The sequence below is a fragment of the Parasutterella excrementihominis YIT 11859 genome (genome assembly GCF_000205025.1).
Classification (GTDB): domain Bacteria; phylum Pseudomonadota; class Gammaproteobacteria; order Burkholderiales; family Burkholderiaceae_F; genus Parasutterella; species Parasutterella excrementihominis.
In genome coordinates this window covers 1-57,671 of record NZ_GL883745.1, presented here as the reverse complement: position 1 = coordinate 57,671, position 57,671 = coordinate 1, and the positions used below count along the sequence as shown (strand labels likewise).

The window sequence follows — 57,671 nt, the reverse complement described above, 5'->3', positions numbered from 1 at the left end:
CGAACAAACCGTAGAGTTACGAATTACCTTGGAGATCGCGCAGATGGATTCAAAGTCTCCGGGCGAGGCAGCAGCAAAACCTGCCTCAATCACATCAACACCCAGGAATTCAAGCTGCTTGGCGATACGGAGTTTGTCCTGCGGGCTCATGCTTGCGCCCGGGCTTTGTTCTCCGTCACGAAGGGTTGTATCGAAAATAAAAAGCTTGTCTCTTGCAGTTGTCATTGTTCTATCTGGTCACAAAAATTGTTGAGATCTGAGCCTCACCCAAAAGCGGCGTAAAGCTCGCTGCCTTACCTATAGACAGCGATACTTTCGCATAAACGCATTTTCCATGCCGGAACCTCCGGCTGAATCCCCGAAAGCATCTGACGAGTTACGCTTTTTTTCGAGTGATATCTGCTCCCAATTTTAGTTTGCTTGGGGTCTGAAAGCTCACACTGTGGAAAATAAATTATGGTCAAAATTTTTAACGAAATCCGAGGAATTCCACGGATTTCGTTAAAAAAACCCGAGTCGAGCTCGGGTTTATAGGTACGCTAATTAGATTACTTAACCTGATCTGCAGGCTCGTCCAATTCAACTTCTGTGCGATGAGGAATCACCGGGTTCGGCTGACCTGTGTACCAGAGATAAAACTGGTAAGCAAAACCGGACAGTGCATACAAGCAGAAAAGGATGAAGACCATGAGCGCCGGATCAGTTGAGAGAACAAACAGAAGGATCACCGCTGCAATCAAGACCCAGAAAGGTACGCTCTTACTGTAGTGAAAGCTCTTGCCGGAGTAGAAAGGTGCGTTGCAAACCATGGTTAGACCGGCATACACCGTAATGACCATGGCCAGCCAAGGCAGCCAGTCGCTGTTAACCGGCATTCTCTGATCCACGGCAAGCCAGACAAAACCTGCCACAAGCGCAGCAGCCGCAGGGGAAGGAAGACCCTGGAAGAAGCCTTTGTCAACCACGTCCACGTTCGCGTTAAAGCGAGCCAAACGAAGTGCCGCTCCGGCGCAGTAAACAAACGCAGCCGCCCAGCCTAAGCGGCCAAGGTCATGAAGCGCCCATTGATAAACCACCATAGCCGGCGCCATACCGAAGGCACACATATCCGCCAAGGAGTCAAACTGAACGCCGAAGGAACTCTGGGTGTGAGTCAAACGAGCGACTCGACCGTCGCATCCGTCCAGAATCATGGATACGAAGATGGCGATGGCGGCTTTTTCAAAGTCACCGGCCATCGCGATGATGACGGCATAGAAGCCGGAGAACAAACTCGAAAGCGTAAACAAGTTCGGAAGAAGATAAATCCCCTTCTTACGAACGGTATCGATGCGTTCGCGAACAATTGCCTTCGGCGTCACACGCGGATGGGGACGGAAATTCCGACGGGTATGGAACTGTTTAGCTTTGTCTCGCTGTAAGGGCATTTAAGCGTTCTCCTTCTTATTAAGCCTGCTGCTGAGTCTTTTCTTCTGTCGGTTTCTGTTCTAGGGCAGGAGCAGCGTCAGCGGGAGCAGCATCAGTCACTTCGACGGCTTCAACGGCAGGAACTTCAGTCCGGACTTCAGGTTCTTCTTCCTGAGGATTCAAAAGCGCAAGCACGGTATCGGCTGCACGAACTTTCTGACCGACAAAAACCAGAACTTCGGAGTTCAAGGGAACGTAAATATCAACTCGGGAACCGAAACGGATGAAGCCGAAGCGTTCACCGCGGGTAACTTCCTGGCCGATATGGAGATGACAGATGATTCGGCGTGCGATTAATCCGGCGATCTGGACACAAGTGATCACGGGGCCTTCGTCGGACTTAATAATGACGGCATTGCGTTCGTTTTCAGAACTGGCCTTATCCAAGTCGGCGTTTAAGAACCTGCCGGGCTTGTAATAAATCGCTTCCACCGTACCGTCGATCGGACTGCGGTTGGAGTGGATGTTGAAGACATTCATGAAGGTCGAAATAAGAATTTCTTCCTTGCCGGTGTAAGGGTTCTCGACTTTTTGAACTTTGCAGATTCTGCCGTCTGCGCCGGAGAGAACGCTGTGCGGCGTCTGGCTGATCGCTCGGGGAGGATCACGGAAGAACTGGATCACAAAGACCAAAAGAACAAAGAAAATGAAGGAAATGAACCCTCCGATCAGCCACCAGACCAAGAGCGTAATAAAAATCGCGGCGCCGATGATTCCCCAACCTTCTTTAGCCAGGATGGGATATGAAGAATTTGATTTCAAACCTTTTCTCCTTAATAGGTTTATTTTTCGGAAAGGAGAAGGCGGACAGCCCTCCCCTTTTAACGGCCTATTTTAGACAAATTTCTATGGATTAATACGTTTCGAGCCGTGAATACTGAAGAGCTATTCGGCGGCCTCAGTCTTTAAAACGGCGGTCACGGACATCGACATATTAGATGTGCCGGCTTCAAAAACCGGGGTCTCGACACTCTTAAAAGCAGTATTTACGCCCATTGAACGTGCTGCAAAGACGGCTCCGTCGGGAGCATCAAAGGAGTTGAAATTGAGTTTTTCAATGCGTAAGGCGTCCGGCGCGACCTTCATGGCCACGGCAATAGATTCGGCTTTCTTATTTAGGGCTTCAATGACATCCTTTGAGAGCTGATCCTGAGCAGCCGCTTTAGCTTCATCGCTCAGTGAGTAAGAAACATTTTCCAGGGCAAGCTTGGCCTGCTGACCGACCTGGACTAAAGAGGCAACGCCGTTGACATCTTCCGTCTCGACAATGATGTTCTGACGAGCACGCCATCCGGAGATGACCGGGGCCTCTCCTTTTTTCGGATTCGTATAGATGGGCTGGGTGTAGTAACCGCCGTTGCGGATCTGAGCAAGAGAAGAAAAATCTTTAACTGCCTTCTGGGCATCGGCCATCGTCTTATTGACTTCACTTTGTGCCGTCGCTAAGTCCTTAGCCTCGAACATCGCAGAAAAAACGATGCGGGCCTTGTCATTAGGAAAACTCTTTTGAACAGTCACCGGCAGATTCATTTCCATGCCTTTAGGCGCGGGTTTGAGATAAAAGTCCTCAGCATTGGCGCCCATGGCGGCAGCGGCTAAAACAGTAGCAACCATAATCTTTCTAAACATTGTTGATTTCCGAAAGAAACAATTAAGATCCCGTCACACTATCACAGCCGGGATTCTCATTGTGACGGCCATGCTCATTAGCGGAAACCGTCTCCTTTACCGAATGCGGGTTTTAGCAAGCAAAAATAGTGTAACCTTGGGTGTTTTTCTTCGACCTTCTTGTCTGAGATTGAGATTTTTTAGATTCGCCTCTCAGAAAGCAGAGGGGTTTCTGAACAATGTTTTTTTGATTTGTATGGTTTAAGGGAAATCCCGAAATGTTCAATAAAACGAACAAATACCGTTTAATTTCCCTTCAGTTAGGGTCAAGCCTAACTGACAAATACCAATTGCGAATGTGGGGAGCCCACTTAAAATTACAAATAAGGAGAAAAAAGTGAGCAATCGTTCAGCAGTTTTTGGTGGTGCCGGCTTTATTGGGACCAACCTCGTTTATCAGCTCATTGAAGACGGACAGCAAGTCTTCAATTTTGACAATCTTTCCGGTCTCGGAAATTTGCTCAATGTTGCCGAGCTTATGCAGCAAAGCCGTCACAGCTTTGCCCGCTGCGATATTTCCAATCCCGAGGAAATACGCCAGGCTCTGCTCATGGCTGCTGCCGACACGATTTATTTCTGCATTACACCAAAAAATCCCCAAGTAGACTCGAGCCTGGACAACTTCCGTACATTCTTTGATACCGTCGTTGATTGGAGCAAAGGCATGTCTGATGCCAAGCTTCACAAGATTGTCGTTGTTGTCTCCGAGCATTACAAACTTCTAGGCTCCTACGCCAAGATGTACTCAGGCCTGCTTAAATTATTAGATGACTATGCTTCGGAAGGACTTCCGATCAGCAGCCTGTTGGTTCCCCCGGCATTCGGACCGTTCCAGCAGCCTGACAGCCCGATCTCGATGATTATCTATCGTGCGATTGAGGGCGAAACGATTCCGGTGGTCAACTCGGAAGAAAAAGTCTCTGACCTTGTTTACGTCAAGGATGTCGTTGACGCAATCGTCCTGGTTGAAAAGAGCGGAAAAATCAGCGGCCACTACCATTTAGGAGCTGCCACGCCTTCTATGTCTAATTTAGAAGCAGCCGATGTGATCTGCGAGAGCCTGAATGAAGCGCTTCCTCCGCCCGTCGGCCGTTATCAGGCTCTAATCGAAGAGGTGGAGACAGCTCCGATTACATCGGATATTTCCAAAGACGAGTCAACGCTTGCCCCTCTCGGTCTGCCAAGCAAAACCTCCCTTAAGGAGGGACTCAAGAAGACAGTAAGCTGGTACCTCAATAATCCTCGCTGGTACAACCAGTCCAGGACCCGTTTCTTCTACTTGTGGCAGAATCCGGAAACCGTTCTCAAAATTGCATAGCTGAAAAACAGACATAACAACCTTCCTGAAAAGTCTTATGCGGTGCTAAGACTTTTCAAGAATGCCCTAGGTGTTTGATTTTTCAAAAGTCTGGCTGCTATGAGATATTTCTTTCTATTTATCTTCAGCTAAGTATTCTGCAAGTTCCAGCAGCTTTTCATCAGCGCCAAAGCGCGTTCCCGCCATGACGGGCATAACAGCTTGCTTACAGGATTTATCCACCAAAGGAACAACAATGCTTGGGCCTCCGCTTATTGACCACCAGTCCTCGAAATCCGATGAAAGAAGAAAACCGCAGTCAAATTCTCGGCAAAGACTTTCTATTTGGTCTTCAGCTCTTCTTATGCTGCTAGCTGCAAAATCTTCCAGTTCCTTGTCGTTGAGTTCTTTGAACTTAAGAGCGTCCTCCAATCGATCCATACCAAAAGGACTTGCTTCTCTGTCTTGCCGATAGTTTTGAATCAATTCATAAACATCTTCGACTTGAAGCTGAGAGCGGTTTGTCTTAATAAAAGCATTCATGCTTTTCAAAAAATCCAAAGACGAAATCTTTTTATAACAAAAGTCCGTCTCTGTCACCGGAATTATGACTGTCTGCAGACCTCTTTTTTCCAACAGGTTTTGTACTTTCAAAATATCACTACTGAGGGTTTTATGAGTGACGATTATTCCGATTCGGCAGGAATTTACCTCCTCGGTCTGCCTGTATTTCTGCTTTGTCGAATGGAACTTCACCGAAAGTTTATCTTCGGGATCAGGGGAAGAAACAAACGAATAAATTTTTCTTAACACCTGCATATTGCGTGCGAATATGCCGGGGCTGTCTAATAGACTTGAAAGCGGAATAATTCCTTGCCGCGAAATGGATCCCCGAGACGGTTTAAAGGCCAGGACCTCACAGGCTAAGCCCGGCTTCATGACGCTTCCTCGAGTCTCCGTCCCGAGAGCGGCATCGCAAAAGCCTGCCTTTACGGCGATAGCGGATCCTGTACTGGAACCGCCGGGAGGTGTGTCCGATATAGGATTTTTCGGGAAACCGCCGAGGAATGAATAACCTCTGTTGGGATTGGTTGTGGTGACAAAACCAGCCAATTCCGTCATATGAGTCGTTCCGAAGACGTCAACTTGGTGCTTTTTCAATAAGCGGACGCAGAAGGCGTCGTCGAGTTTCAGGTTTTCAAAAAACTTCGAGCCTGCCGAAGTGTAGAAACCTTCCAATCCAATGTTATTTTTAACGAGGACATGCAGCTCTCTTTCCTTGTTCGGCGCCCTCCAGTCCCTGACGGCTTTTAATACCGGATTAAATTCTTGGATCCTCTCTGCCATTTCCTGCGCCGTAAAAGAACGCTCAAAGAAAAAGGAGTCTTTTAATGCCATGGTCAATACTCTTGAAATACTCTTTCAATCTGCTTTTGATTACTGCCAACCGATGCCAGGACTACCGCGAGCAGCAGCCTTGCTTTTATACAATTAAGCGTTCCGGCAGGAATAAATCCGGCTTTTGCCCACCGCTCTTTACTGGGTAAAACAGGGCCGTTGGTTCTGCTGGCTCTGACGACAACAACACCCTGCTCAGCTGCTTCATTAAGTGCGTTTTCAGCCTCAAGAGAGATTGAACCATGCCCTGTACCGGCGTAGACAATGCCTTTGGCGCCATAGCAGACGGAAGCTTTGATCAACTCGGCGCCTTCGTCTGCGCAGGCAAAGATAATCGGCACAAAGGGAAGAGATTCTATCTGGGAAAGATCGGAAATATTAAATTCAGTTTGTTTTGTATGGGGCTTTTCGCATCTGGAAATAAATTCAACGATCCCATTAACAACAAAACCGCAGTATCCGTATTCAGGAACCTTAAATGCCCCGGGCTCGAGCGTATGTGCTTTTGTCGTCAGTCTGGCTTCACTGATTTTGCCGTTAAGACAAATAAGAACGCCTCGTGCTGCAGAAGACGGATTCAGAACAACCTGTACGGAATTGAACAAGTTGAGTGCACCGTCCGAACCCAGCGCCGTATTAGGCCGCATGGCACCTGTAAAAACGACCGGCTTATCGGTTTTCAAAAAGAGATTCGCAAAAAATGCGCTCTCTTCCAGCGTATCCGTCCCGTGAGCAATGACGGCGCCCATCAAGTCTTCGTCGGAAAGCTCACGGTTTAAGAATTCGACAAGCTTTTTCCAGTGCTTGAAAGTGATGCGGCTGCTCGGGATTGTAAAAATCTCTCGACAATCTAAATCTACATCTTCTGTTAATTCCGCATTACCTAAAACATCCTTAATCGTGACTCCCTGACAGGTATAGTTCGTGAGTTGAAAAGGAGAATCGCCGGAACTTAATATGGTGCCCCCGGTAGACACAATCAAAACTCGTTTGCTCATTTTTTGCTCATTAATTAAGGCGTCCCGGAAACGAGACGCCTAATCTTTTTTGGTTAACCTAGAAGAATGAGGGAGCTCAAAATAGCTGTGAGCATACCGATGATCATCACAGGAATCGTTCTGCGAACAACCTCGAACGGAGAGAGCCCTGCGATACTGGACACCGCAATCGTAACGCCTGCAATCGGAGACATAGATCGGGCGATGCCGCTGACTAACTGCACCGGACAAGCCATAATAATCAGATCCCAATTAACTGCCTTAGCTGCGTGCGGCAGTAAAGAATTAAAGGCAAAGAAGGCTGCGTTGGCCGAACCCGTGAGGATTGAGGCAATCGCCAATAAAGCGCACATCACAACCAGCATGACAACTCCTCCTGTGTTCTGCATGGAAGCCGCCCAGCTGATAATCGAAGCAATCCCGCCGGAAAGCTTTAAGCCTTCAGCAAACACCATGGCGCAGATGATGAGGGATACTGTAGAAGTTAAAACACGCCCCATCCCTTGGAAGAACGCTTTGGTGTTTGCAATGCATTCCTTCAGTTTTCTTCTCGTCAGTAAATCAACAAGGAAGCTGAGAATCATGCAAAGGAACATGGCGGTGGCAAGCTGCAGTTTTACGCCTGTGTAGCAGAATTTCGAGAAAATAAAGAGGAAAACAATCGGAAGAACCGGGAGTATTGCGTAGAAACGAGGTGCATCCGGTTGTTTGTCTTTAGCTGAAGCCGCAATCAGCTCACTTTTGAGCTTAAAGTCGTCTGCAGTTAGTCTGCCGGAAGCTAAATCTTTCTTATCAAAGTATTTTTGAATTAAGCCATGGGAGACTGCTATTGCGAGGGCTGAGATAGAGCCGATCAGAAGCTGACCTTCCAAGAAATATTCCATCGCACTTGTCCCCAGCAGTTTAGCGGTGACAATGGAGTTGGCAGAAGCCGGACCAAGATCCAGGCAGCTGGCCGTCACAATCACGGCACAGGCAGAAACACTTGAAACCCCTACAGCCATTAAAAGAGGATAAACGGTGAGCATTAACAATACACCGAGCCCGACGGCGGAAGGAATAAAAATATTGATGAACTGACCCACTAAATAGGAAATCGCAAGAAGCGTATAGGGGCTGTGGATATATTCAAGCGGTTTTGCGCAAATCTTAACGAAGGATTTCGTGGCGCCGATCCTATCCAAGTAATCTGCAAATCCGGAGATCACCATAATTTGAAGACCTAGACCGGCTAATGTAGATGAGGAAATATTGGTAACAACTTGGACAATATCCAGAAGCCAGCTGTTCGTCGCTTTTTTACCTGTCACAATTGCGGTGTCGGTAAAAAGCCCTACGATCAAAAGCAGAATGAGACCAACAAGTAAAAGTGACCAGGGCGCGTAATATTTCTTCACGATTAAGTACCCGACAAGAACGATGCCGAGTAAGACAACAATCAGTCCAAACATATTTTTCTCCGAATTTATGGGATGAAGCGGTTTTCGATTGTTTTAAGACAAACCGGGGCTTTTACAACGTGTTTAATTCCCCGTTTAGATAAAGTGCGGGAGCCTCTTTCGTCACAAATAATGGTTGTGCCGGACCCTAAAAGAAGGCCGTTGAGCATAATGACATTTCCCTCTACGATCGTCGCATATGCTCTTTCGTTTTGCAGATCCAGGATCGTAATGTCCGCGTCTGCGCCTACCGACAGATGACCTTTATTTTTAAGGCCTAGTGCCCGTGCTCCGTTTAGACTTGCCTTTACAGCGTATTCAGAAAGCGTTAGCGCTCCGAATTTAACCAGAAGCATCCCGTTTTCGACTATGACATTTCTCGGGTAGCAGCCCCCGTCTGTTGAGAAGGAGTCAACGACGAAGGAGCCGTCATCGCGTTTTGCCGTTGCAAGAAGGAAACGGCTCACTGCAGGATTCACTGCAAAACTGCCGGTGCACTTGGTTTCATGAGCTTCCCAATAGTCAACGCCTTCCTGACCCTTTAAAAGCTCGCCGACCGTACCGTTATCGACTAAAACTCCTGCCGCTCCCTCAAAGATTGCCTTTTTCATTCCGGCGTAATCGTCAGAGTAGCCAAGTTTCTTTAGGCAAGTAGATGTCACTTTGCTGAGAGGAACATTATCCTTTACGATGATTCGAGTGCCGTTCAGAGGAGACAGATAGGACTCGGAAAAAAGGTTGGGATTATTTTTGAGAAGCTGTATCGCTTCAACAGCCTCTGCTGTCTCATTTGAAATCTGACCACGGCAATAGCTATTTACGTGTGCAATGTGCAGAAACTTCCCTGCCGCCGAAGAGACCGCTTCTCTAAGACCTTCGATGTTCGAGCCGTGGGCGGTGCTCCCCACATGCCAGGCAACCCAAGCCTTTTTATCATTGGCGAGATCTATAAAACTCTTGCTGATATCCAAGTCCATTGGGAAATGACCGCCCAAGAGTTTGATTCCAATCCCGCCTTGCTCCAATGTTCTGTCAATGAAGTCGGATTGTTCCTGAACAGAAGGACGAGAGGATGAAATCGTCATCCCTTCTCTTGCAGCCTCTAAGATAGCAATATTGACACCGGCTCCGCTTTCCGGAATCGATGTGAGGATATCCTCAAGGGGACCGGCCATGTCGAGCGTCGTGCAGACGCCTGCCAATGCAATCATTCTTTGGGCATGTTTATGGCCGAGAACCGTACGCATATGCGTGTGCATATCGATAATTCCGGGAATGACCACTTTGCCGTCAGCTTCTATAACTTTTCTGGCAGGAAGCGTGATCTCTTCTCTTATATCCGATATTTTGCCATCGATAACGGCGATATCTTTTTTTGAATGAATGTGGTTGAGGGGGTCGACGACAACCGCCCCGCGTATGAGTAAGTCAAGCACTTTTTTTCCTTGGGATGTTGAAGTTGATTTTTGAGAATAATTTTAGGGTTCCAAGGAAATAAACCGTAACAGGAGAATTCTAAAATTAAAATATAGATTTCTAATTTAGAAATATATATGAACGACGATATTCTTAGCTGGGAAATTTTTGTCCTTGTTTATTCAAACGGCTCCATTGCAGAGACAGCTGAAAAGTTAAACCTTGATGCTCCAACCGTTTCCAAGAAACTAAAGGGTTTAGAAAAAAGACTGGGCGTCACGCTCTTTGACCGAAATCAAAGACCGTTTTCACCTATGCCCGTCGCATCAGAACTCATTCATTATGCGAAGGAATTAGTCAGCACAAAAGAAAGAATCGCTTCCGTTCTTGCCAACCGTGTTTATGATGAAGGTCAAATCATCAGACTGATGGTTGGAAACTCGCAAGGAAGATACTTGCCAAACATTCTCAAAAAATTCAGAGAGATACACCCGCAAACAAGATTTAATGTAATCGCTCCCGTTGACTTAAATGAATTCAAGCAGAGACAAGCAGATGTGAGCATCATTTCCGGCCTGGCATCTTTGCCCGATTACATATTCCGATCAAGAGGAAGAATGGTTTTCATTCCTGCCGCCTCAAAAGAATATATTGAAAAGCACGGCTGCATTAACTCTCCCCAAGATCTTCAGAATCACATTACATTTGGGAACCTTTATCCGAAGCGATACTCATTTACCGTGAACTTTGTTCTAAAGAAAAAAGGAGTGGTACTAAACGTTCCGCACGATTCCTTCATTCGATGGTCAAGTGTTGAAATGGCTAAAGAAGCTGTTCTGCAAGGAATGGGCATCGCACTTTCCTTACCTTTATTTTGCTGTATCGATGAACTTGAAGCCGGTCGCTTAGTTCCGATCCTCAATGGTTGGCACAGACCAAGCCAGCAGAATTATGTTGCTGTTCATAAAGACGATTGGAAAAAACCTCTGGTGAGAAGTTTTGTCGAGTTTTTCGCCTTAGAGTTAGGTGCAGTAGAAAAAAGCTGTGAGTTAAGACTGCAAAAGGTTATCCCAAAACCGTACTTTGAAGAACTGCTTAGCTGACTTTCTTGACACAAAACCAAGATATTCTTGAGAGTTCCATATGAATTGACTCAACGGAAAATTAAGAGTTTCAAAAAACGAGGACCCACCAGATGCAGGTCCCAGTCGTTTTTAAAAATCTCAATTGTTATGGCTTCTTCGGTGCTTTATCGACCCATCGATCGTCCTCATCTTCTCCCAGAAACAAGGACTGGAAGCTTTGAGCCTTCATCGAAGGTGTGAAATCAAGTCCCGGCTCAACTAAGGCCTCAAATCTCGGGTCGCTAATTGCCTTAAGAACAGACCACTTCACCGCCTTATTTAAGGTCTCGGCAACCCGGCGGCAACCGTCCTGCATGTTCTTCAGTCCGTCGGTGGGCGCGTTGTAAACCACATCCAGTTTCATTGAGTGCCCGTTAGAGGAGAACAATTCCATGTTGATGCGCCAAGCTAAAAATGTCGGTTCTGCCTGAATCTTGACACTGTCAATTAAGTTGTAGATTTTGACCTTAGGATTTTTTTGATTCAGGATTCCGGCCTGATTCAAGTCAGACATCAAAGCATTGCGCCAATAATTAGAAAATGCTCCGGTGATTGTTTTAAATCCTTCTTGGCCGGGGATAGGAATAATGTTTCCGGCACATTCAAGATCCATCGCCTTAACCACGCGTACCTGATCGACTGCAACATCTTTAACATCCAGCCGCTTCAAAATACGAGCATTCTGAGCTGTGACTTCATAAGGATAAGAAACGTAAGGCTCTGCAGTTTGGCATCCTGCCATGACGAGTGCGGAACCTGCTACGGCAGCGGAAAAGAAAAGCTTTGGGATAGTTCTCATAAATCGGCCCTTAATGTTTTCTGAAATTCTATTGGTTTCCGAGATTTTCGTCAGGAAACGCGGGAGGATTTTCATTGCACGTTTTGGAGACTCGACAAACAAAAACTCCCGAACACCAATACAATGAATCAAGAACAAAGGAGTAAAAAATGTATTTTCAGTGGTATCGCTACTGCTTTAGTAAATACTTTACGTTTCAGGGGCGTGCTTCCCGTACTGAGTATTGGTCTTTCACCATCATCAACCTTTTGATTTTATGGGTATTTTGGTTCATATCCAAGCTTGTTGACATCCCGGAAGAAGCAATGTCCGAGGGTATACCAGTTTTTCCAAAAGATCCTGTTCTCGCTTTAATTTTCGGAAGCCTTTATTTGATTTTCTGCATAGCGATTTTCTTCCCGTCCCTCGCGGTTACGGTACGACGTCTGCATGACAGGAACCACAGCGGGTTTTGGGTCATTGCTCAGTTAATTCCGCTTCTTAATCTTGTAGTTTTGCTGATGCTGCTCTTGCCATCTTCTCCGTACCCGAATTATTATGGGCTTCGCGCGCCGAGATTCCCGGGAGAAAAGGTCCCCGAGGCCGGAGCAGATATTTACGGTCCGTACGGAACTGTCGCCTACAGACCACAATCCAATGGAGATGAAACAGTGACACAGCAAAATCAGAATACGCCGGCAAAAGGTTCCGTCATGGACGAAATCATGCACGAAAATCTTGCTAACGCCGACGCTCAGGCCGGCCTCGAAGACAGACCGGCCGCGGCCTCACCGTCCAAGAGCGAAACTCATCGTCCGATGAGAGGGGAAGAATCTTCCTTAGTCGCTCGTTTAAATAAGCTCTCAGGCAAATAATCGAGTTCTATGTACTTTTGGACCGTCCTCCGTCAGGGCGGCCTTTTTTCTTGCATGTCCACAAGGCGGCAGAAACTGCAAGTCTTCAAGATAATTAGTTTGCGTCCCGGCAAGGATTCCGGTAAATTACCAGGCTAAAAATAACCCCTTCCATGTAGTTATCAGAACCTTACTCAGCGTTAAAAATCGGTAAACGAATTCTGCAAACTAAACCGCCGTTCTTCCCTCTTTCCAGCACCAAGCTGCCATTGTGATTTTGAACGATTGAGCGGACTATTGATAAGCCGATACCAAGGCCGGAAGCTTTTCCGGACTTAAAAACCGAACCCATGCGTTCAAAATCGGAATCGGAAATGACAGCTCCATTGTCTGAGATATCGACAAAGCAATGAGTTTCACCACTCGAAATCTTTACGAACACTTTTGGTTCATCGGCTTTCTGAGCCTTTAAAGCTTCTTTGGCGTTTTTAAGAAGATTAAAAACTGCAAGCTCAAACTCTAACGGTGCCAAGCTGCAAATCGGAGAACGAGGATCCTCTTCAAATTCAATTTGGAGAGGATAGTCCTGCAGAGTTGAGGTGAAATCTTTAACTGCTTCAGTCACAACCTCATTGACACTCAGAGGCGATTTTTTTAGTTTTTGCTCTTTGGCATAAGAACGAACAGAGGTCACTATTTCTTCGGCCTTGCGCGTTTGAAAAACGATCTTTATAAGCATCTCTGTAAGAAGCTCATCATCAACAGGGCCCGTTTTCTGAAGACGAAGCAGTCCTTCCGAATACGCCAAAATTGCTCCCAGCGGCTGCGGCAATTCATGGGCTATCATCGAACTCATATGATCGATCGTTGTAATTTTTTGAAGAGAGAGAAGCCGAGCCTCAGTTTCTCTCATCGCTCGGTCGGCATGAAATTTTTCTTTTAGGGTCTTGATGAGCTGTGCCGACCGTATTCTCAACTGAAAGTATAAAAAACCTATGAATGTAAGCAGTCCTAACAAAAAGATAGTAAATACGAATACGGAAAAAGAATATTTCTGAAGAAAATCTCGGATCGTCCAGGGCTTGGCGCCTGAAAACTGAGCGATATTAAGCTGCTTAAAAACAGCATCTACCCTTGAAAGATCAGTTTGAACCGACCACGAGGCGCCGTCGGGAAGATGCGGCATAGCTAAGAGCGCGGCTACAAGGCGCTTAGTGAATGCAGGATCTGCCCCTCTTGTAGAGGAAAGCACCCAGTTGGGATAGGTACGAGTTGAACGATAACAGGGCTGTTCACTTACGATCGCTGCCGGTTTAACAGCGTTTGCGAGCTCAGGGTTGTCCATTAGCCGACTCTCCCAAAAGCAGCTAGGCAATGCCGCAACATCGGCACTTCCGTCCTTCAACGCCTTAAACAAATCGAGCGGCCGTTTGTATTGAAAATGAATGGAACTAAAAAATGCTGAGGGATCATAACCTGCGTAAGAAATTTCTCCGAGGGGAGCTACGTAACTATAAAAAGCATTCGGATCATTTGCGATAAACCTTTTGCCTTTCATCCCTGCGAGGGTATTGATTTTTGAGTCTTTAGCGACAAAAAATGTCGATCCGAGTTCATTACGATCCTGCTCGTTTGGTCCCGGTCGATAGATGACCAATTCTCTCACGCCTTCTTCGCCTAATAATCTGGCAAATCCGGCAGAAGAAATAAAGTAATCAATCTGTTTGGTACGGATTAATTCCTTTAATTCTCCCAAAGCAATGGGACCTTTGAGTTCTATCGTCCTTGCGCCAAACTCTTTTTCCAAGTATTTAGCGGTCTCCTCAAAAAACAACTTCTGACTTGCCGCCATAGCTCCTGTTCCTATCCCGATAACGTATTCAGCAGAGGCCGTACACCCCGAGAGATAAAGCAACAGGAACATCGAAATAATCAATCGTTTCATAAACAGCCGTCCATGTTTTTTCGTGCTCATCATCTCACGGACAAACCGTTTTAGTCCTCAGGATTTTCACGGTTTTCACTACTTAAGTACCGGGCACTTAAGTGAGCTGTTCATTAATCTTTTCTGCAGATGGTTTTTTGCATTTTCTCACCTAGTTGATTTTCAAGGAGAAATTCAGCATGAATATCAAAATAATCAAAAGTGCCGCTGCAATCACTTGTTTAACGGCAATGTCGGCAGCCGCAGCTAGTTCAGTTTCCGTTTATGGCGTCATTGATACCGGATTCGGCGTCTCTAAAGGCAAAGGACAAGCTGCCAAAGTGCAGGCTATTTCCGGAGGCAACGCCGCCAGCCGGTGGGGTTTAAAAGGACAAGAGGACCTCGGGGGAGGCAGCTACGTTAAATTCGTCCTGGAACAAGGTCTCAAGATTAACAACGGCGAGGGACAAACTTCCGGAGTTCTTTTCGACAGAGACTCTCTTCTCATTATCGGAGGGCGTTGGGGCGAACTTGGATTCGGGCGATCCGGATCACTAATGGGAACGACCGGGTATTTTGGACAATTCCCGAAGATGAGTGCGAACCCGATGGCCTGCAACTATCTTGACGCAGCATTAATCGGTTCGTTAGTTAACTCTGGAATGCTCAACAATTCAGTCACATACCAAGTTAAGCCGACAAACACCCTTACGCTCACGGCACAGTATTCAAACGGCATTTCAACGGACGAAGCCAAGTGGGCCAAAAACAACCATTACTATGGCTTATCCGCTCAATATAAAAATCAGGGATTTAATTTAGGGACCATTTTTACGGTCATTGATTATCGCCAAAGCGGAGCCAATAACGGAGCTGACTCTGATCCGACCTACAACCTCTTCTTCGCCGTAAATCAAACCTTTGATCAAACCCGTGTCCATTTTGATTATCAGCACGTTTGGAATTCCAGAAGTCTCGGAGGAGGCCCAAATGCGTTCTATGCAAAAGATTTAGGTTTCGGTTCGACCGCAGTGGTCAAAGGCAGCAAAAAAGGCTTTCGCTCAGACACATTTGTCATCGGTGCGAGCACACCTCTGGCCGGCGGCAGAATTTTTGGTGCCTTCAAATGGAATGTGGGAAAATGGCAGGGAACCAGTGCGAAGAAAGATGCTGACCGTGACGGCAACCGCTGGGTTGCTTCTCTGAAGTATCAATATCCGCTTTCAAAGCGAACATTGGTTTATGCATTAGGCACTTATGCTCGGGGAACGGGAATGTTCAACAAAGCAGAAGCCAAAGCAACTCGTCTTCTGACGGCTTTTGGAGTCCAGCATAATTTCTGACACTGCAGGAACGTGAGACCGGGGAAATGAAATGAACAGTCAGTACAAGGAAAAAGCAGTAATTCGAATCGTAGACGATGACGAGGGCTTCGGCGATGCGATTCGATTTATGCTCAAAACCGACGGATGGCTGGTTTCTTATTACTCCGAAACCGGGACTTTCCTTAAAAAGGATGATCCCGACGTTCCCGGGTGCATTATCCTGGATTATCAGATGCCGCTCGTCAATGGCTTGGAATTTCAAGACATTCTGGCCCATAAAGGTTATAGACAGCCAATCATTTTTTTAACAGCTCATGCTGACGTAGATATGGCTATCTCGGCTTTCCGCAGCGGAGCCGCAGATATCTTGAAGAAGCCTGTTTCATCAGAAATTTTATTAGAAGCCGTTGAGCGAGCAGTCGAAAGCGATTTTGCATTCCGTCAGAAAGATTTCCGCATTGTGCGTTATCAGGAGTTTTACGATGCTCTCCCACAGAGAAAAAAGCAAATCCTCAACAGCGTCAATGCCGGGTTGATGAACTACCAAATTGCACAGAGGCTTGGTTTAAGCGAACGAACGGTAGAGACTCATCGGGCCAACGCCTATAAAAAAGTAGGTGTCAAGGACCTTCAGCAACTCAAAGAGTTTCTCTCACACGTCGATATTTAACCGGAGCGGTTGGCCGAATCGGCTGACCTACCTCCTCATTCCTTGATTTAACCGCCCGTGACCTTGTCACTGGTTAGGAGAGATTTTGCCCTTTACAAGGCTACCTCTCATTTTTTCAAAGCAATAGTTTTCGAATTCAGTCTTTCAATTATCAAATTTCACTTAAAAGAGGCAACACTATGACACTTAGCAGAAGAAGTCTTTTTAAATATGTCGGCGCCGGTACAGCTGCCCTCACCTCTGTTCCTGTTCTTGCTCAGGAAAAGTCTCCGAAGAATCCATACCTTCCCGAAGTTTGGGATGAAAATTATGACGTCGTAGTCGTAGGCGGAGGCGGAGCCGGGATGGCTGCAGCTCTTCTCGCTTCTCAAAACGGAGCCAAGCCCGTCATTATCGAAAGATTGCCTTTTGCCGGCGGTAATACCATGGCCGCTCAAGGTCAGATTAATGCTGCGGACCCTGTTCGGCAGCCGAAACAAAATATTGAAGATTCTCCGGCTAAGCACGCCGCCCAAACATTGGCCGCAGGAGATTTCAGAGGTGATCCCGCACGCGTTAAGGTGCTCTGTGACAACGCCTATAGCGTAATCACTTGGCTGGAGGGCCTCGGAATGGAGTTTAAGCCGACTGTCCACCAAATGTTCGGAGGACTTTATCCTCGCGCTCACTCTCCCGCTGTACCGAAAGGTATCGGCTATACAGGCGTATTAAGCAAAGCTCTCAAGGAAAGAAACGTTCCGTTTAAATTGGGATACTCCGTCGTTGAGATCTACCGTGAACAGCCTTGGTCCGGCGATGTGATCGGGGTCAAACTGCAAAACAGCAAGGGCCACACCCTTAACATCAAAGCGAATAAAGCCGTGGTCTTAGCCGCCGGCGGTTTCTCGGGCAATCAATACCTCAGAGAGCTGCATGATCCGAGAACCGCGGGTCTCGGTACGGATAACCTTCCCGGCCACACCGGGGACGTAATGCTGGCGGCCAACCGCATTGGGGGCTACTTGGTCGGGATGGATTTCATCCAATCTACTCCGGGCGCCCCCGCAGGCAAAAAACTAAAAATCATTTTGAACTCCAACGTTGACGGTTCCATCTATGTAGACAAACGAGGAAATCGTATTGTCGATGAAGGCGCACGCCGTGACGTGATTCGCGATGCGGTTCTCGGCACACCTGAACGGTATGCCTATACAGTTGTGGACAACAACCAATACAACTCTTATAACAGCGCAGTTCATGATGCCGTGGAACGCGGAATTGCGATTGACGAAGCTTGGACCGCACCGACAATTAAAGAACTAGCCAAGAAAATGGGGGTTGACCCAGAAGGTCTTCAAAAAACTATTGATCGCTATAACAACGTCCTTATTAAGAATAAAGAAGACCCGGACTTCCATAAGGCTCCTCGGAATCTGACCCGAAAAATTGCTCAGGGTCCCTTCTGGGCTTGTTATACCGGAATGACAGTCCACCACACGATGGGCGGCCTCAATACCAACACCAAAGCGCAGGTTCTGGATGCAACAGGAACTCCGATTCCGCGTCTGTATGCTGCCGGTGAAATCACAGGAGGTATTCACGGTACCAACCGCGTGGGCGGTAATGCGCTTCTGGACGTATTCGTTTTCGGAAGAATTGCCGGAGAGAACGCAGCTAAAGAAAGCTCGCGCTAGCCGATCGGTTATATCCGATAACAACGAAATAACTTGAACTTTAATTAGGATCCGGCCTCTTTTTCCAGAGGCCGGCCTCCGGAAGATTCTTGAGAATTTAAGAAAGAGTTGTTTTGTTGAAAACCACTGTCCCAAATAACCGCTCGAAGGCAAAGCCATCATGACCCCTCAAACCATTAAGAGAAGATCAGTCTTAAAAGGAATCCTAGGTACCCTCTCCCTTCCTTCAACAGCCTTTGTTAAGTCAGCTGCAGCCGAGAAAACTTCATTAGACGAGTGGATCGGTTATTCAATATGCGATAACTGCAATCAGGTTCCGTCCTGTGGAATAAAATTTAAAGCTTGCGGAAACATCATTCAGTCCATCGGCAATTGGAGTGAAAATCCTCGGCATGTTCTCTGCTCCAAAGGCCTTTCCACACTACAGAGGCTCTACAACCCGAACCGTCTGCTCTACCCGATGAAACGGACCAATCCTAAAGGCAGCGACGATCCGGGATTTGTGCGCTGCAGCTGGGATGAAGCTTATCGTATTATTGTCGAAAATCTCACCAGAATTAAAGCTAAAGACGGAGCTGATTCTGTGATGTTTTATATCGGCGATCCTAAGGAGCCGCGTCCGCCGATTATGCGTCTTGCTCGCTACTTTGGCTCAGTTCACCTCGGTACTGAGTCCTCGGTCGCTTGTCGGGCGGCTTGTATGCAGGCTGAAATCCTCACGTGGGGACGTCCGTCTCAGGGATCCATGCCGAATGTAAAAACTAAATCTTTTATGGTCCTTGCCTCCAACGTCTGGTCGCGCCCGCTTGGATGGTGGCAATCTCTGACCGCAGCCAAAAAACGCGGCTGCAAGATTATCGTGATTGATACCCGAAACACGAAAACCGCGCAGTTTGCCGATATCCATCTAGCACCAAAAGTGGGAACAGATGCTGCACTCGCTATGGGCATCATCCGTGTTCTTGTCAAAGAAAATCTTTATGACAAAGCCTTTGTCGATAAATGGTGCCACGGCTTTGAAGAACTTAAAAACTATTGTGAGTCTTTTACCCCAGAGCGTACGGAGGAAATTACCGGAGTACCGGCTCAAAAGATCATTGATGCAGCCCGCATGTACGCCGACGGTCCCGGCTCATTTTCTCTGACATCTCAGAGCCTGACCCATAATACCAACGGCGTCAACAATGCTCGAGCCTTACTTCTCATTCCGTGTATTCTCGGTTATATCGATGTTCCCGGCGGTGTTAGTTTTCCGCTTTCACCGAAAGGGCTTCAGGCCTGCGGGATGGGGCTGCAGCCTAAATTCTATGAGGCCAAGTGGTGGAACGCCAAAGCTCAGAAGGACAGACGTCTTGACAAAGACTTTGTTCCGCTTTGGCATGACATGATGATCATGTACAACCCGAATCGTCTCCCGGAATACATTGATGCAGGCAAAATCAAAGCCTTCTGCGGCTGGGGATTCAATTCATTCATTTGGCCGCAGCCTCAGCAGTATCAAGAAGCTTTAAAGAAACTCGATTTCGCTTTCTGCGCCGACTACTTCTATCGAAAAGAAAGCCACAGAGATATGGATCTCATCCTTCCGGCGGCGATGAATTTTGAACGCTTTGCTCCCTTCGGAGTCTACGGATCAAAATTTGCTCCGCGAACTCCGGTTAAGCCGCTGGGTGAGGCCAAAGAAGACTGGAGAATTGCACTGGAACTCGGATGTATCCTGGACGATCCGAAGCACTTTTTCAACGGAGACCCAGTTAAAGCGTGCAACGCCATTCTCAAAGAGTGGGGTGCAGAGTACGAAGCCGCAGTGGCTGCTTTGCCTCAGGTTTCCTCGCTGGAATGCAGAAAGAACGAACCGAAAAAATATGAAAAAGGGCTGCTTAGACCAGATGGACAAGCCGGCTTTAATACTCCTACGGGCAAGATCGAGCTCTTCTCAACACGATGTGCAAAATTTGGTTTCGACGGTCTGCCTGTCTATAAACCGATGATGGAGCCAGACGGCCGTTTCAATCTAAGAATGATCAACGGAGCACGCAAGCCATACATCACGCACTCTAAAACCCGTTCGGATGCTCCTTATTTATTAGAACTCGAAGCGTGCAGCACGATTACTATGCATCCGAAGGATGCTTCTGCGAGGGGTTTGGCAGACGGAGATCGTGTCGAAATTTTCAGTCCCTTCGGAGGGCCGGTGAAGGCAAATTTAGAAGTATCCATTTTGGTTCCCCCTGGAACAATAGACGCTCAGTACGGTTGGAAAGGTGAAGAAGACACGCAAAGACTCGTTCCGAGACAATGGGATCCCCTCTCCGGATATGCGCCGTATTTTGAAGTCAATGTAGAAGTTAGAAAAGTCGGGAGCCAAAAATGAGTCGAATGGGAATTATTGTCAATGTCGATGAATGCATCGGCTGCCACGCCTGTTTCATTGCCTGTAAGCAGGAGAACCAAGTCTCCCCGAATATTCAATGGAATCGGATCCGTAAGGTTGAAAATAGAGAAAAAAACATCATTAATTATTTTCGTGCCTCGTGCCAGCACTGCGAGGATCCGGCCTGTCTAAAAGTTTGTCCGATGAAGGCGGTTTACAAAGGACCTCACGGAGAGATTCTGATTGATCAGGATAAATGCATTGCCTGCAAGGCATGCTTAGCCGCTTGCCCCTATGGAATGCCGATGTTCAATGATCAGAAACTGACAAGTTATTTCGGTGAAAAACAGCCTTTATTCTCACCGTCTAATCCTCCGACCAAAAACGCCCAACCTGGAAAAGCAGAACACTGTACGCTATGTTCTCATCGTCTGGCTAAAGGCAAAGAACCGGCTTGTGTGGAAATCTGTCCGGCAAAAGCGCTGACTTTAGTCGATTTTGACGCGCCTACTGAAAAACAGAAGGCGCTGCTGGCTAAAGCAGTTTCATTAAAGGCCGGAGTAAACACTAAGCCTAAAGTTCGCTACATCTGCAGCAATATGGATTTCAGAGAAGTTGCCCTGAAGTAGCTTTCAAATACTGGGAAATTATTGAGACTTTAATTTGGGCTGCTGCAAAACCGGGGGCCAGGCTTTGCATCAGCCCATTATTTACTCGTCAGGATATACCTGATCGTCGTGGTTAACACGATTCGATCCGAATACCACCTTCACCGCATCTCTAAGATTATCCACTCCGATAATTTCAACGCCGGGAATATCTGCCGCTTTGTTCTTAAGCGGAACAATGATTCTTGTGAAGCCAAGCTTGGAAGCTTCTTTGATACGTTCCTGTCCTCTGGAGACCGGCCTAATCTCACCGCCCAAGCCTACTTCTCCGAAAATCGCGGTCTTACTGCTCACCGCCTGATTCGTCATCGAAGAAACAATTGCGATAAGCACAGCTAAGTCGCTGGCCGTTTCACTGATTTTGATACCGCCGACTGCGTTTAGAAAAACATCTTGGTCATAGGTAGAAAGGGTCACATGACGATGCAAAATTGCAAGAAGCATCGTGAGACGCTGGGCATCGGTACCGACAGTAAGGCGTTTGGGATTCGGGAGCATGGATTTGTCAACCAAAGCTTGAATCTCGATAAGGATCGGACGCGTACCCTCTAAATTAATAAAGGTCACGCTCCCGGCCACACCTTCTCGTCTTTCTGCCAGAAAAAGAGCCGAAGGATTTCTGACACCGCGCAACCCCTTGTCTGTCATCCCGAAAACACCGATTTCGTTGACAGAACCGAAACGATTTTTACACGCGCGAAGAATACGGTAATTCGACTCCGGATCCCCTTCAAAATAAAGAACAGTGTCAACCATGTGTTCCAAGACGCGAGGGCCGGCCATAGCGCCCTCTTTTGTGACGTGTCCGACGAAGATAACGCCGATGCCCTTTCGTTTGGCAATTCTCGTCAGCCGCGCTGCACATTCTTTAACCTGAGAAACAGACCCCGGCGCCGCACTTAAATCTTCGGAGAAAAGTGTTTGAATCGAGTCAATCACAACCCACTGGGGGCTAGTTTCTTCAATGATCGCTTCAATTTTTTCAAGCTGAATTTCGCTGATAAATTTGAGACCTTTAGTATTAACGCCGAGACGCTGAGCGCGAAGCGCAACCTGAGTCGGACTTTCTTCGCCGCTCGCATAAAGGCAAACCTGACCCAAAGCAACCATTTTGCACATTGCTTGGAGCAGCAAGGTCGATTTTCCGATCCCGGGGTCACCGCCGATTAGCACGACGGAGCCTGGAACAAAGCCTCCACCCAGCGCCCTTTCGAGTTCGCTGAAGCCGATTAAGATTCTCGGGCTTTCCTTTGCTTCAATTTCTGATAAGTCGAGAATATCGCTGGTCCCGGCGAGGGCTGTCCTGCCTCTTGCCGAGGAAGCTGCAGTGGCCTGTTCTGCCCGCGCATAACGATTAGAAGACTCCGCTTCGATTCGGAATTCTTTCATCGTGTTGTAGGCTTTACAGGAAGGACACTGTCCGAACCATTTCGGAGCATCGTATCCGCACTCTGAACACACCCATGCGGTTTTCGTTTTGGATTTACTTGCCATATCTATTCTCGAACAATTCGGCTCTATTCTAAAGACTCTAATCTAACCAACAGTGCGACGGTTTACGCCGCAACATCAATTCTTGTCGGTGAAATAATCGCTCAATCAAAAATACATCGTGAAAAAATGATCCTTTACGGTCACGCCTAGGTGAGGACCAGATCTTTCATTCGTCAAAAATAAGGTTCGGAGTAAAATTCAGGTTCAAGATATTTCGAGTAAGCAATAAATGGCAAACCCCTCTATCTCTTTTACCGACAGGTACAGTTCGACGCTCCAGCCGCTGCTCCTGTTGGCTACGGACTACTTGGCTATTATTATTGCCGAGTGGTGTGCCGTCGGAGGCAGGGACATTGTTTTAGAGTTACTCGGAAGAAAGAACGATTGGTTCGAGCTGAACAATTTTTATTTCTACTTGTTTGTACCTCTCATTTTCATGGTTTTCCTCCATTGGGGCAGAACCTATATTCGTTTGCTTTCTATCGGAGAGATGATTCGGAGAACCTTCTACTCGGTAATCTATGCCATTGTCGTCTCTATTGTCGTTTTATTTATCGCGGGGAAAGCTCCTGTCGTTTCGCGCCTTTTTATTGCATTCTTAGGCTGTTTTGTTTTCGTTTTTGTTTGCGGCTCTCGCCTTCTTGTTCGTTACCTCTGTAACCGTGCCAATATCCTTTTAGAACCGACGATCATCATCGGATCCGACGACACTGCAAAACGCGTCTTGAACTATTCCGCGACAAATTCCTTTTTTGGAATCAAAGTCGTAGGAATTATCGATGATAAAATTTCTGGGACCGCCCTCGAAGGAAAATACCCCCGGCTCGGCTCTACGGACAAGGCCGCAAGAATTATCCTTCGGACAGGAGTACAAAACATCCTGATCCTGGCCCCGAGAATGGACAAACGGCGGCTTTACACGCTTATTGATGAAATTTTTCCTCTGGTTAAGAATATTTCCTTCGTACCGGAAACGGAGGAGCTGCCCGTATCCAATATGGAAATGCACAGACTGTATTCTGAAAATCTTGTCGTCATTTCCGTTAAAAATAATCTCTCACGGTGGTACAACCAATTCCTTAAGAGAGCATTCGATCTATCGGTCGCAACCGTCGGGACGATTGCGATTTCACCGATTCTTTTAGGGATCGCCATTGCCATCAAAGCCTCAAGTCCGGGACCGGCCTTTTACGCTCATCGGCGTATCGGTAAAGACGGTATTCATTTCAACTGTTATAAATTCCGCTCAATGGTGGTCGACTCCGACAGGCGCTTACAAGAATATTTGCGGGCTAACCCTGAAGCGGCAAAAGAGTGGGAAGAGACTCATAAACTCAAGCATGATCCTAGAGTGACTAAGATCGGAGCATTCCTTCGTAAAACTTCGCTTGATGAATTGCCTCAGCTTTTTAATGTCATTCGCGGTCAAATGAGTCTTGTCGGCCCAAGGCCTATCGTGGATGAGGAAGTCATTAAATATGACGTCTTCTTTTCCGATTACACAATGGTTAGACCCGGGATGACAGGCTTATGGCAGACAAGCGGTCGAAGCGATACTTCTTACTCTCGACGAGTTCGTTTGGATGCTTGGTACGTCAGAAACTGGAACATCTGGCTTGATATCAGTTTACTGGTCAAAACAGTAAGAGTAGTCCTGTCTTCTCGATCCGGCGCTTACTAACTAATTGAACCCTTTTACTCCGCGATAAACAACGATGAAAATTTGGATTACAGGAGCTTCAGGCATGCTTGGCACTGAACTCGCGTCGAAACTGTCTTCTCATGATCTGCTTCTGACCGGCCGAAGTGATCTCGACATCTCTAACGAAAACGCAGTCCTAAATTTTTGCAAACAAAATAAGCCGGATACCGTAATAAACAGCGCGGCTTTTACAAACGTGGATGCCTGCGAAACAGAAAAAGATCTCGCCTGGATGGTCAACGCATGGGGATGTAGAAATTTAGCACTCGCTTGCAGCACGGTCGGATCTCGTTTAATAAGTATCTCGACAGATTATGTTTTTGAAGGTGACTCTTCTCGACCCTATCATGAATTTGACGTCGCAAATGGAGGTAAAACTGTTTACGGACAGACTAAATTTGCCGGAGAACAATTCATTAGGCAGCTTTGCCCTAATCATTTGATCGTCAGAATCGCATGGCTTTACGGCAACAATGGTAAAAATTTCGTAGATACAATGCTTTCTCTTGCCGAGAAAAATTTAAGCGAGATAAAAGTTGTCAACGATCAAATAGGCAATCCGACAAGCACGTCTGCAGTGACATACCTCATAAAAGACTTATTACGAACTGATTACAAAGGTGTTGTTCACGGTACCTGTGAAGGCTCCGCGACATGGTATGACTTTGCAAAAACCATTTTTGAATTGTCTGGATTACACCAGAAAGTGGTTCCGTGTACATCGAAAGAATTTGTGCGCCCTGCTCCCCGGCCGAGCAATTCTCGGCTGGAGAAAAGGGTCATTCAAATGTTGGGGCTAGCGCCCATGCCTGAATGGAAAGAAGAACTGGCCAAGTACCTCAAAACATCTATTTGAGATATCTGGAATTCTCCTTCAAAACCTCTGGAATGTATGCAGGGATAGTTTTATCCTTTGACGGACGATAAGTTTTGTCCAAAAACTCCAATGCACCTGCGGCGTTGATTAGAACAATCCTATTGGGCTCAACAAAAGCGTCTCTGCTCCATCCTTTGGAGTACACCCAATTCCGGCGCCCCGCTTCCTTCCAGATAGACATTCCGACTGAATAATCTTCCGTGGGGTTTTCACATCCCAGAACCTCAGGCAGCAAGGTCGGTACAAGATCGAGATGTGAAGTCATGTATTCAATGTTGGCAGGTTTCTTACCGGGCCAATGAATCACCAGAGGGACCTTAATTTGAGCATCCGTAAAGTTTCCTCCGTGGCCCCAAAAATTCAGCTTATTGTCATTAAATTCATCACCGTGGTCAGAACTGATAACCACTATCGTTTCATCAAGAAGATGCTTTTCCTCTAAATAATCCAAAACTTTTTGGATGAGGTTGTCGGCGTAACGGACGGAATTTTTGTATCTTGCCAGGTAAGGAGCGGGATCAAAGGAATTATTCAGTTCCATGTGATTAATCGATCCCCAATATGGCTTAAATACCTCGTACTTCGATTCCTTTGGAAAACTATATGCATGCACAGAGTCGAAGAAAATGAAACTAAAGAAGCGGGAGCCGGGTTTGAGAGAAGACTGCCACTTTTCAAAATCTTCTACGGCAAATGCATCGGAATCGACAGCGCCTTTTCCTCTTGGATAGATTGGAAGATTAGAAATCCCTGCAAATATGGACTTATGAAACTCTGGCATATTCAACGGTGCGCCGGCAAAAATCCCTATTTCATAGCCTCTCTTCTGGAGCGCTATTAGCAAAATCCCGGGAGTTCCGCTTGACAGGGAGCCTGTCCAATAATTTCCGGGGAGCCCTGTAAACAATGAAAAAATACCGTGCCTTGTATTATTCCCGTTCGAATAGTGGTTATTAAACCTTGAATTTTTTAAGGCAAATTTCCAGGTATTAGGCATAACTTCTTCTGTCAGCATGTCGTACCGAAGAGTGTCTACAAACAGAAAAAGAATGTTGTAATCTTTTGAGGGCTTACACACCAAAGGATTGAGCGGATAGTTTAATTTTCCGTGTTCGTCTAAAGAGACCTTTCTTGCGTCGATGGCTTTTTTGTCGATTAATCCGAGCTTTTGAAGCTGCGTGTTCATCCTAAGAGGGCGAGCGAGCGGAATCTTGTCAAAAACGGAAACAAGTCGAGTGTTGAAATTAGCAAATCCCCAGGAGTAACAGAGGTTGGAACAACAAAAGCCGGCTAAAACTAGAACCAAAGCCGTGAGCGATAGCTTTTTGAAGGTCGCCAACTTGAAAGATATAAAGGTAAATATCCAAGACAGCAATCCTAAACCTAATATCCAAGCTGCTATTTCAAATATCATCGGAAGAGAAAACGAAATGATTCTTCCGCCTCCGAGGAATGTCATTTGAATCATTGCAAAATTCAAATGTGTGCGGTACAAAGGATAAATAAAAGCGTCGGCAGCCAGGTAGATCAGAAATATCCAATCTAGAAAAATCGTAATTCCAAAGAGAAGTTTTTTATTCTTTCTGAGCAAAGGATAAGCAAGGAATATTGAACCTAAAACTAGCGCAATAAGGGTAAATAAACCGAAGGTATAGCTAGAAAAAATAAGGAGTTGGCCTTTGTCCCAACCAGCAAGAACGCCGGCAGAAAAAATGCTGCGAAGGCCCAAGCAAAGCGATCCTAGGCCTAACAAAAGAGCGTTAATAGTAACAAAAGCGAAATTGAACAAATTACTATCCTTCTTCATAAAACATGTTCGGTAAGAATTATCCTTCAGCACTTTACTTTTGAAATGCTGCCTTTGTCCCTATAACTCTTTATAACCAACAAAGCGTACATATTTTATTTCCAAAACCAGTCTTCAGCTGAAAGTAGACCTCAGTGGACCAAACAGGTAACAAACCTGCCCAACGATGATTGATAGACAAACTCTTGAGCCTCAGACTGAACGATAAAGTTTGGTCTCAAGCTCTAATTTAGGTGAAGAAGTCAAATTTGGTCACAGAGCCTGCCCGGAGAAAACTATCAAATAACTAGAACTTGCCTTGTTGAAGAATCTTGCTTACTACAAGATCGCTTCCTTTATTTGTTAAGTGATTGTCATCATGGTAATAAATCGAATTTACCCCATCTCCCACAGAACAAATTCCCTGATCGCATATTGCCTTTGACGCATCAACAACCGTGACAGACGAAAAGTTCTTTGCAACTTTTCCGATCATTTCGTTGATTTTGGCATCATTATTTCTTCTCTGATCTTCTTGGAAGGTGCAATTTCCTGCAGTCGTTTGCAATGGGCGACTTTTTATACAGTTCTTCGGATTTAATGGAATCTGGGGAACATCTAATACCACGATTACTTTTTTCTTATGCATGATGAGTTCACTAATGGTTTGGGATAGAAGTTTTCCCAAAGTGATTAGATTACTGTCATTTTTGTAATCTAATAACTGGAAGTCTCCTTTTTTGGAATTAACAAAATAATGCCATCGGGCACTCAACACCACCGTCTTTATATCGGGATCGTTAATTACAGTATCCAAAGCCTTACTCATTAAGGGCTGCTTACTGCTTTTTTCGTGTTTTAACGATATTATTCCCTTCACAGGAGGAGTACCTGGATGGCCTATTAGAAGAAACTGCTTGCCCCAATTTTTCTGTAATCCAAAAGCTAGATGGTGTGCGTGAGAATCTCCAATTAAAGCTAGAGAAGGCTGAGAATTTTCAGGGGCCCAACAAAACTCCAAATCTGCAGGACAACCATATTTGACCTTTGCATATTTATTCTGTTTAGGAAAAGTGTTCTTACTAGAAAGAGCCGCGGCAGCGGAGTCTCCTAATCTGCCTGGAAATCCGTCCAGACTTTGGACCAGCAAACCAAGTAAGGTGCAACAGAAAACACAAATTGAGAGAGAAATTGTTAACTTTTTTGTAATTGCTTTCTTTCGGATAGGGGTTTCAATAATGAAATAACTAAAGAGAGAAAGAGCTAAGCCGATTAACAAAAGAAAAAAACAAGTTGGGTAATTAGGGAGATTTCCTCCATTAAGGTTCCTAGCTATTGACAAGAGAGGCCAATGCCAAAGATACCAGGTATAACTGATGAGGCCAACAAAGACAAAGGGACTCGAGCTCAAAACATTTTTATTTATCCAAGAATCACGAAAAATGATAAGTAATAATGTGCCGAAGACTGGAAGTAATATCAAAAGCGGTCTATAAGTCGCATCTCCTGTTGCAAACAGAATACCCGCAGAAATAAATACAAGGCCGGCGACGCTACCGATGGAGTTGCGCTTCTCACGAAGATTAGTCAATAACTTAATTTTACCCCCCCCCTCCCAGTTCCCGTGCTCTTTCTTCTCTTAATTTTGAGGCTATGGGCTGGACCAATCCTTTTGAAGAAATGCTAGGGTTTACTAAAGCAGCAAGAATACATCCTGTACAAAGTTCCCAGAAACGAGTATGGAGAGAAAAGAAAGCAACAATAGATGAAGTTTGACTCTGATAAAGATCGAAACCAAAAGAAACCAGCCATAAGACACAAAGGAGCGGTAAGACTCTTTTCTTTACCTTCCAGAGGATCCAGCAAAGTAAGGGATAGAAAATGTAATATTGTTCCTCAACAGCCAAAGTCCACAAATGCATCAAAGGTTTCATTTCGGTAGCTGTATCCCAATAACCACCGGAATGACGGATAAGGAAAATGTTCTCTCCAAATGCAGATCCATAAATAGTCTGCTTTCCGAGATTTTTGAATTCCTCTGGTGTTAAAAAGAGAGAGCCAAGTAATATGACACCAAGCAAAAGAAAGGCAAGCGCTGGAAATATTCGACGAATCCTTCTCGCGTAGAAATCTAAAAAACTAAATGACTCCTTTTCGAGAGACCTAAAGATAATCGTCGAAATGAGATAGCCAGAAATGACAAAAAAAACATCTACACCAACAAATCCTCCAGGGAGTTGAGTCGGAAAAGTATGAAAAATAACAACCGAAACAATTGCTATCGCCCTCAGACCATCAATATCTGGCCGATAATGAGATGGCTTGATGGGTGGAAGAATCAAGGAAGACATTGGAGTAAGCGATTCAAGACTAAAAAATCACTCTAAGAAAGAGCTGACACGCGCAGAAAACTATCACATAATATTTTCTAAGGCAACTTAACAAGTTACTAGAATCTCCCCTTACAGGCTGCCTATAAACTTTAGCCTAATAATAGTTTTACCGATCACTAATCCAGTTATTTAAAATAACCCTGCGCAAACTTCAAAACTTACTCAAAATAAAGAAAAATTTCATTTAACACTATGGCAGTCCTCCATATTTACACAAAGAACGGAAAAATATATTGCACGGCAAAAGAGCCCTTCCTGGGAAAAGAAAAGCCGTTACCAAACTTACCTGCTTTCTCTGAACTCTTCTCTGGCGGCGTAACTTGCGTTGTCTTTAAACTTCCTTCTCTCCTAAAAACAAGAAACTTTAAATTAATTTGTTTCGCACTGCTTTCTTTTGTACTTAGAAAATACTATAGGCAAAAGATACCTAAATTATTAGACTCTTTCTTAAACAAGCAGAAAGAAAAAGATTTATTCTTTATCGGAGGTTCCGTTGGGGCTGAGTTAATCAAATTCCATTATGCAAAGAAAAATGATGTAGTGGTCGAAGGAGTTGAAACAATCAATCTGATCGCCAAGAGCAACAAAGCTCTAAATAGGCTGATCTCTCAAGTTAAGCCGAAAGAAGTAAAGAAAAGAATTTTCATCGTTGGGCTTTTTTCTCCTGAACTCCTTCGGTACTTAAGAAAAAAATATCCTCTTGCAAATATAGAGGTTAGATACTTTGACATTTTGCGACCAAGTAGAATTAAAGAATTTACTTGGATTAAAAATTTTTCGTTGTCAAACGATATCAAGATCTCTGTGTATGACCAGTCCACTTCCTCTAAATTTGGCATTCCCTATGCCATGAACAAGGTAAACACTTCAAAGCTTATTAATTTCCTGAATGTTAAAAAGAAATACGATGTTTGTTTCTTGGCAGCATATAGCCTAGATAGAGAAAAATCTTTAAGGCCTTTGTTGAGCGCATTAAAAAAGGCCAATTTAAATGTCAAAATTTTACTTGTAGACTATCCCTACTCCGAGTTGGAGGACTTTAAGGTCGACAGAGAGATCGTGTCTTACGAAAACTACTTACGATTAATGAGTGAAAGTCGTGCAGTAATAGATCTCTGGCGATTAGCGCCTGGTGAGGGCTATTCCTTCAGAATATCAGAGGCTCTGACACTCAATTCGAAGATTATTACTAATAGAACGTGCATACTAAACGAGCCTTTTTATGATGCAAGCAGGATGTTTGTTTTTTCCGAGGGGAATGAAATCAACCCTGACGCCATTAAGCATTTTCTCATTTCCCCAATGAAACCCGTCGACAAATCAATTTTTAGCCTTGGAACAAACTGATGAAATTACTAATAACTGGTGGTGCAGGATTTATCGGATCAAATTTCATTCTGGACAGAATAGAAAAAGGAGACAAAGTACTTAATCTGGACAAGTTAACCTATTCAGGTAACCTTGATAATTTGATATCAGTCCAAGACAACGAAAACTACTCCTTCATACAAGGCGATATCGGTGACAAAATCCTAACTCAAAAAATCCTTTCCGAATTCCGTCCGGACGCCGTGGTTAATTTCGCCGCAGAGACGCATGTTGATAGGTCGGTGGTAGATCCTGAATCATTTGTAAAAACGAATGTTCTCGGGACCTCCAACCTCCTTCTAGAGACATTGGAGTATTGGAAGTCACTTTCTCAAGAAGAAAGAACAAGATTCCGGTTTCATCACATCTCAACTGACGAAGTTTATGGATCTCTGGGCTTTAAAGATTCGGCCTTTAGAGAAGACACACCATACGCCCCTAATAGTCCATATTCAGCCTCAAAAGCATCTAGTGACCACTTTGTCAGGGCTTTTCATGAAACCTATGGACTGCCGACCCTAATATCCAATTGCTCTAACAATTATGGACCGAGACAATTTCCCGAGAAATTAATACCTTTGATGATTCTGAATGCCATCGAAGGTAAGCCTTTGCCAATCTATGGAAACGGCAAAAACATCCGTGATTGGCTGCATGTTTCAGACCACTGCGGCGCAATATCCCTCATGCTAGAAAGAGCTATGCCGGGTGAGTGTTACAACGTCGGAGGAAATTCAGAAAAAAACAATTTAGAAGTTGTGGCGGCAATTATCAATGTTCTCGACCAAGAAATGCCGCGCTCAGACGGAAAATCTTATTCTGAACAAATTCATTTTGTGAAAGACCGTCCCGGACACGATCTTCGTTACGCCATTGATGCTTCAAAAATTAAGAAAGATTTAGGCTGGACGCCCAAATTTAATTTTGACCAAGGCATCCGAGAGACTGTCCTTTGGTATTTGAAGAATGCAGAATGGGTAAAAAATGTCAAAAATGGCAATTACCAAGATTGGATCAAGAAAAACTATGAGGAAAGATAAATGAGTTCTTGGAAGGGAATAATTTTGGCCGGAGGCTCTGGTACCCGCCTTGCTCCCCTCACGACGGCCATAAGTAAGCAATTGCTCCCTGTTTATGATAAGCCGATGATCTATTACCCGCTGAGTACTTTAATTCAGATCGGCATAAGAGAAATTGCAATTATTACCACGCCTGATCAGCAGCATCTTTTTAAAAAGCTTCTTTCGGACGGCAGTCAGTTAGGTTGTCATTTTGAATTTTTCATCCAGGAAAAACCTACCGGACTTGCAGAGGCCTTTTTGATAACCGAAGAGTTTATTAAAGACAGCCCTACTTGCCTGGTTCTCGGCGATAACATTTTTTACGGAAACGGACTTATTGACTTAGCTAAGGAGGCCATGTCTTCCCCTGCGGGCGCAACCGTTTTTGGTTATCGAGTAAACGATCCGGAACGGTACGGTGTCGTTGAGTTTGACAAGGAAAACAGAGCTGTCTCAATAGAAGAAAAACCGGAATTTCCAAGGTCGCCTTATGCGATCCCCGGTTTGTACTTTTACGACACGAAAGTGATTAAGATCGCCAAATCACTTACCCCTTCAAAACGAGGGGAATTAGAAATAACAGATATAAATAAAACTTACCTCTCTGAAGGCAGCCTAAGAGTTAAGGTAATAGAAAGAGGCGTGGCTTGGCTCGATGCAGGAACCTTCGAATCACTTTTGCAAGCAGGGTCGTTTATACATGCAGTCCAGGAAAGACAAGGATTAATGGTCGGCTCTCCAGAAGAAGCTGCATGGCTGAACAAACTGATAAACAATGAACGGCTAAAAGAATTGGCTGAACCTCATAAAAAAAATGCCTACGGTCGCTATCTTTTAAATCTAGTCGGAAATAAAAATGCAAATAATTGAGACACCTATTCAAGGCCTCTTAGAAATTCAGCCCAAAGTTTTTGGTGATAAAAGAGGCTTTTTCTTGGAGACTTGGCAAAAAAAACGGTATGAAGAGGCTGGAATCCATTATCAATTCGTTCAGGATAATCGCTCGTTCTCTTCAAGAGGCACATTGAGAGGTCTTCATTTCCAGAAACGTTTCCCGCAAGGAAAACTTGTTTCCGTGATATTTGGGGAAGTTTTTGACGTAGCCGTAGATTTAAGGAGGGGTTCCAATACTTATGGGAATTGGTTCGGCCTTGTCTTAAGCGCAGAAAAATGCAATCAACTATGGATTCCGCCAGGATTTGCACACGGATTTTATGTTCTTTCAGAAACAGCCTTCTTCGAATACAAATGCACTGACTATTATCATCCTGAAGACGAAGCAGGAATCTTGTGGAACGACAAAGACATCGGGGTTGATTGGCCCATACCTCCAGCTTCAACCGTTTTATTAAGTGAAAAAGACAGAAACGGCTTACCCTTTAAAGAAATCTCTTTTAGCGAAAATACCCTTTGATCTCGAAATATCCTTATAACCCTTAGACCTTGACTATAAAAATAATGAATCCTAGTTTGTTCTCTTTCTTTAATCGTGGTGTTGCAAGTATCTTTGCTCTTTCTTTTGGTATAGCCGCAGCTCCGAACGGATTTTGTTCTGATGTCTTCAGAGGAAACGAAACTTTCCAGAGCTTTAATAAAGCAAAAAAAATATTAGAGCATCAGGTGATATTCGATCATCGCGTTACGCTTTATTGCAACGCCCCATTTGATAAAGACAAATGGATTTCTCTTCCCCCTGGTTTCACTACCCAAGTCCATAAAAAAAGAGCTAACAGAGTCGAATGGGAACATGTCGTACCTGCCGAAAACTTCGGACGATTCTTCCCGGAATGGAGGGAAGGTTCGCCAATGTGCACTGATAACAGAGGTGCTCCTCTTAAAGGAAGAAAATGCGCGGAAAAATCAAACATCACGTTCAGGCTGATGCAAAGTGACATGTATAACCTTTTTCCCGTCATCGGCGCAGTTAATGCAGAACGGGGCAACAAAAATTTTGGGCTCCTTTCCGCCTCAGCTGAAAACACATTCGGTTCCTGTGCGATGAAAATTTCAAGCAACAGAGCAGAACCGCCTAAGTACGCAAGGGGCACTATCGCCCGTGCTTATAAATATATGGCTTACGCATATCCAATTTTCAAGTTGAGCAAGGAACAAGAAAGATTAATGGACGTTTGGGACAGGCAATATCCCGTTGAGAGATGGGAGTGCGTGAGAACAAAACGAATTGAACGAATCCAAGGAAATGAAAATCCCTTTGTTAAGCAGCCTTGTATTGAGAAAAAATTGTGGTAGCAATGCTTTAGTCGTGCCATTGTCTGCATAGAGCTCCTTTATTTTCTTTGAAAAAAAACGGTAAGCCTATGAACTCGACATTGAAAAACTTCTAAATAAATGTAAATAAGGGTAAGATAACTGAGTTCACGTGAACAGACACAGCTCTCATAGGAGAATTCCAATGAACAAGACTGAAATGATTGAAGCCGTAGCTTCTGAAACCGGTCTCGCCAAAACAGAGGTCGCAAAAGTTCTTAACGCCTATACCGACACAATCGTGAAGACGGTTGCAGAAGGCGGAGAATATACAGTTATCGGTTTTGGCAAATTCTATGCAAGCCAGCGCCAAGCGCGTACCGGCCGCAACCCATCAACCGGAGTCGAAATCAAGATTCCAGCAGCTATGGTTCCCAAGTTCACTGCAGGTAAGGCTTTCAAGGATGCTGTAAATGCTCCCAAGAAACCTGCCCGTAAGGGAAGAGCCAAAGCCAAGAAATAATTTCTTCTGGTATCTCAAGACCCGGCCTTAAGCCGGGTTTTGACATTTAAGGCTGAAATCTCAAAATTAGAACTCGATAACGCCTATCAATTAGAATGTTGGATTCAAAACTGTCTTTTGTATCTAATTAACTCTATTTTGTCCACTAAGCCTTTGTGCTATTGACCCTATGAACTTTTTAACCGGACTAGGAAGACTTGAACGGGCTGCTTTCGTTTTCTTTAGTTTATTTGTCTTACTCCAATGTCTTTCGATTGCAGCTGCAAACATAGCCCTCGGTTTTTCTGTTTTTTTCCTCGTATTGCAATTAATACGCACCAAAGGTTCAATTTCAAATCAGTCTTTGACTACAATTTATAAAGAAAACAAGTGGTTAATTTGGCTTTTTGGATTTTTTTGGCTGACTATCTTTTGTTCGGCGTTAGCAAGCGGCGCCCCGATTAAGGGACTCAAGATATTTTTAGGCCAGTTTGTTTACAGGACCTTCCCTTTATTCATAATCCTTTTCTTTTTTGGAAAGAAAAGATACGCGTCATTCTTTTTAGCACTGAGTATCTTATCTTGCGTCCTCGACGTCATCGGTGGAATGATCATTCACGGGGACGGACCGCGCCTAAGAGGACTTTACGGACACCCAATGACCTTAGCAGGATTTCTCCTGACTTCGCTTCCTATATTGTTTTGCTTCCTTTTGGATTGGAAACAGGACCGAAAAACCTTATTCGTGACTATTATGTTCTTTCTAATAGGTTTTACCGGACTCCTTCTGAACGGAACTCGAGGTGCATGGCTAGCGCTGGCAGTCTCTCTTCCTTTAGTTGCTGTTCTTTATGATCACTCCATCAAAAAGATCCTTTTTCTTGTTATTTTCGCAGTCGGGACTTCTTTGGTATTTTTTAATTCTCCGCAACTTCAAAATCGAGCGGAAAGCATTACGAGCACAACAATGCAGTCAAATACTGAAAGGCTCTTGATGTGGGAGTCAGCCTACGAAATGTTTAAAGATCATCCAGTATTTGGAGTTGGTATTGGCCAATACGCATCAAAGTACTTAAATGAATATAAGTCGCCGGAGGCCAAAGAAAAGCAGAACCACTGTCACAACAACTTTCTTCAAATGCTTGCTGAGAACGGTGTAGCCGGATTTATTGGTTTTTGTTTGTTGTTTGGCTATATTCTTTTGTCTTCACTAAAAAACGCCTTCTTTAAATGTTCGCCCTATTATGTATTAATATTCGGCAGCTCTTTAGCCCTGCTCCTTCAGGGGTTCACTGAATATAATTTTGGGAACTCTGCCGTTATTAAATACTACTGGGCTACCTTGGGTTGCCTTCTTGTGTTAGCCCACCAGACTGAAAATAAAGCCTCCGCTAATTCGTTTTCTCTCTTTCAACACACTAAAACCGAGATATGAAAATAGGGATTGTCTGTAACGCCCTCGCTAACAGCGGCGGAATGGAACGATACACACTGGATATTATCAGGGGCTTTGTATCTGCGGGGCATGAACTTACAGTTTTTACGAGAAAGATCGATAGAAGCCTTTACGAAGCGACTCTTGTGAAGACAGTAAAAATCAATGCTTCCTTTTTGCCAAAAAGACTAAGAGACTTTTATATTTCTAATCTCCTTCCCGGTTTAAGGAAAAAATATCCGGTGGATGTCATGTTAGGCTGCTGTCGCTCAAGACATGTAGACGTTGTGATATGTGGCGGAACTCACCCCGGTTTTCTCAAGGCAACGGGAAAGAAAAAAAGCATTTTCGACAGATTCGTTCTTCCCTTCGAAAAGGCCTCATACCAGGAGGCAAAGTATGTAGTAGCGCACTCTCGGCTAGTTGAAGGGGAAATCCGAACTTACTACCAAATTCCTGTGCAGCGTCTTTTTTTGATACCGCCTCCTGTCGACCTGAGCATTTTTAAGCCTCAAAAAGATGAGGGGGAGAAGCCATGTGGAATTCGACTTTCTTCTTTCCCACAGTTAAAGGACAAAACGACATTTCTTTTTGTGTCTTCCAGTCACGCCAGGAAAGGGTTCAAACTCTTAGAAAAGTATTTTGAAAATACCGACCTTCCGATTGCTTTAGCTGTGGCAGGGCGTCCTATTAGTAGAAAAGACTATAAGAATATTTGTTACGTGGGCTATGAGAAAAATATGGCGGCTTTGTATGCGCAGACCGACTTCTCTATCCTCGCTTCTATTTACGAACCTTTCGGACTCGTTCCTATCGAGTCACTCTGTATGGGTGTACCGGTAGCGATTTCTGAAAATCTTGGTTGTAAAGACTATATCTCAAAGGCTGTGAAAGAAGAGTTCAATCCTTTTTCAATTGATTCTCTCGACAACGCAATCCGAAACTGCCTCAATCGGAAAGATTCCATGACAGAAGCCTCCAAAAAAGGAGCTTCAGAAAAATTCTTAGTCGATTTTTCTTTGGATAAACATATCTCCAAGCTTCTTGAAGTTTGTGAGTTAGCAAGAAAAGAAAATGCAAACTGAAACTATAAAAAGCCTACCGGATTTAACGGCTTACATAATGACTAAAAATGAAGAGCACTGCATCGCCCGCTGTATTCAAGCTCTTTCATGGTGTCCGAAAATTGTGGTCGCCGACACTGGTTCTTCTGACAAAACTAAAGAAATCGCAAAATCATTGGGCTGCGCTGTAATTGAGGTATCCTTTGATGGTTTCGGTACAACCCGGAACAGAATACTTGACCATCTAACTTCTGACTGGGTCCTTTGCTTTGATGCTGATGAAGTTTGCACCCCTGAACTAGCTGAAGAAATTCAGGAGACGTTAAAAAATCCTTCTGCTTCTGCCTATCTCGCCAATAGACTGACTTTTCTTCTCGGAAAACCGGTTCTGCATTCCGGCTGGAATCCTGACTTTAGACATGCCGTTTTATTTAAAAAGAGCGAATATCGTTATACCTACCGAAAGGTTCATGAAGGTTTTACTACATCAGGGAGGGTTGAGAAGTTGAAATCTTCTTTCCGACACTACTCTTTCCCTACTGTCAAAACGCTTATGGCTAAAGAGATGCAATATGCGGACCTGGGTGCCGACGCCATGCTTGCTAAAAACAAAAAAATTGGAATGTTCAGAGGGTTAGGCCACGCTTCTTGGGCATTTTGTCGACATTTTTTCTTGCGAAGAGGTTTTTTAGATGGATGGAGAGGCTTCCTGATCGGCGTTTCTGCATTTCATACGACGTTTTACCGTTATGTTATCGCCATGGAAAAGTTATCTGAGAGTTCTAAGAAGTAATAAGGTTTTTAAATGAATACAAAAAATATGAAGTTTTTTATCTATTTTCCGCTTCTTCTTGGACTCATTTTTTCAATTTTAAGTTTCCGTTTTACCTCTCCGGATGAGTTTACAGGCGCCCCTGTATGGAGCCCTGTCTATTTTTTCTCTTATTCATTTTTTTATTACTCTTTCTTAAACCTGCTTCTGGCCGCCCCTTTTGCTCTGATTTCTCTTGTAAATAAAAAAGTTGGGAAATTTTGTGCTTATATCGTTTTGTCGGTATTTTTGATTTTCTTTGTGACCGACAGCTTCGTCTATCAGCAATTCAGGTTGCATTTAAATATTGCAATGCTGCAAATGACTTTACTTGGCGGGGGGCAAGTGGTCAGTTTCTCTGGTTCCATGATTCTTCAGATCTGTCTGTTAATGGGAGCCTGCTTCATTGCTGCCCTCGTCTGTTTTTGGTTGGCTAACGTACTCTCTAATACTCAACCCCGCTTCAAGCCTTCTTATCTTCTTGCTTTTACTCTCGTCGGCTTGTTTGTCTGCCAAGGCGTGTACGGATTCGGCTTTGCCTACCATAACCCGTACACCTCAAAAGTTGAGGAGAACTTACCTTTAAGTCGTCCTTTGCATTTCAATAAACTTCTGATAAAAACAGGATTGGTTTCCAGAGAAGATGTATACACATTCAAAAAAACAGACGCAAAAGGCGCTATGAATTATCCTCTGAGTAAGCTCGATTGCTCCGGAGGAGAAGGCTATAACATCGTTTTCTTAGTTGTCGATGCTCTCCGCTTTGACATGATCACTGAACAAACGATGCCTAATGTCACTGCGTTTTCGAAGAATGCTATAAATTTTAAGGACCATTACTCTGGAGGCATTAACACTCGACACGGGATCTTCACGCTATTTACTGGAATTCCAGGTTCATATTGGGACAGCTCCAAAGCGTCAAAATCGGGCTCTGCTTTGATTAAAGCTCTACAGACTCGAGGCTACGAGATCGGCCTTTTTGCCTCTGCCCCGCTCACAATGCCGGAATTTAACCAGACGGTTTTTGCTACCTTGCCGGACGCTCGCTTAAATTCCAAAGGAAATAATCCCATTGAAAAAGACGAATCTGCAATAGAAGACATGGAAAAGTGGTTAACGTCTGTGCCAAAAAACAAGCCCTTCTTCGCCTTTCTTTTCCTAGATTCAGTACATTCGGCTATCTTTCCGGAAACAGAAGAATTTACCGTCTTCAAACCTTACTGGAAAGAAGTCAACCAAATCAAGCTTTCAAACGATTTTGACAGGACTCCCTATTTCAATAGGTATAAAAACTCCGTCTTCTTCACAGATAAAAATCTAGGGCGTGCGCTTTCATTCTTAGGCAAGAACATCGATATCGATAAGACCATCATCGTTATCACTTCTGACCACGGAGAAGAATTTAATGATACGGGGAAAAACTATTGGGGACACAACGGCAATTTTACAAAATATCAGGCACAAATTCCTTTTATCGTTAAGTGGCCCGGCAAAGCTTCTATAGATATTGGCTATCGAACTTCTGCCTTAGATGTCGTGCCCACTCTGCTGCCTCGAGTCCTTGGATGCAAGAATCCTGTGTCTGATTACAGTGTTGGCAAAGACCTTTTTGAACCCAGTGGAAGAAACCCTTTTGTTTATGTCAGTAATTACTCAAAAGATGCTTTTGTAGAAAAAGACAGGGTTGTTTTGATTAATGAAATCGGAGTTCTTTCTTTCCTAGATCCTGCTTACAACCCGGCAAAAGACCAATCTGTACCTCCTTATCTGAAACAGGTTTTAGAGGAAAGTTCTCGTTTCTTAAAGAAGCACTAGAATTGTCTTAATTCCCACCTATTTGAATTTTTTTGCAATCCATTTATTCCGGAGAAACATCCACAATGACCACCGAAACGGAAAAGCTGCCTAGTATCGTTTCCTCAGTCTTGATCCCAAGAAAGGATAAGAACGTAAAAGAAGCATTGGATGTTTTCTTCTGCTTTGACGATGCATTCTGTCTGCCGACCGGAATTAGTGCCTTCTCTGTCTTGGAAAACAACAAAACGCTTCCTTTGAACGTTCATCTTGTGGGCGTTGACGTCTCCGATAAGAATTTGGACTACTTCAAGCAGCTGAATTGCTCTCCGAATTCAGAAATCCTTTTTCACTCCCTGACGGCGAAAGAGTGTGAAAAAATCACCGCTAGCCGCTCCACTCTTCATTTTCCTCCCGCAAGTTTCGTCAGAATCTTCCTTCCAGAGTTGTTCCCTGCGTTAAGCAAAATGTTGTACCTTGACGGTGACACCCTCTGTGTCGGAAGTCTCAAAGAGCTTGCGGATCTAGACTTGAAGGGCAAATTAGCCGCTGTTGTTCTGGACATAAAGGCAAAAGATGGTTCATCTGTGCGGCATGGCAGGAGAGACTTCAATTCAGGAATGATGCTTATTAACGTCAAACCATACGTTGAGTCTGACATAGCTCAAAAGACTCTTACTGTTCTTGAGAATAATCGTCAATATAAATCTCCCGATCAGATGGCTCTAAATGACGCACTGGAAGACAGAAGAGTCATTCTTCCGAAAAAATTTAATTTCATTCAAGAGCTAACCGTCCATGGCGAACAGGATCAAGATCGCCCAACTGATTCCGTCATTGTCCATTATGCAAACCGCTCCAAGCCGTGGACAGAAGCTTTCTCGACGCGCTTATATCAGAAATACTATGGCTCAAGTCCTTGGAAGGGGTTTTCAAAAGAGCTAGTTTATAAAAAGGACCCCAATAGCATCAGAAGATATGCTTTATGGCATCTTAAAAACAAAGATTTCGGCAGATTCACAAAACTTTTACTGATCTACTTATCAGTACTTATTGAAAGGAAAAAACGCAAATTATCTAAAAAAAATCGCACATTAGAAATCAAAAAATGAGTCTATGGGAGGGAGGCAGTCAAATATCCAATATATCCCCTGCCATAGACACTCAGCATCTCAACCTTCAGAACTCTTCCCTGCTGTCTTGAATTAGATAAAGATGATTTAGAAAGACCTTCGTTCCTTACGCTTCTAACGGTCCATTCACCTTTACCTTATAATTTTTTCATGGATCAGGTTTTTCCTGATATCAATGAAAGTGTGTAGGCATGAGTACGAAGACGCAAAGTGAATTCTCTAAATTCTTTGGCCCTGTGGTTGCCACCGGAGCCGAAAGAATATGCGTAAGAAATTTGAAGGATCAATTTTCTTGTTTCAAAATCAGCAAAAAGATTCACTCTAAAGAAACACGCCGAGAGATAAAGTACTTTAAGTTTCTTAAAAAACGGGGCATTTCTTCTTCCTTTATTCCCGCCTTTATCGATAACTTTGAAACCAAAGAAGAAATCATAATCGAGCAGGAATTAATCACTGACCACCCTGAACAAAATCTGTTTGCATTTCGTGTGGAAGAATTTGTTGCAGATGCTTCAGATAAACAACTAGCTAAGCTGGAACAATTATTCCGGGAACTCTATAGGGAACTCAAAGACAAAAATATCATTATCAGCGACCTGCACGCCGGTAATATGATGATTTACTGTGACGAAGCTGGGAATATTAAGCGGTTAATTGTGGTGGACGGCTTTGGAAGTCCCGAAGCAATTCCTCTGGCAAAATACTTTCGTTACTTCGGAAGAAAAAAAATTGACCGACAATGGGCGAAGTTTAGACGAACCTTCGACGCCACTTGGCAAAGAAGACGAGGCGGTAAACAGACCATTAGTTTCTAGAATAGATCGTGCTTAATACTAGAAACCTTCGCCAATGCATAACTTTAATTCTAAACAGCACGAATTAATTACCTACGTTGTTATGGATCACGAAACTTCAATTGAACAAGAAGATTATTGGTTAAAACATTTCTTTAAGGCCGTCGTTTTCTTTATTGCCTCGATAATTGTTCTAAGCCTTTTCCGCATTTTCTTTCTTTATTATTTCTCTGCGGGCCTCAACATTACCGGCGCCAATTTTCTCCCTGCGCTAGGGGTTGGGATTCGTGTAGATGCTAAATGGCTCTCGTTAGCGCTGCTTCCAGCTTTTTTGGTTTTCCTTTTTTCATATTGGAAACCGTTCCTTTTTAAGTATGCAGCCGTTCTCGCAGGGTTTGGTCTGTTCGGAATGGTCCTCTTGGACGCCGTTAATTTCGGATTTTTTAGTTTTTACAAGACTCCTATAAGCCCTTTAGTATTCGGTTTTTTCCAGGACGACACAAAGGCCATATTACAAACGCTTTGGCAAGATTGGCCAATCTTAAGTTATCTTTTAGTTTTATTCTGCGGCATCGCAGTTCCTTTTGTCGCAGCTTCTCTTTTCTTCAACCGACTTAAGGCAAGTCCCAGAGACTATCAACTCTTTTTACTAAGTATTGTCAGCATCCTTCTTTTTGCCTTTTTTATACGCGGTTCAATTGGAAAATTTCCGCTTCGACAGGAAGATTTCGCAGTCAGTAAAGTTCAGTTAATCAATGCTTCTGTTCCTAATGGAGCCGCAGCTTTATATGAAGCCACTAAAGCCTGGAGAAATTTTCAGATCAAAGGAGAACCTTCTCAAGCGCTCACTAAATTCGGATATTCGAATATTGAAGAGGCTAAAAAAGATCTTGCTGTTAGAGCACATACGTCCACACAGTTAAGTTTTAGACCTAATGTTGTCTTCGCCGTCATGGAATCAATGAGCGGAGACATTTTTAACTCTCATGATTCACTAGTGAACAACACGTTAGGAGCTTTGGATACCGCTTTAGAAGATGCAGTCGTCTTCCGAAAAGCCGTAAGTATCGAAAACGGAACTTTTCCTTCTCTGGAAGGCCTTCTTTTTGACACTCCGATAAGTCCGATATCTCAGAGCATCTACGGAAGAAAAGAACTTTCATTCTCCCAAATACGAGCTTTTAAGGAAGCAGGATACAGAACGATCTTCCTTACAGGCTGCCCTGAACCTTGGCGTCAAATCAATGACACCTTTAAGTTCTATGGATTCGAAGAGATCTATGGTCAAGCCGCCATCGGAGAAAAATTTCCTAACGCCGAGAAAAGCCCTTGGGGAATCGGAGATAAGTGGATGTTTAAGTTCGCTGAAGATTTGCTGAAAGAGGCAGAGGGAACCGGAAGGCCTGTGTTTATCATGATGCTTTCGACGACCAATCATCCGCCTTTTAAGGTTCCGGACGGAGAACAAGTTTCAAAAGTAGATATCAGTAAGCTGCCAAAGACCATCAATCTTGAGGGTTCTTATGACGGAAACATGAAAATGCTTCTGAAGACTTATCAGTATGCGGCTAACTCTTTGGGAAATTTCATTCTTGACCTTAGGAATAAAGGTTGGTTGAAAAATACGATCGTGGCAGCAACCGGGGATCACAACGCAAGAATGAGGTATCAGTCTGAGGGCAATTGGCACCATGTTTTCGGGGTCCCTGTCCTATTTTGGCTCCCTGATCAAAATTTAAAAGCATCCGTCGATACTGATCGATGGGTTTCTCACAGGGACATTCTTCCTTCTCTTTTAGCGATGTCCACAGGAAAAATCCTTGGAAACGAAAAAGGCAGGAACCTTTTTGCTAAAGATACCGAAGAAGGTGCCGTCTCTTTCATTGGCTGGTCAGGATCTGGCTTCGTTATCGGAAAACCGGGGATGGTAACACTCAATGGGAAAAATTTAGAGTGTTACAACTGGCGGGACGACAAGCTCGTTAAGGCCGAATCTTGTTCCAATGAACAAGAGACAATGGGTAAAGAAGCAAGGGCCCAAAGAGCGATTAGTGAATACATTGTGAGGAAAGGCCTTCAAGAATAGACTTTGAGCCCCCTCAATTTAAATAAGGCGGCCGTTTCCGAGGTTCTTGTTGGGAAGCGGCCGTTAAATTTTGGATTTCAAAAGATTGGAAGATAAAATTTTCATCGAAGCGTTCCACTTCAATCCATTGCGCCTTCATACTACGCAACAAGGTTATAAGTTTTCTTGGAACCTACGAACAAGCGATGCATCGCCCATGACTTAGTTGCGACATACGACTGGTTTCTATTCCGACACGTCGATCCTTTCAATTTTAAAAATGACTGGTCTCGTGCCATCAGAACAACAGGCAATCATGGTGTTTTCTTCCTTCATCCAGCCTTTCATAATCGAACCGCCCTGCAGACCGGTGTAGATATACCTTGATATTGCATCCCAAGCTTCGGAACAAAAAGGCTTAGCGGAGCCACCGGCTACCTCCGCCGGATTCCCATTTGTTGAGACTAATGTATTCAAGCCGCACTGCCAAAAACTGTCCTTTCCGTCTTCACGGTAAAAGACAAAAACATCGCCTTTGTTGTAGACGGGGCATTTGCCTGAGCAAGGATTTTGACAATACTCACGCTGAAGATCTTCATAAAGCAGAGTATCCAACACAGTTACTTTCACGCGATGTTTCATTTTGACTCCAATCAAATGATTAGGCAGGGACTTAACTAAATCCCCGCCTAAGTTAAGTTACTTATTTCTGTTTAGCAATATCCTTTGCAGCAATACGACCGAAAGTCTGAGCCTTTCCAAAGGCAGATCCAGACATGTAACCCGCACCATGAACTCCGCCGGTCATCTCCCCGGCAGCCCAGAGACCCGGAATAACTTCACCGAATACATTTTGAACCTTGGCATCTTTGTTAATCTTCAATCCACAGTAAGTCGCGATAACTGCCGCAGTGGCGGGCATGATGTAGAACGGTCCTTTATCTAACGGGATAGGTTTGCCGCTAGTGTCCACCAAAGTCTTACGCCCGAATGCGTCCGAATCATTCTTGATTCCTTCGTTGTATTCTTTAACAGTCTTCGCCAATTCTTTTGGATTAAGGCCGGCTTTCTTTGCCGCATCTTCGATTGTCTCGCCCGCAAAAATCCATTCAGGAACTTTGTTTTCTTTAACAATAGATTCGATCAAGATACGTCCCTGGGGATTGTTCTTGAAGTCGTTTTCAGCCATTTGGCGGTCAAAGACAATATAGCTCTTTCCTTCAGGCTGAGCTAAAGCAAAGTCTGCCAAGACCTTGTATGACTGAGATTCGTCTGTAAAACGCTTGACGTTTTTGTTGACGATAATGCCGCCGGACCAGTACAACTGAGACTGCTCGTCAATATGCTTCGGATTCAATCTGAATCCATATGTCGCTTTGATATAAGCCACATCAAGCATGTCTGCCCCGACAGAAAGTCCCATCAAGATTCCATCACCCTGTGTGCCGGCGCCGGCTATTGAAGCTGCACTTTCAAGCGGAGGATTATAACGGCCTAGCAATTCGGGATTTCTTGAGAAGCCCCCGGCAGCCAAAAGAACACCCTTTTTCGCCAATACGAATTGTTTTTTGCCTTTGCTCTCAATTTCAACGCCTGCAATCCGACTGTGATCTTTATTCCAGACCAAGCGGAGTACTTTAACTCCTGTCTCAATTTTGACGCCGCCCTTCTTTGCGTAAGCGGCCATAGCCGTCAGAATTTGAGAAGTCACGAAATGATGGGATCTCGGAACGCTTTGATAGCCTTGATGGACCACCATGTCAGGATGAAGTTTGAGCTTGTTCAGAATAAAGTCATATTGCTCGTTTGCTGTTTTAACAAAAGCTTTGACAACATCAGGATTGTTTTTATTCTTACCCGCACGCATCATGTCTTTGAAAAACAGTTCCTGAGAATCTTTGATGCCCTGTTTTTCCTGTTCCTTTGTCCCTGCAACAGTAAACATTCCGCCGTTAAGTACAGAGGAACCACCGAGGAAACTCTGCTTTTCAAATAAGACCGCTGAGAGCTTTTCATCAGCTGCCACAGTTGCAGCTGATAATCCGGCAGCGCCGCCTCCCACGATCACGATGTCATATTCAGCATCCCATTTTTGCGGAGCTTCCAGTTGAGCAAATGCCGGTGCACTCATCATTAATGCACTGACGGTCATTCCCTTGAAAAGATTTCTTCTTGAAACTTCCATCACTTTCTCCTATGTGATAATGCGGACCTGCGAGAATCTAGTGAAGCTCCGAATTAACCAATGTAAGAGCTTCTGCAAGTCACCATTGATAACAGCTAACTTCTTCCTGTTTAGATCAGTTATCCTGAAAAGCTTTTTGACCGGCCACTCTTCCGAAACTGAGGGCCTTTGCATACCCTGAACCACTCATGTAGCCCGCTCCGTGGAGACCGCCCGTTACCTCTCCTGCCGCATAGAGTCCCGGAATAACATCTCCGAACACATCTATAACCTGTGCATACGCATTGATAAGCAAGCCGCAGTAGGTTCCGAAAATAACGCTTGATGTCGGAAATACGAAAAACGGTGCTTTCTCGATTTTTACGAGCTTCCCGACCTTTCCTTCTAAATACTGCCGACCGAACTTTGAATCTGTGCCTTTTGCTACGTCTTCGTTGTACTTTTTAATTGTTTTCTCGAGTTCGGCGCCATCCATACCAGCCTTTTTCGCTGCTTCCGCTAATGTATTTCCTGAGTAAACGTAATCGGGTATCCTGCCCTCGGGAATCGCGAGCCACATCCTCGAAAGTGCCGGAGTATCTTTTACTGCTTCTCTAACAATATTGCTGTCAAAAACCGTATAGGCTTTGCCTTCCGGCTGTTTGACCGCCTGCTCGCTGATCTCCATATAGGTTTTTGATTCATCAACGAATCGCTTCCCTTCTTTATTGACGACAACGCCTCCGTTAAATTGGATGAAGGACAATTCACTTATGTCTGTCATGCCTTTCTTGGCGCCGAAGGTAGCAGCGATAAAGGAAGTATCTCTAACATCGGCACCATAGGCTTGCGCCATTAACATTCCTTCTCCTAAAGAACCTGTGCCTGAAAGTACCTGGACATCTTTAAGATACGGAGCAAAACGCTGAAGGACCTGCGGATTTCTTGCAAATCCGCCTGAAGTGACAATAACGCCTCGTTTGGCATGAAAACTCAGAATCTCTTTCTTAGCATTAACCGCTTTAACACCGCAGATTCTTTTTCCCTTTTCATCCCAATACAAACGATTGGCTGAAACTCCGGTCAAGATCTTCACACCGTGACTTCGAGCAAATTTCGTCATGGCTTCGATAACTTCCGGTGCCTTAAATTGATGTGACCGAGGAACTGATTGGCCGCCCTGATGCTCCAGCGTGAAGGGATGGACATTTAACACATTTTCCATCCACTCATACTGTTTTAACGCTGCTTGGGAAAGAGCTTCCGGAAGTCCTTTTTGATTGAAATGTTTACCGACTTCATACAAATCTTTCGCATAGAGTTCCGGAGAATCTTTAATATTTCTGGATTTTTGTAATTTCGTTCCTCCGACGGCAAACATTGCGTCGGTAATAAGAGAGGATCCGCCAAGAAAAGGTCTTTTCTCAAGAACAAGAACTGAAGCGCCTAGTTCTGATGCCGCGCAGGCTGCTGACAAACCGGCGCCGCCACCGCCCACAATAACAATATCAAAATCCCCGTCGTATTTTGTCGGAGGTTCAACGGGCATTGCCTCTGCTTGACTGAATAAAGAGAGGGCTGCCACAGATCCGCTGAAAGTAAAAAATTTCCGTCTGGTGAATGTCATTTTTACTCCTTAAATGGAAATTGCGTCTTAAACCAGAAGAACGGTAAAAATTAAGTTGCCTTTCTGTCGGAAATACTAAGTAAAATTAATTAAATAATTCGATTAGAAAATAATAAGACTATTTCATTTTTTGGAATAATAGAAAATGGATCGGCTAACAAAGTTAGAAGTGTTTTCCAAGATCGCAGAAACCGGTTCCTTCTATGAGACGGCACGTTCTTTAAACCTCTCCAGACCCACGGTCACCCGATTAATGGCAGAGCTGGAAAAGGATTTAAATCAAAAGCTCTTGTTCCGGAACACACGCAGGGTTTCTTTGACCTCTGCCGGAGAAAGTTTTTTGCCGAGAGCTCGCGAACTGCTGAACATGGCTTCGGATATTTTCCATTCTCCACGACACTCAGAAAAATACGACGGTCTTTACCGCATCAATATCGCGACAACTTATGCGAATTTCAAACTTCCCGAGCTAATCGAAGAATTTCAGAAATTACATCCGGGTCTAAGGATAGAGCTGCTACTATCGGCCTCTCCTCTGCCGCTGGTTCAAAATAGAATCGACCTGCGGTTTCAGATCGGGGGCAAAGTCAACCCTCTCTATATCAAGAGAAGCCTTGGAAAATCTAATTCATGGATGTGTGCTTCACCTTCTTATTTAGACACTCACTCCAGGCCGGAAACAATCAAAGATCTTCTCAAACAAGATCTTCTGCACAACTTAGTGATTGACGAAGACTTAGGCGAGGAGCTATTGCATGTCAAAGGACGCGGCGTCTACACATGGTGGTTCACGCATGGCGATAGACGAGAAAAACTTAAAGTCGCACCTAAGTTTGCTTGTAATTACAGTGAACCTCTCTTCCGGGCCTGTTTGCGGGGCCAGGGAATTGCTTATCTTCCGATTTCTGAGTCCCTTCTTGATGTTCTTGAAGGCCGCTTGGAAGTCGTTCTTCCTGAATATCGAGGCATCCTCGTTGATATTTGGGCCGTTTATGCATCTTCCGCGCATAAACCGCCTTTCACTGAAGAACTTCTTACCTACGTTAAGCGAGCTTTTGAAACGATCTTGGCTAATCCGGTTGAACAAAGAGCCGAGGAGAATTAAATCTTACTCGGCCCAATAAATTTACTTAATTAATGAGTTACTCAATATTGACGACTTGGTAACCCTCGTCCTCAATCGGAGCCTTCAGTTTTTCAGTATCAAAACCTTCCGGAACAGCCACTTTGGCCAATCCGTCTTCAAGAGAAACCGACAGCACCGTAACGCCGTCAATCCCGGAAAGTGCCTTTGTTACAGCTTTCACGCAGTGTTCACACATCATGCCGTCAATCTTGATTGCGACGGCTTCTTTCGGAGTGGAAACTGCTTCAAAAGACGTCACTTCATAATCTTCTGCCTTGATCGCATCCGTTACCTCTTCTTGAGACAAGGCACGATCTGCGCGGACAACGGCACTCTTCTGTTCCAACGAAACATCGGCAGAAACTACGCCCGGAATTTTTTCTAATGCGCCTTTAACTGCTTTGACACAGTGTTCGCACATCATGTCTTCGACGCCTACTTTATAAACGAAGCCCGTTGCGTCCTTTTGTTCAGCCTCAACAGCAACATCGGCCAGCTGCCGGAGTGAGGGAAGCAATACTTGATCAGAAGATTTATCACTGTTTCCTGAATCTCTCAGTACCGGTTTCCAGCCTCTCAAACGAAGCGCGCTCGTTACCACGCTCACGGAGCTCATGCTCATCGCTGCTGCCGCGATCATCGGATTCAGAATCCATCCGAAAGCCGTGTAGAAAACGCCTGCAGCAACCGGAATGCCGATGATGTTGTATATGAACGCCCAGAACAAGTTCTCACGAATATTGAGCATCGTCGAATGAGACAAGGCCGAAGCGTTGACCACGTCAGACAAACGACTCTTCATCAGCACAACGTCTGCCGCTTCAATTGCTACGTCGGTTCCGGCGCCGATAGCAGCACCGACATCTGCTCTAACCAGTGAGGGAGCATCGTTAATGCCGTCGCCCACCATAAGAACTTTCTTGCCCCGAGCCTGAAGTTCGCGAACAACGGCTTCTTTGTCGGCAGGCTTGACTTCGGCTCGAACGTTCTTGATACCGACACGAGCAGCCACGGCACGGGCGGTTTTTTCATTGTCGCCGGTCAGCATCCAAACTTCTTTGCCTTTAGCCTGCATGGCTTCAATCGCCTGCTTGCTGTCCGGACGAATCGGATCCGCGATCGCTAACAGTCCGACCATTTTGCCGTCAGCGATGACGTAAAGCGGCGTTTTTCCTTCGTCGGCAAGTCCGTCTGCAAGTTCTTTCGTTTTAGCATCTTCCGAAGAAATCACCGACTTATTGCCGATACGGACTGATTTGCCGTCGCAGGTTCCGGAAATGTTGCCAAGCTGCTGGACAAAGTCAGAAGCTTCCTTCAAAGAAAGATTGAGCGCTTTAGCACCTTCGACAATGGCAGTCGCCAGAGGATGTTCGGATTTCTGCTCAACAGAAGCGACAAGCGTGAGAAGTTCTTCAGGTTTTACGTTCCCGAAAGCTATGACGTCCGTCAGAGAAGGTTTGCCGGAAGTCACTGTTCCGGTCTTATCGAGAACCACGGCATCGACTTTTTCTAAGGATTCGATGGCTTCTGCGCTTCTGAAAAGAATACCGTTTCGTGCACCGCGACCGGTTCCCACCATAATGGCGGTCGGGGTCGCCAAACCTAATGCGCACGGGCAGGAAATCACAAGTACGGAAACAGCAATCTCAAGCGCAAACTCCCAGGAATATCCGCACAACATCCAAACGATGGCAGCAATGATTGCGATGCTGATGACTGTCGGAACAAAGATTCCGCTGACTTTATCTGCTAAGCGGGCGACCGGCGCCTTAGTGGAAGTCGCCTCGTCCACCAATTTAATAATCTGGGCTAAGGCTGTGTCACCGCCGACCTTCGTGGCCCGCATTTCGATATAGCCTTGCGTCAGAAGCGTCGAAGCGGACAGTTCTTCTCCTTCCTTTTTATCTACAGGAATGCTTTCTCCGGTAAGAGAAGATTCATCCAAGGCGCCCGAGCCTTTAACGACAATTCCATCGACCGGCACTCGGCTGCCAGTCTTTAAGACAACGATGTCCCTGACTTGAACGGAACTGACCGGAACTTCCGTCTCTTTGCCATCCTTTAAAACGACAGCTTTATCAGGAACCAAGGACATCAACTGAGAAATGGCGTCCGTCGTCTTATGTTTAGCTCTGGATTCGAAGTACTTGCCCAATGTGATCAGGGCAAGGATCATCGCGGCAGAATCGAAGTACAAGTTGTGCGCGTAATGATGAAGTGTTGCCTCGTCGCCTTGTCCTAATGCATAGAGCATCATGTAAAGCGCAAAGAGTCCGAACAACATGGAGGCCGAAGATCCGATCGCCACAAGAGAATCCATGTTCGGAGATCTTTGCCAGAGCGTCTTAAATCCGACCGTGAAATACTTGAAATTCACGAAGACAACCGGCAGAGCTAAAAGGAACTGTGTCAGAGCATTGATCGGTGCACCCTTTGTTCCGGACATGACTTCCGGAAGCGGCATCCCTACCATCGGACCCATTGCCAGCATCATGAGGATGGCCGCAAAAAAGAGCGAAACGTACAGACGAGTCTTCATCTGTGCGGCTTCCTTTTTGGCCGCCAGCGTGGGATCGACGGATTTAGCAGCAGGAGAACCTGCAGCCTGCTTTTCACTCGCACCGTAGCCTGCGTCCGTCACCGCCTGAATGATCTGCTCCAGTCCGGTTTTAGTTTCGTCGTAATCGACGGTCATACTGTTTTTCAGCAGATTGACGTTCACGTCTTCAACGCCGGGTACGTGCGACACAGCCTTCTCTACTCGATTAGAGCAGGCTGAACATGTCATTCCGGTGACATCAAAATTCTTCTTCATATTTAATTCCGTTGTCGAACGAAATCATTCTAAGTATTATTACCTTTTACGCAAGAACTTCCGTTTTTGATAGATAGTTACTTTTTAGATACTATGGATAAAGTTAAATCCGAACCCTCTGAAGCTTTTCAGTCTGAAGAGTTCCATTGTCCCGTTGAAGCCACACTCTCTTTGATCGGCGGCAAATACAAAACGCTTATTCTTTGGAACCTCATCGGCAAGACACTGCGCTTTTCCGAACTGCGTCGGCTGATTCCGTCGGCAACGCCAAAAATGCTGACTCAGCAGCTTCGAGAGCTGGAAGATGCCAGACTGCTCATCAGAAAGGTTTATGCCGTCGTTCCTCCGAAAGTTGAATACTCCCTAACGCCGCTGGGAACCTCTCTTCGGCCGATTCTAGAGTCGATGTACGAATGGGGCAGTCAGTACCTGCTCAATCAAGGGACGAAACCTTGCTGTTCGATGAAGAAGCTCCCTAGTGCCTAAAATCAGAACAACTCCGTGTTGCAAAGCACATTTCAACTAAAATTTTCCTAAATCATTTTTTATTGAGAGCCATGCTATTGCCTTCCCTCAGGGACCGTGCCGATTATGTGGTGCGGTTTCTCTTCGGTTCATTCATCGCCATCGGCTGTTTTTTAGTCGTTTGGCCCTTTGCAACAGCGATGTCGGTTGCGGCTGTGATCGCGATCGTCTCTTGGCCTCTCTTTAAACGAGTCCGAAAGGAAGTCGGAGGCAGGAATCTTGTTGCGACACTGATCATGGTGTCCCTGCTGGCCATCCTTATTGTGCTTCCGATTGCCGGATTATCTTTAGTATCGGCCCAGGAAATCCCGACCTTAATTCGTTATGTGCGTGAATGGATTGCCTCTGGCTTTACTGTTCCAGAAGAACTCAAGGAAATTCCCTTTGTCGGTGAATGGGCCTACACACAAGCTGCGCATCTGCTGGGCAATAAAGAGGAGCTCGCCGCCATTGCACAAAAGCTCTTTGATCCTGTGAGCCGCGCGGCTCTTGCAGGTGCCGTGATGTTAGGCGACGGACTTCTCCAGTTATTCCTCATGCTGTTCGTGATTTTCTTCTTCTATCGCGACGGCGAAGTCCTTTCTCAAAAATCTTTGGCACTCTTAACGCGCATGAGCGGCAGCATCGGTGCCGAAGTTCGCGACATTATCGTCAACACAACCCGCAGCGTCGTCTTCGGCATTGTCGGAAGTGCTGCCGGCCAAGGCGTCGTTGCCTTAATCGGCTTCTGGATCGCAGGTGTTCCCGGCGCCATCACATTGGGTGTCGCAGTGTTCGTCTTATCTGCCGTTCCTATCGGGCCTCCCTTAGTTTGGGGTCCTGCTGCTTTCTGGCTCTATTACAAAGGCGAAGTCGGCATGGCGATCTTCCTCGTGCTTTGGGGTTCGCTTGCAGTCTCCAGTGTGGATAACTTCTTAAAGCCGATCCTGATTTCCAAGGGCGCTTCCCTGCCCTTGTCGCTCATCTATTTAGGCGTATTCGGCGGCGTGCTGGCGTTCGGATTCATGGGCATTATTCTGGGACCGGTTGTTATTGCCGTTGGTATTGCGATGAGCAAGACTTGGCTGTCCGTTTCTGCCACGGTCAACGATAAAGACCAGCCGACCACCAAAACCGAGACCGTTCTTAAGAAGCTGTCTAAAAATTCGATCGAATCCGACATCGTTTCGGACGTCACCGGAGAACAGAGAAGCTCTAACCACCATCATTACAGCCAGCCTAAGAATGACGGACAAAAATAGAGAACGATGTTTTTCATGACCGAAGACTTCGGTTTTTTCGATGATTCTTGCTTTTGAGCCCGTAATATGCGGGCTCAATTCTTTTGTTTCTCCGATGAATGCCTGGCGCCGAAGCTATTAAGGAAAATTAGAGGTGTCAAAACGTTACAGCGGCTCTATAATCATCCGAATCTAACAACGGTGAGTAACTATGAACCATAAAGTCATCGGCATCAGCCAAAGTTTTAGTCCCGCCCCCTTCGTCAGAGCCTTGAAGGAAAGACTCCAATCCACTTTCCTTCCTGACGGTTCACGTCCCCGCATTGAACTTGTAGATCTCGACTGGTCTTCTCCGGATGCAGACGCTCCGAAGTTAGTCCAAGAAGGCGACGTTAAGATTCACGTTTTGGAAGAGTCGTATCAGCTCATCGAAAAAGGCGCTCAAGTCATCGCACTGTGCAACTTCAGAAACATCAGTTTCTTAAATGAAGTTCAAACAGAAATCACAACTCCTGTGACGGATATCCTTCAGGCCTGCATCGAAGAGCTCAAGAAGAATCCTGTTAAGAAACTCGGTTATCTCGGCCGTCCGGGTACAGATAAAGCCAAACTCATTACAGAAACCGTCAGCCGCGAAGTCCCTGTGGAATGGGTTTATCCGAGCGAAGCTATGCTCGAAGTGTTCGACGAACTCGAAAGCGGCTCTCACTGTGCAGTGATTCCCGATCAGAAGAAAGCCTGTGAACTCTTCGGCAAAGTCTGCTCTAACCTTCTGAGCGAAGGCGCCGAATTGGTTTTCCCGACTTGCGTCATGCAGGCATTATTTGCGGCCGCCCTGAAGTCCGAGGGTTACAACGTTTTGGATTCCATGAGTGCCTACGTTTCCTACCTTTGCTTCACCGATTGGGAAAAACTTCCTAAACCCTTCAAGATCGGTATTGTCGGCGGTCTCGGACCGGCTGCCACTGTCGACCTTTACGACAAAATTACTAAGGCAACTCCTGCTAAGAATGACCAGGAACACATCAAAGTTGCCGTCGAACAGAATCCCCAGATTCCTGACCGTACCAAATACCTGCTTCACGGCGGCGTGGATCCCACACTTTCTTTGTATGCCGCTTGCCGCAAGCTCGAGAAAGATGCGGTTGACGCAATCGTGATTGCCTGCAATACCGCGCACGCTTACTTTGAAACCATCGTCCCGCACTTAAGCGTTCCGCTCATCAATATGCAGCAGGTAACGCTCGAAGAGATCCGCGATAGATTCGGACCGGATGTCGTCATCGGCTTGATGGCCACTGACGGAACCATTGAGACAGGCATTTACGGCCGTAAAGCCAAATCCATGAAACTTGCCATGGTCGTTCCTGATAAAGAGCATCAGGCCATGGTCATGGAAGCTATTTACGGTGAAAAAGGCGTCAAAGCCGGCTTTACCGACGGCCACTGCAAAGAAGTTCTGCTTAAAGCTGCCGAGCATTTGGTCAGAGATAAAGGCGCTCAAGCTCTTATTCTCGGCTGCACGGAGCTGCCTTTAATTCTGGAAGAAACTGACAACATCAAGCTCGGAGACGGACATGCTGCCATTGTGGATCCGACCGCTTCACTCGCTCGCCGTGTTGTTAAAGTTGCCGGAGAAATCACAAAAATCAGAGGTGTTCGCTAATGTATTTTCAAGCTAAAGACTATTCCCCGGTTCCGGCCGAAACCAAAGTAGCCTTTATCGGCCTAGGCACAATGGGTTTTCCGATGGCGGCTCACCTCCTGCATGCAGGCTGTCAGGTTACCGTTTATAACCGCACGGCCTCTAAAGCCCAGGCCTGGGTAGAAAAATTCGGCGGCAAAGCCGTCGCAACACCTCGTGAAGCCGCACAAGATGCTGACGTCGTCTTTACCTGTGTCGGCAATGACAACGATCTGCGCAGTGTGCTGCTCGGAGAAAACGGCGCTTTTGCCGGCATGAAAAAAGACGCCGTCCTTTGGGACGCCACCACAGATTCTGCAGAAGTCGCTAAAGAAATGGCGGCTGAAGCTGAGTCCCGCGGTCTGCACTTTGTTGACGCACCGGTATCCGGCGGTCAGGACGGCGCAGTCAGCGGCAGTCTTACCGTCATGTGCGGCGGAGATGCAGAAATCATTGAACGCGTCAAACCGATTGCGGACGCTTTTGCGTGCTCGATTCGCAGAATCGGACCGGTCGGCTCCGGACAGCTTGCCAAGATGTGCAATCAGATCTGTATCGCCGGCGTTGTTCAGGGCTTAGCAGAAGCGATTGCTTTCGGGCAGACCGCGGGCATCAACATGCACACGGTTCTGGATGTGATCGGCAAAGGTGCCGCTTCTTCCTGGCAGATGCATCGCCGCGGCGACACAATGATTGAAGGCAAGTTTGATTTCGGATTTGCTGTGGACTGGATGCGCAAGGATTTAGGCATCTGCTTAGAGCAGGCCCGCAAGACCGGCGCAGACCTTCCTCTGACCGCACTTGTCGATCAGTTCTATGGTGAAGTTCAGAACATGGGCGGAGGCAGATTTGATACCTCCTCTCTGATTCTCCGGCTCAACAGAGAACCGAAGAAGTCTTAATCGCTTCTAAATAGCGCGAAAGCCTCGGGATTTCCGAGGCTTTCGTGTTTTTGGGAGCGAGAAAAAATCAGATCTTCATGATTTCTTGACGATAGAAACGAAGTTCTTCGACAGAGTCATAAATATCGGACAGAGCTTCGTGACGAGAAGTCTTCTGATATTTTTTCATCACTTCAGGAGCCCAGCGTTTGACGCATTCTTTGAAGGAAGAAACGTCGAGGTTGCGGTAATGGAAGAACTGCTCCAGGCGCGGTGTCCAGCGGGCCATGAAACGACGGTCTTGACCGATAGAGTTGCCACAGAGCGGGCTCTTGCCTGCCGGAACGTATTTGGAGAAGAAATCAATAAAAATTTGTGCTGCTTCGTCTTCCGTGACTTTGCTTTCCAGACAGCGATTTACGAGGCCGCTGCGAGTATGCGTAGCGGTATTCCAGGAGTCCATATTGGAGAGAATCGATGCATCCTGATGGATTGCGACCACCGGCCCTTCTGCAATAACATTGAGCTGCGGATCCGTAATGACAGCCGCCATTTCGAGAATGCGATTAATCTGCGGCTCTAAGCCGGTCATTTCCAAATCCATCCAAATCAGATTATTCTCGTTAAACAGCGGATCTCTGTCGACCGCAAAGCCGTTATTGCTCATGTTGCTCTCAACCCCATTTTGAATCTTTCTCGGCATTTTAGAACAAACAAAGAAGATCCGAACCGATGTTCCGGCCGGATCTCCGGATAAATGCCGAAATTCGACAAAAATTAATCTTTGTGGTGCTTTTTCTTATGGCCGTGTCCGTGACCGTCCCAATCGTGACCTGGCGGCCGATGTTTCCAACCATGATCTTTAAAGTGTCTTGGCCCGCCGTATTCTCTCGGCGGAGGGGGCGGGGCGGCATGGTGTGGGGGAGGAGGCATGAACCCAGGGCCCGGAGGAGGAGGCGGGGGAGCTGCGTGTCCATAGTAGTTGTTGTACCAGCCGCGTCTGACGAAATACACCGGAACACCGCACGCTCCGTACTCGGCGCAGTAACGTTTCCAATGGCGACGATGCTTATCAGGAACCGTTAGGTAAATCGGAGCGCCTGCGAGCGCAGCTCCGATTGCGACGATCGGGTTGGCATTCCAGAGGGAGGGAGTAACGCCTTGGAGCGGAAGCACCCCATAATATCCGGGGGAACCCACACCGATGTTGACATCAACATGCACGCCGGCCAGTGACGGCATTGAAACCACTCCGGCAAAACAGAAGATCGCCGTGTATCGCTTCAGATGTTGAAAGGTAAGCATTTTCTGCTCCTCATGGTCACTCAATTCCTTAAATTCAGTATATATGGGCGAGAATTGTTCAGACGCTGTATCCCTTATTTATGTGCATACTTTGGGCGGCGAAGTGACTTCACTATAATTCCTGAATCTCTTCTTAACTGAAATTTTCGAGTCAACTACTTCGGCCTTAAGGCCGAGGCTTGAAAAAGCCTCTAGTTGACTAGCCTCAGGCCGTCATTTGGCGGACTACGTTGGTCGGGAATCCATAAGCACCTCGGGATGCAGATCCTAGTCCCGCGCTCTGCGGCCGATGGTTAAAAGCTCTGAGAGGTAGGAGCGGTGCTGTCGGCTTGAAACCCCTTCCAACATTGGCGAAGGATCACAACCGGTCGAAAGACCGAGGAGATAAAACTTGAGAGTATTTGTCCTAAACAAACGCGGAAAACCGCTGATGCCCTGTTCACCGGCAAAAGCGCGACATCTGCTTAAAGAGAAGAAAGCTATTGTGGCAAGGCGTACGCCTTTCACCATTCAGCTGACGATTGCGACAGGCGAGACCAAACAGCCGGTAAGTCTGGGTGTTGATGCCGGATACAAACATGTCGGCCTTTCCGCATCAACGGAAAAGGCTGAACTTTATGCATCCGAAGTCGAACTCCGTCAGGACGTCTCTGATCTGCTCTCTGCTCGTCGTGCGTTACGACAGTGCCGCCGTAACCGCAAAACGCGCTACCGTACACCGAGATTCGGCAACCGCATCCGCACCAAGCGCAAAGGCTGGC

Annotated in this window: 48 protein-coding genes and 1 pseudogene (1 of these 49 running past the window's edge); 29 read left to right on the top strand and 20 right to left on the bottom strand. The window is 45.5% G+C overall.

From position 1 onward, the window contains the following. The 4 genes and pseudogenes from HMPREF9439_RS09775 to HMPREF9439_RS09760 form a co-directional block, all read right to left on the bottom strand. A protein-coding gene (locus HMPREF9439_RS09775; protein WP_008864719.1) for a 2-isopropylmalate synthase crosses the window boundary here: on the bottom strand, positions 1 to 225 show its 5' portion. Its footprint begins 1,335 nt before the window's first position; only the first 225 of its 1,560 coding nucleotides appear in the window; the start codon lies at positions 223 to 225; its stop codon lies off the left edge, out of view. Positions 226 to 548: 323 nt separating this feature from the next. Next, positions 549 to 1,427 carry a CDP-diacylglycerol--serine O-phosphatidyltransferase gene (pssA, locus tag HMPREF9439_RS09770; RefSeq protein WP_008864718.1) on the bottom strand — a complete coding sequence of 293 codons (879 nt, stop codon included), beginning with the start codon at positions 1,425 to 1,427 and terminating at the stop codon, positions 549 to 551. A gap of 151 nt (positions 1,428 to 1,578) precedes the next feature. After that, positions 1,579 to 2,229 (bottom strand): annotated as a pseudogene (locus tag HMPREF9439_RS09765) (phosphatidylserine decarboxylase); the annotation flags it as partial. Positions 2,230 to 2,352: 123 nt separating this feature from the next. After that, positions 2,353 to 3,096 (bottom strand): SIMPL domain-containing protein, encoded by a 744-nt coding sequence (locus HMPREF9439_RS09760; RefSeq protein WP_008864716.1) that lies wholly within the window; start codon positions 3,094 to 3,096, stop codon positions 2,353 to 2,355. A gap of 376 nt (positions 3,097 to 3,472) precedes the next feature. On the opposite strand from HMPREF9439_RS09760, the gene HMPREF9439_RS09755 reads away from it, so the two are divergent. Continuing rightward, a complete protein-coding gene (locus HMPREF9439_RS09755) occupies positions 3,473 to 4,453 on the top strand; it encodes an NAD-dependent epimerase/dehydratase family protein (protein ID WP_244862435.1) in 981 nt (326 codons plus the stop codon). A gap of 114 nt (positions 4,454 to 4,567) precedes the next feature. Here the strand turns inward: HMPREF9439_RS09755 and HMPREF9439_RS09750 are convergent, their stop codons facing one another. Genes HMPREF9439_RS09750 through HMPREF9439_RS09735 form a run of 4 tightly spaced genes read right to left on the bottom strand, consistent with a single transcriptional unit; the run spans position 4,568 to position 9,703 of the window. Beyond that, complete coding sequence (locus HMPREF9439_RS09750; protein WP_008864713.1) at positions 4,568 to 5,830, bottom strand: amidase family protein; 1,263 nt, start codon at positions 5,828 to 5,830, stop codon at positions 4,568 to 4,570. Between the two features lie 2 nt (positions 5,831 to 5,832). Then, positions 5,833 to 6,828 (bottom strand): asparaginase, encoded by a 996-nt coding sequence (locus tag HMPREF9439_RS09745; RefSeq protein WP_008864712.1) that lies wholly within the window; start codon positions 6,826 to 6,828, stop codon positions 5,833 to 5,835. A gap of 53 nt (positions 6,829 to 6,881) precedes the next feature. Then, positions 6,882 to 8,279 (bottom strand): C4-dicarboxylate transporter DcuC, encoded by a 1,398-nt coding sequence (dcuC, locus tag HMPREF9439_RS09740; RefSeq protein ID WP_008864711.1) that lies wholly within the window; start codon positions 8,277 to 8,279, stop codon positions 6,882 to 6,884. Positions 8,280 to 8,293: 14 nt separating this feature from the next. Then, complete coding sequence (locus tag HMPREF9439_RS09735; RefSeq protein WP_008864710.1) at positions 8,294 to 9,703, bottom strand: amidohydrolase family protein; 1,410 nt, start codon at positions 9,701 to 9,703, stop codon at positions 8,294 to 8,296. A gap of 117 nt (positions 9,704 to 9,820) precedes the next feature. Between HMPREF9439_RS09735 and HMPREF9439_RS09730 the strand changes: the two genes are divergently transcribed. Continuing rightward, the gene (locus HMPREF9439_RS09730; RefSeq protein WP_008864709.1) at positions 9,821 to 10,786 is read left to right on the top strand and encodes a LysR family transcriptional regulator; all 966 of its coding nucleotides are present in this window, start codon (positions 9,821 to 9,823) and stop codon (positions 10,784 to 10,786) included. 127 nt (positions 10,787 to 10,913) lie between these two features. On the opposite strand, the gene HMPREF9439_RS09725 is transcribed toward HMPREF9439_RS09730, so the two are convergent. Then, positions 10,914 to 11,606, bottom strand: coding sequence for a hypothetical protein (locus HMPREF9439_RS09725; RefSeq protein ID WP_244862434.1), 693 nt, complete (start codon positions 11,604 to 11,606; stop codon positions 10,914 to 10,916). A gap of 149 nt (positions 11,607 to 11,755) precedes the next feature. Here HMPREF9439_RS09725 and HMPREF9439_RS09720 point away from each other — a divergent pair, with 149 nt between their 5' ends. Further along, the gene (locus HMPREF9439_RS09720; RefSeq protein ID WP_008864707.1) at positions 11,756 to 12,460 is read left to right on the top strand and encodes a DUF805 domain-containing protein; all 705 of its coding nucleotides are present in this window, start codon (positions 11,756 to 11,758) and stop codon (positions 12,458 to 12,460) included. 169 nt (positions 12,461 to 12,629) lie between these two features. Here HMPREF9439_RS09720 and HMPREF9439_RS09715 read toward each other — a convergent pair whose 3' ends face one another. After that, positions 12,630 to 14,384, bottom strand: a complete 1,755-nt coding sequence (locus HMPREF9439_RS09715) for a sensor histidine kinase (RefSeq protein WP_167535263.1) — start codon at positions 14,382 to 14,384, stop codon at positions 12,630 to 12,632. Between the two features lie 179 nt (positions 14,385 to 14,563). Between HMPREF9439_RS09715 and HMPREF9439_RS09710 the strand changes: the two genes are divergently transcribed. From HMPREF9439_RS09710 to HMPREF9439_RS09690, 5 genes are all read left to right on the top strand, one after another. Then, positions 14,564 to 15,706: a porin gene (locus tag HMPREF9439_RS09710; RefSeq protein ID WP_040603578.1), complete on the top strand. Its 1,143-nt coding sequence runs from the start codon at positions 14,564 to 14,566 to the stop codon at positions 15,704 to 15,706. A 31-nt stretch (positions 15,707 to 15,737) separates the two neighbouring features. Then, positions 15,738 to 16,358, top strand: coding sequence for a response regulator transcription factor (locus tag HMPREF9439_RS09705; protein ID WP_008864703.1), 621 nt, complete (start codon positions 15,738 to 15,740; stop codon positions 16,356 to 16,358). Between the two features lie 179 nt (positions 16,359 to 16,537). Continuing rightward, positions 16,538 to 18,031, top strand: coding sequence for an FAD-dependent oxidoreductase (locus HMPREF9439_RS09700; protein ID WP_008864702.1), 1,494 nt, complete (start codon positions 16,538 to 16,540; stop codon positions 18,029 to 18,031). A gap of 160 nt (positions 18,032 to 18,191) precedes the next feature. Then, positions 18,192 to 20,405, top strand: coding sequence for a molybdopterin-containing oxidoreductase family protein (locus tag HMPREF9439_RS09695; RefSeq protein ID WP_008864701.1), 2,214 nt, complete (start codon positions 18,192 to 18,194; stop codon positions 20,403 to 20,405). After that, positions 20,402 to 21,034: a 4Fe-4S dicluster domain-containing protein gene (locus HMPREF9439_RS09690; protein ID WP_008864700.1), complete on the top strand. Its 633-nt coding sequence runs from the start codon at positions 20,402 to 20,404 to the stop codon at positions 21,032 to 21,034. The genes HMPREF9439_RS09695 and HMPREF9439_RS09690 overlap by 4 nt, the downstream gene beginning before the upstream one ends. Positions 21,035 to 21,115: 81 nt before the next feature. On the opposite strand, the gene radA is transcribed toward HMPREF9439_RS09690, so the two are convergent. Beyond that, on the bottom strand, positions 21,116 to 22,567 hold the full coding sequence (gene radA, locus HMPREF9439_RS09685) for a DNA repair protein RadA (RefSeq protein WP_050789289.1): 1,452 nt from the start codon (positions 22,565 to 22,567) through the stop codon (positions 21,116 to 21,118). Between the two features lie 229 nt (positions 22,568 to 22,796). Between radA and wbaP the strand changes: the two genes are divergently transcribed. Further along, the gene (gene wbaP / locus HMPREF9439_RS09680; protein ID WP_008864698.1) at positions 22,797 to 24,248 is read left to right on the top strand and encodes an undecaprenyl-phosphate galactose phosphotransferase WbaP; all 1,452 of its coding nucleotides are present in this window, start codon (positions 22,797 to 22,799) and stop codon (positions 24,246 to 24,248) included. Positions 24,249 to 24,282: 34 nt separating this feature from the next. Beyond that, a complete protein-coding gene (gene rfbD, locus HMPREF9439_RS09675) occupies positions 24,283 to 25,125 on the top strand; it encodes a dTDP-4-dehydrorhamnose reductase (protein ID WP_008864697.1) in 843 nt (280 codons plus the stop codon). Here the strand turns inward: rfbD and HMPREF9439_RS09670 are convergent. The 3 genes from HMPREF9439_RS09670 to HMPREF9439_RS09660 form a co-directional block, all read right to left on the bottom strand. Further along, a complete protein-coding gene (locus HMPREF9439_RS09670; protein ID WP_008864696.1) occupies positions 25,118 to 26,953 on the bottom strand; it encodes a sulfatase-like hydrolase/transferase in 1,836 nt (611 codons plus the stop codon). The genes rfbD and HMPREF9439_RS09670 overlap by 8 nt on opposite strands. A gap of 286 nt (positions 26,954 to 27,239) precedes the next feature. Then, the gene (locus HMPREF9439_RS09665; protein WP_008864695.1) at positions 27,240 to 28,523 is read right to left on the bottom strand and encodes an acyltransferase family protein; all 1,284 of its coding nucleotides are present in this window, start codon (positions 28,521 to 28,523) and stop codon (positions 27,240 to 27,242) included. Positions 28,524 to 28,533: 10 nt separating this feature from the next. Beyond that, positions 28,534 to 29,283: an acyltransferase family protein gene (locus HMPREF9439_RS09660; RefSeq protein WP_008864694.1), complete on the bottom strand. Its 750-nt coding sequence runs from the start codon at positions 29,281 to 29,283 to the stop codon at positions 28,534 to 28,536. Positions 29,284 to 29,517: 234 nt separating this feature from the next. Here HMPREF9439_RS09660 and HMPREF9439_RS09655 point away from each other — a divergent pair, with 234 nt between their 5' ends. From HMPREF9439_RS09655 to HMPREF9439_RS09595, 13 genes are all read left to right on the top strand, one after another. After that, positions 29,518 to 30,672 carry a WaaS/CpsH family glycosyltransferase gene (locus tag HMPREF9439_RS09655; protein WP_008864693.1) on the top strand — a complete coding sequence of 385 codons (1,155 nt, stop codon included), beginning with the start codon at positions 29,518 to 29,520 and terminating at the stop codon, positions 30,670 to 30,672. Further along, positions 30,672 to 31,733, top strand: a complete 1,062-nt coding sequence (gene rfbB, locus HMPREF9439_RS09650) for a dTDP-glucose 4,6-dehydratase (RefSeq protein ID WP_008864692.1) — start codon at positions 30,672 to 30,674, stop codon at positions 31,731 to 31,733. The genes HMPREF9439_RS09655 and rfbB overlap by 1 nt, the downstream gene beginning before the upstream one ends. After that, entirely contained in the window at positions 31,734 to 32,624 is an 891-nt protein-coding gene (gene rfbA, locus HMPREF9439_RS09645) for a glucose-1-phosphate thymidylyltransferase RfbA (protein WP_008864691.1), read from the top strand. It abuts the gene before it with no gap. Continuing rightward, positions 32,611 to 33,168 carry a dTDP-4-dehydrorhamnose 3,5-epimerase gene (gene rfbC / locus HMPREF9439_RS09640; protein WP_008811140.1) on the top strand — a complete coding sequence of 186 codons (558 nt, stop codon included), beginning with the start codon at positions 32,611 to 32,613 and terminating at the stop codon, positions 33,166 to 33,168. Before rfbA ends, rfbC begins: the two co-directional genes overlap by 14 nt. Positions 33,169 to 33,212: 44 nt before the next feature. After that, positions 33,213 to 34,004 carry an endonuclease gene (locus tag HMPREF9439_RS09635; protein WP_008864690.1) on the top strand — a complete coding sequence of 264 codons (792 nt, stop codon included), beginning with the start codon at positions 33,213 to 33,215 and terminating at the stop codon, positions 34,002 to 34,004. 163 nt (positions 34,005 to 34,167) lie between these two features. Next, positions 34,168 to 34,485 (top strand): HU family DNA-binding protein, encoded by a 318-nt coding sequence (locus tag HMPREF9439_RS09630; protein WP_008811138.1) that lies wholly within the window; start codon positions 34,168 to 34,170, stop codon positions 34,483 to 34,485. 169 nt (positions 34,486 to 34,654) lie between these two features. Then, positions 34,655 to 35,899: an O-antigen ligase family protein gene (locus HMPREF9439_RS09625; RefSeq protein ID WP_008811137.1), complete on the top strand. Its 1,245-nt coding sequence runs from the start codon at positions 34,655 to 34,657 to the stop codon at positions 35,897 to 35,899. Next, positions 35,896 to 36,984 (top strand): glycosyltransferase family 4 protein, encoded by a 1,089-nt coding sequence (locus HMPREF9439_RS09620; protein ID WP_008811136.1) that lies wholly within the window; start codon positions 35,896 to 35,898, stop codon positions 36,982 to 36,984. The genes HMPREF9439_RS09625 and HMPREF9439_RS09620 overlap by 4 nt, the downstream gene beginning before the upstream one ends. Further along, positions 36,974 to 37,756: a glycosyltransferase family 2 protein gene (locus HMPREF9439_RS09615; protein ID WP_008811135.1), complete on the top strand. Its 783-nt coding sequence runs from the start codon at positions 36,974 to 36,976 to the stop codon at positions 37,754 to 37,756. Before HMPREF9439_RS09620 ends, HMPREF9439_RS09615 begins: the two co-directional genes overlap by 11 nt. A 12-nt stretch (positions 37,757 to 37,768) precedes the next feature. Further along, positions 37,769 to 39,592 (top strand): sulfatase-like hydrolase/transferase, encoded by a 1,824-nt coding sequence (locus HMPREF9439_RS09610; RefSeq protein ID WP_008864689.1) that lies wholly within the window; start codon positions 37,769 to 37,771, stop codon positions 39,590 to 39,592. 65 nt (positions 39,593 to 39,657) lie between these two features. Further along, positions 39,658 to 40,683 (top strand): glycosyltransferase family 8 protein, encoded by a 1,026-nt coding sequence (locus HMPREF9439_RS09605; RefSeq protein ID WP_008864688.1) that lies wholly within the window; start codon positions 39,658 to 39,660, stop codon positions 40,681 to 40,683. Positions 40,684 to 40,895: 212 nt separating this feature from the next. After that, positions 40,896 to 41,519 (top strand): YrbL family protein, encoded by a 624-nt coding sequence (locus tag HMPREF9439_RS09600; RefSeq protein WP_008864687.1) that lies wholly within the window; start codon positions 40,896 to 40,898, stop codon positions 41,517 to 41,519. 34 nt (positions 41,520 to 41,553) lie between these two features. Continuing rightward, positions 41,554 to 43,584: an LTA synthase family protein gene (locus tag HMPREF9439_RS09595; RefSeq protein ID WP_008864686.1), complete on the top strand. Its 2,031-nt coding sequence runs from the start codon at positions 41,554 to 41,556 to the stop codon at positions 43,582 to 43,584. A 225-nt stretch (positions 43,585 to 43,809) separates the two neighbouring features. Here HMPREF9439_RS09595 and HMPREF9439_RS09590 read toward each other — a convergent pair whose 3' ends face one another. The 3 genes from HMPREF9439_RS09590 to HMPREF9439_RS09580 all read right to left on the bottom strand — a co-directional run bounded on the left by HMPREF9439_RS09590 (position 43,810) and on the right by HMPREF9439_RS09580 (position 47,354). Beyond that, positions 43,810 to 44,205, bottom strand: coding sequence for a TIGR04076 family protein (locus tag HMPREF9439_RS09590; protein WP_008811130.1), 396 nt, complete (start codon positions 44,203 to 44,205; stop codon positions 43,810 to 43,812). A 61-nt stretch (positions 44,206 to 44,266) separates the two neighbouring features. Next, positions 44,267 to 45,748 carry an FAD-dependent oxidoreductase gene (locus tag HMPREF9439_RS09585; protein ID WP_008864685.1) on the bottom strand — a complete coding sequence of 494 codons (1,482 nt, stop codon included), beginning with the start codon at positions 45,746 to 45,748 and terminating at the stop codon, positions 44,267 to 44,269. 115 nt (positions 45,749 to 45,863) lie between these two features. Continuing rightward, positions 45,864 to 47,354 carry an FAD-dependent oxidoreductase gene (locus tag HMPREF9439_RS09580; protein ID WP_008864684.1) on the bottom strand — a complete coding sequence of 497 codons (1,491 nt, stop codon included), beginning with the start codon at positions 47,352 to 47,354 and terminating at the stop codon, positions 45,864 to 45,866. Between the two features lie 145 nt (positions 47,355 to 47,499). Between HMPREF9439_RS09580 and HMPREF9439_RS09575 the strand changes: the two genes are divergently transcribed. Further along, positions 47,500 to 48,459, top strand: a complete 960-nt coding sequence (locus tag HMPREF9439_RS09575) for a LysR family transcriptional regulator (RefSeq protein WP_008811127.1) — start codon at positions 47,500 to 47,502, stop codon at positions 48,457 to 48,459. Positions 48,460 to 48,496: 37 nt separating this feature from the next. Here HMPREF9439_RS09575 and HMPREF9439_RS09570 read toward each other — a convergent pair whose 3' ends face one another. Continuing rightward, positions 48,497 to 51,295: a heavy metal translocating P-type ATPase gene (locus HMPREF9439_RS09570; RefSeq protein WP_008864683.1), complete on the bottom strand. Its 2,799-nt coding sequence runs from the start codon at positions 51,293 to 51,295 to the stop codon at positions 48,497 to 48,499. 93 nt (positions 51,296 to 51,388) lie between these two features. On the opposite strand from HMPREF9439_RS09570, the gene HMPREF9439_RS09565 reads away from it, so the two are divergent. From HMPREF9439_RS09565 to HMPREF9439_RS09550, 4 genes are all read left to right on the top strand, one after another. Continuing rightward, positions 51,389 to 51,781, top strand: a complete 393-nt coding sequence (locus HMPREF9439_RS09565) for a winged helix-turn-helix transcriptional regulator (protein ID WP_008811125.1) — start codon at positions 51,389 to 51,391, stop codon at positions 51,779 to 51,781. Positions 51,782 to 51,852: 71 nt separating this feature from the next. Beyond that, positions 51,853 to 53,061 (top strand): AI-2E family transporter, encoded by a 1,209-nt coding sequence (locus tag HMPREF9439_RS09560; RefSeq protein WP_008864682.1) that lies wholly within the window; start codon positions 51,853 to 51,855, stop codon positions 53,059 to 53,061. Positions 53,062 to 53,251: 190 nt separating this feature from the next. Continuing rightward, positions 53,252 to 54,706: a cysteate racemase gene (gene cuyB / locus HMPREF9439_RS09555; protein WP_008864681.1), complete on the top strand. Its 1,455-nt coding sequence runs from the start codon at positions 53,252 to 53,254 to the stop codon at positions 54,704 to 54,706. Next, the gene (locus HMPREF9439_RS09550) at positions 54,706 to 55,626 is read left to right on the top strand and encodes an NAD(P)-dependent oxidoreductase (protein WP_008864680.1); all 921 of its coding nucleotides are present in this window, start codon (positions 54,706 to 54,708) and stop codon (positions 55,624 to 55,626) included. The genes cuyB and HMPREF9439_RS09550 overlap by 1 nt, the downstream gene beginning before the upstream one ends. Before the next feature lie 67 nt (positions 55,627 to 55,693). Here HMPREF9439_RS09550 and orn read toward each other — a convergent pair whose 3' ends face one another. Together orn and HMPREF9439_RS09540 are read right to left on the bottom strand one after the other, a co-directional pair. Further along, on the bottom strand, positions 55,694 to 56,272 hold the full coding sequence (orn, locus tag HMPREF9439_RS09545; RefSeq protein ID WP_021867278.1) for an oligoribonuclease: 579 nt from the start codon (positions 56,270 to 56,272) through the stop codon (positions 55,694 to 55,696). Between the two features lie 110 nt (positions 56,273 to 56,382). Next, the gene (locus tag HMPREF9439_RS09540; RefSeq protein WP_008864678.1) at positions 56,383 to 56,910 is read right to left on the bottom strand and encodes a hypothetical protein; all 528 of its coding nucleotides are present in this window, start codon (positions 56,908 to 56,910) and stop codon (positions 56,383 to 56,385) included. 430 nt (positions 56,911 to 57,340) lie between these two features. Between HMPREF9439_RS09540 and HMPREF9439_RS09535 the strand changes: the two genes are divergently transcribed. Continuing rightward, a partial coding sequence (locus HMPREF9439_RS09535; protein WP_008864677.1) for an RRXRR domain-containing protein occupies positions 57,341 to 57,671 on the top strand: 331 nt, incomplete at its 3' end.

Bases quoted from the DNA above. Each gene is read 5' to 3' on its own strand.
- pssA (WP_008864718.1), bottom strand. From the start codon at position 1,427: ATGCCCTTACAGCGAGACAAAGCTAAACAGTTCCATACCCGTCGGAAT.
- HMPREF9439_RS09760 (WP_008864716.1), bottom strand. From the start codon at position 3,096: ATGTTTAGAAAGATTATGGTTGCTACTGTTTTAGCCGCTGCCGCCATG.
- HMPREF9439_RS09750 (WP_008864713.1), bottom strand. From the start codon at position 5,830: ATGGCATTAAAAGACTCCTTTTTCTTTGAGCGTTCTTTTACGGCGCAG.
- HMPREF9439_RS09745 (WP_008864712.1), bottom strand. From the start codon at position 6,828: ATGAGCAAACGAGTTTTGATTGTGTCTACCGGGGGCACCATATTAAGT.
- dcuC (WP_008864711.1), bottom strand. From the start codon at position 8,279: ATGTTTGGACTGATTGTTGTCTTACTCGGCATCGTTCTTGTCGGGTAC.
- HMPREF9439_RS09730 (WP_008864709.1), top strand. From the start codon at position 9,821: ATGAACGACGATATTCTTAGCTGGGAAATTTTTGTCCTTGTTTATTCA.
- HMPREF9439_RS09725 (WP_244862434.1), bottom strand. From the start codon at position 11,606: ATGAGAACTATCCCAAAGCTTTTCTTTTCCGCTGCCGTAGCAGGTTCC.
- HMPREF9439_RS09720 (WP_008864707.1), top strand. From the start codon at position 11,756: ATGTATTTTCAGTGGTATCGCTACTGCTTTAGTAAATACTTTACGTTT.
- HMPREF9439_RS09715 (WP_167535263.1), bottom strand. From the start codon at position 14,384: ATGAAACGATTGATTATTTCGATGTTCCTGTTGCTTTATCTCTCGGGG.
- HMPREF9439_RS09710 (WP_040603578.1), top strand. From the start codon at position 14,564: ATGAATATCAAAATAATCAAAAGTGCCGCTGCAATCACTTGTTTAACG.
- HMPREF9439_RS09705 (WP_008864703.1), top strand. From the start codon at position 15,738: ATGAACAGTCAGTACAAGGAAAAAGCAGTAATTCGAATCGTAGACGAT.
- HMPREF9439_RS09700 (WP_008864702.1), top strand. From the start codon at position 16,538: ATGACACTTAGCAGAAGAAGTCTTTTTAAATATGTCGGCGCCGGTACA.
- HMPREF9439_RS09695 (WP_008864701.1), top strand. From the start codon at position 18,192: ATGACCCCTCAAACCATTAAGAGAAGATCAGTCTTAAAAGGAATCCTA.
- HMPREF9439_RS09690 (WP_008864700.1), top strand. From the start codon at position 20,402: ATGAGTCGAATGGGAATTATTGTCAATGTCGATGAATGCATCGGCTGC.
- radA (WP_050789289.1), bottom strand. From the start codon at position 22,567: ATGGCAAGTAAATCCAAAACGAAAACCGCATGGGTGTGTTCAGAGTGC.
- wbaP (WP_008864698.1), top strand. From the start codon at position 22,797: ATGGCAAACCCCTCTATCTCTTTTACCGACAGGTACAGTTCGACGCTC.
- rfbD (WP_008864697.1), top strand. From the start codon at position 24,283: ATGAAAATTTGGATTACAGGAGCTTCAGGCATGCTTGGCACTGAACTC.
- HMPREF9439_RS09670 (WP_008864696.1), bottom strand. From the start codon at position 26,953: ATGAAGAAGGATAGTAATTTGTTCAATTTCGCTTTTGTTACTATTAAC.
- HMPREF9439_RS09660 (WP_008864694.1), bottom strand. From the start codon at position 29,283: ATGTCTTCCTTGATTCTTCCACCCATCAAGCCATCTCATTATCGGCCA.
- HMPREF9439_RS09655 (WP_008864693.1), top strand. From the start codon at position 29,518: ATGGCAGTCCTCCATATTTACACAAAGAACGGAAAAATATATTGCACG.
- rfbB (WP_008864692.1), top strand. From the start codon at position 30,672: ATGAAATTACTAATAACTGGTGGTGCAGGATTTATCGGATCAAATTTC.
- rfbA (WP_008864691.1), top strand. From the start codon at position 31,734: ATGAGTTCTTGGAAGGGAATAATTTTGGCCGGAGGCTCTGGTACCCGC.
- rfbC (WP_008811140.1), top strand. From the start codon at position 32,611: ATGCAAATAATTGAGACACCTATTCAAGGCCTCTTAGAAATTCAGCCC.
- HMPREF9439_RS09635 (WP_008864690.1), top strand. From the start codon at position 33,213: ATGAATCCTAGTTTGTTCTCTTTCTTTAATCGTGGTGTTGCAAGTATC.
- HMPREF9439_RS09630 (WP_008811138.1), top strand. From the start codon at position 34,168: ATGAACAAGACTGAAATGATTGAAGCCGTAGCTTCTGAAACCGGTCTC.
- HMPREF9439_RS09625 (WP_008811137.1), top strand. From the start codon at position 34,655: ATGAACTTTTTAACCGGACTAGGAAGACTTGAACGGGCTGCTTTCGTT.
- HMPREF9439_RS09620 (WP_008811136.1), top strand. From the start codon at position 35,896: ATGAAAATAGGGATTGTCTGTAACGCCCTCGCTAACAGCGGCGGAATG.
- HMPREF9439_RS09615 (WP_008811135.1), top strand. From the start codon at position 36,974: ATGCAAACTGAAACTATAAAAAGCCTACCGGATTTAACGGCTTACATA.
- HMPREF9439_RS09610 (WP_008864689.1), top strand. From the start codon at position 37,769: ATGAATACAAAAAATATGAAGTTTTTTATCTATTTTCCGCTTCTTCTT.
- HMPREF9439_RS09605 (WP_008864688.1), top strand. From the start codon at position 39,658: ATGACCACCGAAACGGAAAAGCTGCCTAGTATCGTTTCCTCAGTCTTG.
- HMPREF9439_RS09600 (WP_008864687.1), top strand. From the start codon at position 40,896: ATGAGTACGAAGACGCAAAGTGAATTCTCTAAATTCTTTGGCCCTGTG.
- HMPREF9439_RS09595 (WP_008864686.1), top strand. From the start codon at position 41,554: ATGCATAACTTTAATTCTAAACAGCACGAATTAATTACCTACGTTGTT.
- HMPREF9439_RS09590 (WP_008811130.1), bottom strand. From the start codon at position 44,205: ATGAAACATCGCGTGAAAGTAACTGTGTTGGATACTCTGCTTTATGAA.
- HMPREF9439_RS09585 (WP_008864685.1), bottom strand. From the start codon at position 45,748: ATGGAAGTTTCAAGAAGAAATCTTTTCAAGGGAATGACCGTCAGTGCA.
- HMPREF9439_RS09580 (WP_008864684.1), bottom strand. From the start codon at position 47,354: ATGACATTCACCAGACGGAAATTTTTTACTTTCAGCGGATCTGTGGCA.
- HMPREF9439_RS09575 (WP_008811127.1), top strand. From the start codon at position 47,500: ATGGATCGGCTAACAAAGTTAGAAGTGTTTTCCAAGATCGCAGAAACC.
- HMPREF9439_RS09570 (WP_008864683.1), bottom strand. From the start codon at position 51,295: ATGAAGAAGAATTTTGATGTCACCGGAATGACATGTTCAGCCTGCTCT.
- HMPREF9439_RS09565 (WP_008811125.1), top strand. From the start codon at position 51,389: ATGGATAAAGTTAAATCCGAACCCTCTGAAGCTTTTCAGTCTGAAGAG.
- HMPREF9439_RS09560 (WP_008864682.1), top strand. From the start codon at position 51,853: ATGCTATTGCCTTCCCTCAGGGACCGTGCCGATTATGTGGTGCGGTTT.
- cuyB (WP_008864681.1), top strand. From the start codon at position 53,252: ATGAACCATAAAGTCATCGGCATCAGCCAAAGTTTTAGTCCCGCCCCC.
- HMPREF9439_RS09550 (WP_008864680.1), top strand. From the start codon at position 54,706: ATGTATTTTCAAGCTAAAGACTATTCCCCGGTTCCGGCCGAAACCAAA.
- orn (WP_021867278.1), bottom strand. From the start codon at position 56,272: ATGAGCAATAACGGCTTTGCGGTCGACAGAGATCCGCTGTTTAACGAG.
- HMPREF9439_RS09540 (WP_008864678.1), bottom strand. From the start codon at position 56,910: ATGCTTACCTTTCAACATCTGAAGCGATACACGGCGATCTTCTGTTTT.